This is a genomic window from Allofournierella sp. CML151 (assembly GCF_027853465.1).
Taxonomy (GTDB): Bacteria; Bacillota; Clostridia; order Oscillospirales; family Ruminococcaceae; genus Allofournierella.
In genome coordinates this window covers 1-57,042 of the sequence record NZ_JAPNNW010000019.1, presented here as the reverse complement: position 1 = coordinate 57,042, position 57,042 = coordinate 1, and the positions used below count along the sequence as shown (strand labels likewise).

Genomic DNA, 57,042 nt, shown 5'->3' with positions numbered 1-57,042 from the left:
CTGACCGGCAAATTCGCCAGTCAGATTACCACCTCCAAGCATTTTTACGACGTGACCGCCCACCGCTATGTGGAGGAAAACTGCTGTGATCTGGGCATGAAGGTGATTCGCGGAATTTCTGCCGATATGGAGGATTTGCTCACCGAACAGGGCCAGAAGGATGCCCGGAACTTCTTTGACCAGCTGATGTTTTCCTGTGAGCATGGGCCCTTTGTAGTGCCGCCGGTGAAGGCCCCGGCCCGGCAGAAATCGGTTTACCAGCCGGTGCTGCCCCAGGTGGACAAGGACTGCAGCGGGGATGTGGTCATCGTGACCAACTGTGCTGAAAATGACGAAAATCTGGCTAATATGATCGCGGATTTTCGCGCTGCGCTGCCCTGTGAAAGCCGGGTGGTGAATCTGCGTCAGTTCCCCTTCGACGGCGGCTGCCTGGGCTGCTTCGGCTGCGCGGTTACCGGAAAATGTGTGTATAAGGACGGTTTTGACGACTTTCTGCGGAACACCATCCAGACCGCGGACGGCTTTGTGTATGCCTTTACCATCGCGGACCATTACACCCAGTCCAGATTCAAGTGCTTTGATGACCGGCAGTTCTGCAACGGGCACCGCACCGTGACCCACGGTACGCCCATTGCCTATCTGGTCAGTGGCGACTACCAATATGAACCCAACCTGCGCATGATCCTGGAGGGCCGGGCCGAGGTGGGCGGCAACTATCTGTGCGGCGTGGCCACCGACGAGGGAGACACCGCCCGAGAGATCCGGCAGCTGGCAGAAAATCTGATTTTTGCCATGGACAAAAAGCTCACCCGTCCAGCCAATTTCTACAGTGTGGGTGGTATGAAGATTTTCCGGGATCTGATCTATGTGATGCAGGGCCTGATGAAGGCGGACCACAAGTTCTATAAACAGCAGGGCATCTACGACTTCCCCCAGAAGCAGAAAAAGCGAATTCTGCAGATGAAGTTGGTGGGCGCGCTGCTGGCGGTGCCCTCCATCCAGAAACAGGCCAAGGGCAAGATGACCGAGGCCATCGTGGGCCCCTATCGAAAGGTGATTGAGCAGGTACAGGGAGGAAAGAAATAATGAACTTTACAAAAATCGAACGTTCCGCCTGGCCACGGGAGGAATATTTTAACCACTATTTCAGTCAGGTGCCCTGCACCTACAGCGGGACCTTCAAGCTGGACATCACCCGTCTGAGGCAGAGCGGGCAGAAGCTTTACCCGGCCATGCTGTATGATCTGTCCACAGTGGTGAACCGGCACCAGGAGTTCCGCATGGCGTTGAACGAGGCGGGGGAGCCGGGCTATTACGATGTGGTTCACCCCTGCTACACCATCTTCCACAAGGAGACTGAGACCTTATCCAACCTGTGGACGGCCTATACACCGGATTATGCGGCTTTTTGTGAAGCCTATGAGCAGGACATGGCGAACTACGGGAACAATCCGGGCATGATGGCCCGGCCGGACACCCCGGCAAACACCTTCCCGGTATCCATGATTCCCTGGGCCAGCTTCGAGGGCTTCAATCTGAACCTGCAAAACGGCTACGATTATCTGCCGCCTATCTTCACCATGGGCCGATTTTATGAGGAGAATGGCCGGGTATTGCTGCCGCTGGCGGTGCAGGTACACCACGCGGTGTGCGACGGCTTCCATCTGTGCCGCCTGGTGAACGAGCTGCAGGAGCTCTTGAACGGGTGAGAAAATGGAACGCGTAATCGTGATCGGCTGCCCCGGTGCGGGAAAGAGTACCTTTGCCCGGGCGCTGCACCAGGTGACCGGGCTGCCGCTTTGTTATCTGGACCGAATCTGGCACAAGCCCGACCGGACCGAGATTTCCCCGGAGGAATTCGACGCGGCGCTGGCGAATATCTTAAAGCAGCCCCGCTGGATCATCGACGGCAATTACCTGCGCACCATGGAGATGCGCCTGGAACGGTGTGATACCGTGTTTTTGTTGGACTATCCGCTGGAGCTGTGCCTGGAGAGCGCGGCCGCCCGCATCGGGACTGCCCGGGAGGATATGCCCTGGGTGGAGACCGAGTTTGACCCGGAATTCCGCAGCTGGATCGAGGATTTCCCCAAGACCCAACTGCCCCGGATGAACGAGCTGCTCGCCGCTTTTCGGGAGAAAACAACCATCATCCGTTTTCATTCCCGTCAGGAGGCAGCCGCCTGGCTGGCGGAATGGGAGAAGGCAAGAAAAGGAGAACATGAATGAGCAAACACAAGATGCCCCTGCGCAAAAAGCTGCTGATGGCCGGGGCTGTGGTCCTGGTGGTACTGATTCTGCTGATGGGGGCCTTTTTCTGGTATGTATCCGACTATTACCGGGCCGAGGATGTGGCTCTGGCGGTGCTTTCCGGGGAGAATGGCATCACCTTGCAGGATGATTTGACCATTCTGTCGCCCTCTGCGCCCACCGATACCGCCATCATCTTTTATCCCGGGGCGAAGGTGTAGGCGCAGGCCTATCTGCCGCTGCTGGACCAGATCCGCCGGACCGGTATCACCTGCATTCTGGTGGAAATGCCCTTCAACATGGCAATTTTTGACTCCAACGCCGCCGAAGGAGTAATGGAGCAGTTCCCGGAGGTGGAGCACTGGTACATCGCCGGGCATTCCATGGGCGGGGCCATGGCCTCCCAGTTTGCCTCGAACCACCCGGATGAGGTGGATGGCCTGATTCTGTTGGGGGCTTATATCTATGGGGACTACTCCCCGGCAGATACCCTCACCGTATACGGTTCTTTGAACCAGAGTGTGGAGGATAAGCTGGACTATACCGAGAACGTGGTGGAGATTGCGGGCGGCAACCATGCCCAGTTCGGCAACTACGGCCCCCAGAAGGGGGATGCCCCGGCGACCATCTCTGCGGAGGAGCAGCAGAAGCAGACCGTGGAGGTCATCGAGGAATTTCTCAGCAGCCGAAACGCCGCCTGATTGATGAAAAAAGAAGAACGCATCAAACGCAAAGGACCGGCCGCCCAGTGGGCGAGCCGGTCCTTTGCCGCAAAATGCAGATTGGAGGATGTTATGAAAAGAGGGGGAAATCAGAGAAAAAGCAGTCCTTACTCCTCGTCGTGGCCGTGACCATGGTCATGGCTGTGACAGCCGCCGCAGCAGCCGTTGCAGGAGGGGATATCGTCGGTGGGCAGGCCGTTGCGGGTGCGATAGTCGGCAATGGCCGCCTGCACCGCCTCCTCGGCCAGTACCGAGCAGTGGATCTTGTGGGGCGGCAGACCGTCCAGCGCTTCGGTGACCGCCTTGTTGGTCAGCTTTAGCGCTTCGTCCACCGGCTTGCCCTTGATCATCTCAGTGGCCATGCTGCTGGAAGCGATGGCGCTGCCGCAGCCGAAGGTGTTGAACTTTACGTCGGTAATGATATCGTTGTCGATCTTCAGATAGATCTTCATGATATCGCCGCACTTGGCGTTGCCCACCTCGCCCACGCCGTCGGCGTCGTCGATAGTGCCCAGGTTGCGGGGGTTGAGAAAATGGTCCATGACCTTATCACTGTATAACATAGTTCTTGATTCCTTTCTGAAGATCGTTCCAAACGGGGGAGATCGAGCGCAGGTAGGCCACCACATCGGTCACGGCCTGGATGATGTGCTCCATCTCCTCGGGGGTGTTTTCCGGGCTCAGGGTCAGGCGCAGCGAGCCGTGGGCCACCTCATGGGGCAGGCCGATGGCCAGCAGCACGTGACTGGGGTCCAGCGAACCGGAGGTGCAGGCCGAGCCGGAAGAAGCGCCGATGCCCTTCTGGTCCAGCAGCAACAGCAGCGACTCGCCCTCAATGCCCTCAAAGCAGAAGCTGGCACAGCCGGGCAGCCGGTGCTCCCGGTCGCCGGTGAGGGTGGAATGGGGAATTGCGGAAAGGCCCTCGATCAGCCGGTCCCGCAGCGCGGAAACCTTGGCGGTGTTGGCGTCCATCTCCCGCACGGCGTCCTGCAGAGCAGCCGCCATGCCGGCGATGGCAGGCAGGTCCTCGGTGCCGGCCCGCTTGCCCCGCTCCTGTGCGCCGCCCTCAATCAGGCTGGTGAGCGCCACACCCTTGCGGGCATACAGCGCGCCCACGCCCTTGGGTCCGTGGAACTTGTGGGCGGAAAGGCTGAGCATGTCGATGTTGTCTGCTTGTACGTCGATGGGCAGATGGCCCACCGCCTGCACCGCGTCGGTGTGGAACAGCACACCCTGCTCGCGGCAGATGGCGCCGATGGCCCGAATGGGCTGGATGGTGCCGATCTCATTGTTGGCGTACATCACACTCACCAGTACCGTATCCGGCCGGATGGCGGCCTTCACGTCCTCGGGGCGGACGATGCCGTTTTCGTGAACGTCCAGATAGGTTACCTCAAAGCCCTGCTTTTCCAGCTTCTGCAGGGTGTGCAGCACCGCATGGTGCTCAAATTTGGTGGAGATGATATGCTTTTTGCCCTTGCGCTGGCCAATGGCCGCGGCGGAGAGCAGAGCCTGGTTGTCGGCCTCGCTGCCGCCGCCGGTGAAGATGATCTCCCGGGGCTCGCAGTTCAGAATCTCCGCGATGGTCTGACGGCTCTCGGCCAGCTGCACGGCGGCCAGCTGGCCGGGGGTGTGCAGGCTGGAGGGGTTTGCATAGTTGTTTTCAATCACGCCAAGCATGACCTCGGCGGCGTGGCGGCTCATCTTTGTGGTGGCCGCATTATCGGCGTAGATATAGCCCATTTGTATTCCTCCTGAATCAAACTGCCGGATATCCGGCAGGAAACGCTGTAGCAGGGTGAGAAGTTAATTCCCATCGTTGCAATAGGATAATAACACACAAAACCAAGGAAGTCAATAGGAAAAAGAAAAATAAAAAATTCTGCACAGCCTTTTGCAGCTGTGCAGATGTTCTCCGAAAGCTCAAACGGGAGGGAGCGTGCCGTCCAGCATATCCTGCAGGGTCACGCTCTGCAAAAAGTTTTCCACCAGCTGGTCCAGCCGCTGCCACAGGGGCAGGGTGGCACACTGGTCGGCACGAGGGCAGTCGCCGTCAGAGCATTCCCGGCAGTTCACCGGTGCAAGCCCGCCCTCGGCAGCCTTCAGAATTTCGCCCACGGTGTACTCCGCGGGGGAAAGGACCAGGCGGTAGCCGCCGGCCTTGCCGCGCCGGCTCTCCAGAAAACCGGCCTTGTTCAACAGCGCTACAATGGCTTCCAGGTACTTCATCGAGATGCCCTGCCGTTCGGCCACGCCGCCCAGAGCGACATATTCTTCCGGCGGGTTTTGCGCCAGATCCATCATAACGCGCAGAGCATAGCGCCCCTTGGTGGAGATCATCATAAACACAACACCTCATCACAGATCGGTACGGCCCGTCCGCAGGCCGCGCACACACTTCAACATGGATATTGTCTGATATTTTCCCACAAAAATCAAGGGGTTACAAACAAAACGGTGAATCGTATGAATTGCGCGCCCGCTTCGGATAAAATTTGTGCAAATATCTCAGGAAAGACCGACTTTTTCTGCATGCAAAAGCAAGTTTATGCAGCGGGCTGGGCGCCAGACGGCCGAAAAATAAATTTTGGTTCCGGTCTTGTTTGGTATGAACCGTGGGTGTATACTGGTTTGGTGGACCGACCGACCGGTCGGTCGGTTTTGCGCTGCTGTGTATTTTTGCATGGCGGCTTCATTTTGCAAGATTCATTAAGGAGTAAGCAGCTATGTCCAAATATTGTGTGAAAAAGCCGTTTACTGTGGTGGTGGCGGTGATCATGGTGATCGTGCTGGGCGTGATCAGTTTTACCAGCATGACCACGGATCTTCTTCCCGCCATGGAACTGCCCTATGTGATGGTGGTCACCAGCTACCCCGGTGCCAGTCCGGAACGGGTGGAGGCGGCAGTGACTGCGCCGCTGGAGGCGGGCCTGGGCACCGTGAGCGGCGTGAAAAACGTGACCAGTACCTCCAGCGAGAACGTGAGCATGGTGGCCCTGGAGTTCGAGCAGGACACCAATATGGACAGCGCCATGGTGGCTCTGTCCACCGCGCTGGACCAGATCAAGGGCGCACTGCCGGACACCGCCCAGAACCCCATGCTCATGCAGCTTTCGCCGGATATGCTCCCGGTGATGATCGCCAGCGTGGACATGGAGGATATGGGTATCTACGAACTCACCGATTTTGTGGATTCCGACGTGATCCCCGGCTTTGAGCGGCTGGACGGTGTGGCCAGTGTGAGCGGTACCGGCATGGTGGAAAAGACCCTGCAGGTGACCCTGAATCAGGACAAGATCGATGAGGTGAACACCCAGGTTCTGGCCAGCGTGGACGACAAGCTGGCGGATGCAAAGCAGGAGCTGGACGATGCCCGTCAGAAGGTGGAAGACGGCCGCGCCGAGCTGGAAAACGGCAAGACTGCCCTGGAGGATAAGCAGGGCGAGATCGCCAGCCAGCTGGCGGAGGGCAGTGCCCAGCTGGATTCCGCCATTGCACAGGCCCAGGCTCTGGCCAGTCAGGAGGCTGCGCTCACCGCCAGCAAAACTGCGCTGGAAACGGAGAAGAAGGGCTATGAGGACGGCGCAAAGCAGATTGCCGACGGCCTGGCCCAGATGGATGCAGGTCTGGCCCAGATGGATGACGGCATTGCAAAGATTGATGTTGCGGCGGCGGGGATTGACCAGCTGCTGGCCATGGGTCTGCCGGAGGATACCGCACTGAGTGATCTTGCAGCCATGCTGCCCACCCAGGAGTTGAAGGATGCGGTGCAGGCGCTGATTGACCAGGGCATGACCACGCTGGCGGATCTGACGGCGGGCAAGGAGCAGCTGCTGGCGCAGAAGGATCAATTAACGGCTCAGCAGGATGAGCTGGCCGCCCAGCGGGAAGCGCTGGCAGCGCAGCAGACCCAGCTGCAGCAGAAGATGGACGAGCGGCTGCCCCAGATTGAGACTGAGCTGGCCAACCTGGAAACCGAACTGATGGCGGCAAAAATGATGAAGGAGGCCGCCCAGGAGGGCCTGGAAAAGGCCCAGGAGGCCTACAAGCAGCTGGAGAGCGGCAAGATCAGCGCTGCGGCAGGCTTCGGCAGCGGTCAGGCCCAGCTGGCGGCGGCAGAACAGTCGCTGGCCCAGGCTGAGGAGCAGATGGAGCAGGCACAGGAGCAGTTTGAGGACGCCCGCCAGCAGGCGCTGGAGCAGGCAGACCTCTCCACCCTGCTTACCAAGGATATGGTGAGTGGTCTGGTGATGGCCCAGAACTTCTCCATGCCCGCGGGTTATATCAAGGAGGGAGACGACTCCTACATTCTGCGCGTGGGCGATGCCTTCTCGGACCAGGAGAGCGTGGAGAACGCTCTGCTGATGCACATCGACGGCGTGGGCGACATCCGTCTGAAGGATGTGGCGGACATCGCCATGACCGACAACAGCGCTGAGAGCTACGCCCGGGTGAACGGCAACAGCGCAGTGGTGCTGACCATTCAGAAGGGCTCCACCGCCTCCACCAGCGAGGTGTCCAAGGAGGCCAACCGGGCCATTGAGCAGCTGCAGGAAAAATATCCCGGTCTGCGCATCACTCCGCTGATGGACCAGGGCGATTATATTCAGATGACGGTGAGCAGCGTGCTGTCCAACCTGGCGTGGGGCGGTGTGCTGGCGGTCATCGTGCTGGCCATCTTCCTGAAGGACTTCAAACCCACCCTGGTGGTGGCGCTGAGCATTCCCATCAGCCTGATGTTCGCGGTGGTGCTCATGTATTTCTCCGGCGTTACCCTGAACATGATCTCCCTGAGCGGTCTGGCTCTGGGCGTGGGCATGCTGGTGGATAACTCCATCGTTGTGATCGAAAATATCTACCGGATGCGCAGCGAGGGAGTCCCGGCAGCCAAAGCGGCGGTGCGGGGCGCCAAGGAGGTGGCGGGCGCCATTGCAGCCTCCACCCTCACCACCATTTGTGTGTTCCTGCCCATCGTGTTTACCGAGGGCATCACCCGCCAGCTGTTCACCGATATGGGCCTGACCATTGCCTATTCTCTGGTGGCCAGCCTGCTGGTGGCCCTTACCCTGGTGCCTGCCCTCAGCAGCACCCTGCTGAAAACCGCCAGCGAGAAGCGTCATCCCTGGTTCGAGAGCATGGTGAACGGCTATGCCCGGGCGCTGCGGTTCTGCTTGCGGCACAAGGCGCTGCCGCTGGGCCTGGCAGCGGTGCTGCTGGGTGTAGCTGTGTGGCAGACTGCCCGCATGGGCATGGAGTTTATGCCCTCCATGGGCGGCAACCAGGTAAGCGCCACGCTCACCCTGCCCCAGGATACCAAGCGCCAGGATGCCTACGAAATGGCCGATCAGGCTATGGAGACCATGCTGCAGGTTCCCGGTGTGGAAACCGTGGGCGCCATGGACGGCGGCAGCACCGCCAGTCTGCTGGGTATGGGCGGCACCAGTTCCAGCACAGTGGACAGCATGAGCTTCTATCTGCTGCTCAGCGAGGAAGGCGCGAAAAACAGCCAGGCGCTGGCGGACCAGATGACACAGAACGTACAGGAGCAGCTGCCCGGCTGTGAGCTGTCGGTGTCCACCTCCAATATGGACATGTCGGTTCTGGGCGGCAGCGGCATGGAGATCGTCATTCAGGGCCGTGATCTGGATACTCTGCAGTCCATCAGTCAGGATATGATGGACCTGCTGGGCCAGGTGGAGGGCTTCACTGAGATCAGCAACGGCCAGGAGGACGGCGCACCGCAGATCCGGGTGACCGTGGACAAGGACAAGGCCATGCAGTACGGTCTGACCGTAGCTCAGATTTACAGCGAGCTTTCCGCTGCACTCACCACCGAGACCACCTCCACCACCCTCACCGTGGGGCAGGATGACTACGACGTGGTGATCGTGGACGAGCGGGACGCGTTGACCCGGGAGAATCTGCTGGATTATCCCTTCACCGTGCAGGTGCAGGGTGAAAACGGCGAGACCGAGGAGGAAACCCATACCCTGGGTGAGTTTGCCACAGTGCAGACCGATGCCAGCCTGGCCTCCATCAGCCGTGACAATCAGCAGCGCTATATGACCGTAACCGCTGTTACCGAAGAGGGCTATAACACCACCCTGCTCAGCCGCCAGGTGGAGCAGCTGCTGGCGGACTACCAGGCCCCGGAGGGCTATACCATTCAGATCAGCGGTGAGGTGGAAACCATCCAGAACGCCATGGTGGACCTGGTGAAGATGATCGCCCTGGCGCTGGTGTTCATTTATCTGATCATGGTGGCTCAGTTCCAGAGCCTGCTCAGTCCCTTTATTGTTATGTTTACCATCCCGCTGGCCTTTACCGGCGGCCTGCTGGCACTGTGGATCAGCGGCCAGCAGCTCTCGGTGATTGCAATGCTGGGCTTTTTGATCCTGGCGGGCGTTGTGGTGAACAACGGCATCGTGTTCGTGGACTATGCCAACCAGCTGCGTCTGGCCGGTATGGAAAAGCGGGACGCGCTGGTGCTCACCGGCCGCCGCCGTATCCGTCCCATCCTGATGACCGCCCTGACCACCATCCTGGCCATGAGCACCATGGTGTTCTCCCAGGACATGGGCGCAGAAATGAGCCGTGCTATGGCCATCGTGACCATCGGCGGTCTGGCCTATGCCACCCTGCTTACGCTGTTTGTGGTGCCGGTGCTGTATGACCTGCTGTTCCGCAAGGAGCTGAAAAAGGTGGACCTGGGAGAGGAGGATGAGGAATGAGCGAGCAAACGAGGGAAAAAATCTTCCAGGGTGTGCTGAGCCTTGCTCAGCAGGGCGTGCCCATGTATGAGGTAAAGGTGCAGGCCATTGCCACCGCGGCAGGCCTGGGCAAGGGAACGCTGTATGAATACTTCTCCTCCAAGGAAGAGATCCTGGCGGCGACCATGCTCTGGTGTATGGAGCGGGAGCTGAATGCTCTGGAGGAGCAGCTGGCCGCCAGCGCTTCCTTTGAGGAACAGCTGGAAAGCGCCCAGCGTTTTGTGGTGAAGATGCTGCTGGAGCGGGGCAGCAGCTACCGGGTGATTGCAGCCGCGCTCACCGCGCCTCAGGCTGAGCAGGAACTGCCCGTTCAGGCACGCCAGCCCATGGAGCAATGCAAGGAACGGCTGACTGCGCTGATTCAGCAGGCAATCGACACCGGCCGCCGGGAAGGCCGGATCTCGCCCTCCAGCAGCGATGAATACTGCCGCTATGTACTCAAGGCGGCACTGCTCAGTGTCTGTGCGGCTCAGAGCTGCGAGGGAGAGGCGGGCCTGAACCGGAGCGGAGCACATGTGCGCGCCATGATCTGCAAGGCGCTCGCGTGAAGAAAAAGCCGCCGGGTTGAAACGACCTGGCGGCTTTTTGCAGCAATTTGAAACAGAGAACGGGGATGTCCTTGACACAGCAGGGAGGAACTCGTATCATGAGAATCGGTTCGTGTCGTTCTGGCACAATTCATTTCGGCTTTGTGGAGAATACAAAGAGAAAGAGGAAACAAGATGTTAGTGAATATTGTGATCCTGCTGGTGGGCTTTGCCCTGCTGGTCAAAGGCGCAGATGCGTTTGTGGATGGCTCCTCCGGCATTGCCCGCCTGCTGCGGGTTCCGTCGGTGGTGATCGGCCTGACCATCGTGGCCATGGGTACCAGTCTGCCGGAGGCTTCGGTGAGCATTACCGCCGGCCTGGCGGGCAGCAACGGCCTGAGCCTGGGCAACGTAATCGGTTCCAATCTGTTCAATCTGCTGGTGGTAGCTGGTGGCTGCGCTCTGATTTTGGCCTTCGGCATCGAGCGGCAGCTCATCGTGCGGGACTTCCCGGTCTGCGTGGGTGCGTCCGCTTTGCTGGTGCTCTTCCTGCTGGACGGTGTGCTTCAGCGCTGGGAGGGCCTGATTCTGCTGGCCTGCATGGTGCTGTATATGGTCTGGACCGTGCGTGCAGCCATGAACGACCGCACCGAGGAGGACGCAGGGGAGAAGCCCTCTGTGGTCAAATGCCTCCTGTTTGTGGTGGTTGGCATCGTGGCCATCATCTGGGGCGGTGATCTGGTGGTGGACAGCGCCAGCGCCATCGCTGCAGCCCTGGGCCTGAGCGAGACTCTGATCGGCCTGACCATTGTGGCGGTGGGCACCAGCCTGCCGGAGCTGGCCACCAGCATCGTGGCTGCCCGCAAGGGTGAAAGCGGCCTGGCACTGGGCAACGCCATCGGGTCCAGCACCTTCAATATCCTGTTTATCCTGGGCGCTTCCAGTGCGCTGACCGCCATCGAAAGCTCCGCCGAGGTGTTCACCGATGCGGTGGTGCTGCTGGTGGTTACGGCAGTCATGTGCCTGTGGTGCTGGCTGCAGGGCCGGATGAGCCGGCTGATGGGCGGCATCGGCATTCTGGTTTATGTGGGCTACATCGTGTATGTGGTTCTGCGCTGAACAGCCGGGAACAAAGCAAACGGTCAAGGTGCGGCGGGCAAAGCAGGCCTGCCGCACCTTTTTTGCGCAAAAACAGACGATATCCCGGTGGATTTGGGCATACTTGCCAAACTCCGGGGGCTTCCTTATAATAAGTAATGAAAAGCAATCGGTAAAGCTTGCGGAATCTGAAAACGGAAAGGACGGCACAATGAATGATGATCAGCGTTGCGATCGTGGAGGATGAGGCGGCCTATGCGGCACAGCTGCGGGAGTTCCTGGTGCGCTATTCTCAGGAGAGCGGGCAGGAGTTCGAGATCAGCATCTTTTCCGACGGAGACGAGATTGTGGAGGGCTACAAGGCCCAGTATGATCTGATCCTGCTGGATGTGGAAATGAAATTCATGGACGGCATGACCGCTGCCGAGGAAATCCGCCGGGTGGACCCGGAGGTGGTGATCATCTTCATCACCAACATGGCCCAGTATGCCATTCGGGGGTATGCGGTGGACGCCATGGACTATGTGCTCAAGCCGGTGAGTTATTTTGCCTTCTCCCAGCGGCTGAGCCGGGCCATTCAGCGGATGAAAAAACGCGCCCGCCGTTACATGACCATCAGCATCAAGGGCGGGGCACAGAAGCTGGACATCGACAAGATCTATTATGTGGAGAGCCAGGGTCATAACCTGATCTTCCACACCGAGCAGGGTGACCATGTGACCAGCGGAACCATGAAGGACGTGGAAGGCAAGCTGGAGCCGTTGAACTTCTTCCGCTGCAACAAGGGCTATCTGGTGAATCTGGAGCATGTGGATGGCGTGCAGGGTGGCTGTGCTCTGGTGGGCGGCAAGGAGCTGCTGATCAGCCGGGGCCGCAAGAATGATTTCATGGAAGCGCTGGCCAATTACGTGGGTGAGGTGATTAAGTGAACACCATGCCCTTTCCTGATATTCCGCGGCTTTACACCGCCATCGCGGAGTGGCTGGCCTGTATGGTCTATATTACCCAACTGCCGCTGCGCGTCCGGGGCTGGCGGCTGGCGGGAATCAGCGGCGGTATGCTGGTGGCGCAATGCCTGTTTCTGGAGCTCACCGGCAATGCGCCGCTGTTTTTGTGGATTCCCTGCATGATCGTGGCCGTTGGCCTGATGCTGGCCCTGTTTTGTGCCTGCTGTAATCTTCCGGTGCTGGATGCCTGTTACCATTGCATGCGGGCCTTCCTGCTGGCGGAGTTTGCAGCGGCGCTGGAATGGCAGCTGTATTTTTACACCCTGTTCCGGCTGGGCTGGCGCAGCAAGCTCTGGGAGCTGCTTTGCCTGGCGGTGATCTATGCGGCGGTGTTCGGCTTCATCTGGCTTTTGGAGCGGCGCCGGATGGAAGCGACCCGGCATTTCAAGGTTACCCCGCGTGAGACCATCAGCGCCGTGGCTATCGGTCTGGCCGCGTTCCTGATGAGCAATCTCAGCTATGCCTACAGCAACACCCCCTTCAGCAGCGGTTTTGTGACCGATATTTTCAATACCCGCACCCTGGTGGACCTGGGCGGTCTGGCAATTTTGTATGCTTATCATGTGCAGCGGGGTGAGCTTCACATGCGCTATGAGCTGGAGTCCATCCAGAATGTGCTGCAGAATCAGTATGCGCAGTACCGTCAGTCCCGCGAGAGCATTGATGTGATCAACCGCAAGTACCACGACCTGAAGCACCAGATCGCGGCCCTGCGGGCAGAGAGTGACCCGGAACGCCGCGCCGCCTGGCTGGACGAGATGGAAGAGGACATCAAAACCTACGAGGCCCAGAACAAGACCGGAAACGCGGTGCTGGATACCGTGCTCACCAGCAAAAGCCTTTACTGCCAGAAGCATGGCATCACCCTCACCTGTGTGGCGGACGGTACCCGTCTGGGCTTTATGAGCGTGATGGACATTTGTACCATCTTCGGCAACGCGCTGGACAACGCCATTGAGTGTGAACTGCGCATCCCGGACAAATCCAAACGGTTGATCCATGTGACCGTTGCGGTGCAGAAAAGCTTTTTGCTGCTGCGCTTTGAAAACTATTGTGAAGGCACGCTGGAGTTTGAAGGTGGTCTGCCGGTGACCACCAAGAAGGAGAAGGCCTACCACGGCTTTGGCATCAAGAGCATCCGCTACACTGCGGAAAAATACGGCGGCAGTGTGACCGTGGCTGCCAAGGACAACTGGTTTGAAATGAAGGTTCTGCTTCCGTTGCCCAAAGAGGGGCAGCCCAAAGCGAAACCGGAATAAACAGAACATGGCCCACGCAGTTTTCACAGTTCAGTGAAGCTGCGCGGGCTGTTTTTGTGTGATCTAACAAAATTGAAATGTTTTTGTAACTTGTCAAAGGTTATTGGTGAATGTGACGAAAACAGGCGGCGGACATTTGTGCGGAATCAATAAAGCCAAAATCCGTTTGTGCGCAAAAGCTGCGATTTGTGAAGAAGCCATGAAACTTGTAAAAAGAATGTGTTAAAATGCATCCAGAAAAACGGGCAGGCCCAAGAGATGGGGGCAGGCTTGTGAAATAACATCGGCGTGATGAGCCCATGTGGTGCAAACAGGGAATGTACCGCGGCCGGCGCGCCGGAAAGGAAGGTGGCTGCGCGCACAGGGAACAGCCTCTTGCGGAGGCGAGTACGCAAGCATTTACATTTTAAGGAGGAAACGAAATGCTGTCTATCAATATCGATGACGTCTTCAAAGTTCTGGATTCGATGAAATATCATCTGATCGGATTTGGCGTCGTTCTGGTGCTGGCGATCCTGATGATGATCGCCTGCATGAAACTGCCCAAGGCCAAAAAGGCCATGATCCGTTGCCAGGCCGGCCTGGCTATCCTGCTGGCCCTGGTAATTACCGTTAACCTGATCTGCTTTGGCCCCATGTTCACCGTGATCAACCTGGCCATGGGCGGCGGTTCCATCACCGAAGAAAGCATGGCGGAGGCCTATGAGGTCAACACCGAGCTGGTCGGCGAGGGTGTTACCCTGCTGGAGAACAACGGCACTCTGCCCCTGGCCAGCGGTTCCAACCTGAACGTATTCGGCTGGGCTTCCACTGCTCCCGTTTACGGCGGCGTTGGTTCCGGCGCTCTGAACGATCAGTACGAGGTGACCGATCTGATCACCGGTCTGAAGAATGCCGGCCTGAATGTGAACGAGGATCTGGTGAACTTCTACGAGACCTACCAGGCCGAGCGTCCCAGCGTGAGCATGTGGGCACAGGATTGGACTCTGCCCGAGCCCAACGTGAATGCCTACACCGATGAGCTGATGAGCAGCGCCAAGGAGTTCTCTGACACCGCTCTGGTCGTGATCTCCCGTCCCGGCGGCGAGAACGCCGATATGCCCACCGACATGATGTCTGTGGTGGACGGCAGCTGGCTGGAGCGGGATGCCACCACCGGCAACTCCTACTTCAACGGCGTCTACGACGACAGCCTGAACGAGGGCAACGACTGGGATGAAGGCGACCACTACCTGCAGCTGAGCAACCGTGAGGAAGAGATGCTGCAGATGGTCTGCGACAACTTTGATAAGGTGATCGTGCTGATCAACACCAACAACGCCATGGAGCTGGGCTTCCTGAAGGAGTACGGTGTTGATGCTGCAGTGTACGCTCCCTGTCCCGGCCAGAACGGCTTCAATGCAGTGGGTCAGGTATTCACCGGTGAGGTGAACCCCTCCGGTAAGACCGTGGACACCTTCGTTTACGATCTGTTCAACACTCCCACCTTCAACAACTTCGGCCAGTTTACTTATGATAACATGGACGAGCATGCGGTGGTGACCACCAACTTCTCCACCGGCGAGCAGAGCACCGCTCTGCCCAGCTTCGTGAACTATGTGGAAGGCATCTATGTGGGCTACAAGTTCTACGAGACCGCTGCGGTGGAAGGTCTGATCGACTACGACTCCACCGTTGTATATCCCTTCGGCTACGGCTTGTCCTACACCACCTTCTCTCAGGAGATGGGCCCCATCACTGAGAGCGACGGTACCCTGAGCTTCGACGTGACCGTGACCAACACCGGCAGCGTGGCCGGCAAGACCGTTGTGGAGGTTTACTACAATCCTCCCTACACCAACGGCGGCATCGAGAAAGCCTCCGCCAACCTGGTTGCCTTCGATAAGACCGATATCCTGGAGCCCGGCGCTTCCGAGACCGTGACCATCAGCTTTAAGGCTGAGGATATGGCTTCCTACGACACCTACGGCGCTGCTGCCTACGTGCTGGAGGCCGGTGATTACATCATCAGCATCAACAGCGATTCCCACACTGTTCTGGACAGCGAAGTTTACAACGTGCCCAGCACCATCGTGTACAGCGACGGCCGCAGCACCGATAAGACTGCTCCCACCAATCAGTTTGAGAACGTGGAAGGCGACGTGACCTATCTGTCCCGCGCTGACGGCTTTGCCAACTACGCCGAAGCCACTGCTGCTCCGGCCAGCATGTCCATGTCCGACGAGGCCAAGGCTACCTTCCTGAACAACGCGAATTACGATCCCAATAACTACAACAATCCCGACGATCAGATGCCCACCACCGGCGCCAAGAACGGCCTGCAGCTGGTTGATATGCGCGGCGTGGCTTACGACGACGCCCAGTGGGATACCTTCCTGGATCAGCTGACCGTATCGGATATGAGCGAACTGATCGCCATGGGCGGCTTCCAGACCGCTCCGCTGACCAGCATTGGCAAGGTTCAGACCTACGACTGTGACGGCCCTGCCTCCATCAACAACAACTTCACCGGCCAGGGCTCCATCGGCTTTGCTGGCACCGTTCTGATGGCTTCCACCTGGAACACCGACACCGTTTACAAGTTCGGTTCCTCCATCGGCCGTATGGCGGATGATCTGGATGTTTCCGGCTGGTACGCTCCTGCCATGAACATTCACCGTTCCGCCTTCAGCGGCCGTAACTTCGAGTACTACTCTGAGGACGGTGTGCTGAGCGGCAAGCTGGCCTCCTACGCCATCCAGGGCGCCGAGGAGCACGGCGTATACGCCTACATCAAGCACTACGCTCTGAACGACCAGGAGACCAGCCGTAACAGCATGCTGTGCACCTGGGCCAACGAGCAGTCCATCCGTGAGATCTATCTGAAGCCCTTCGAGATTTCCGTGAAGGAAGGCGGCGCGGATGCCGTGATGTCCTCCTTCAACTATGTGGGCACCGAATGGGCCGGCGCTTCCAACGCTCTGTGCAACATCGTTCTGCGTGACGAGTGGGGCTTTGTGGGCATGGTTCTGACCGACTACTTCGGCGTGTATGGCTACATGAACGCCGACCAGGCCATCCGCAACGGCACCGACTTCTGCCTGGTGAACTACCCCACCGCGACCAACTACCTGAGCGATACCACCAGCGCCACCGGCGTTCTGGCGGCCCGTCAGGCGTGCAAGAACATCCTGTACACCGTGGTGAACAGCCGCGCTTACATGGAGGAGAACCTGAATCCCGGTATGCCCGGCTGGCAGATCGCTGCCATCGCCATCGACGTTGTCCTGGCTGCGGTGCTGATCGTGCTGGAAGTGCGCACCATCAAGGGCTACAATCGCCGCAAGGCGCTGGAAGTCCAGGCTCAGGCCAACACCGAAGCGTAATGCTTCCATTGCTTGTGCTGAAGCACAATAACCGGTAACTGTCCGGCCGAAATGCCGGGGCCCCGTGTGAACCATGCGGGGCCCCGGCCATGGCCGGCTCCCAGAGAGCGGTTTTTGCCTGAAACCGTTTTGTGGGAACCAGCCAATGGATCAACCGCGCCCGAGGCGGGCGCTAGAGAGAGCAAAGGAGTTAAGCCCATGAAGTACAAAGATTTGATCAATCAGATGACTCTGGAGGAAAAGTGCAGCCTGCTGTCCGGCCGGGATGTGTGGACCACCCGTCCCATCGAGCGGCTGGGCATCCCCAGCATCTTTCTGTCCGACGGCCCCACCGGCGTTCGCAAGCAGATGGGGGCAGGCGATCACCTGGGCCTGAATGCCAGCGTGCCCGCCACCTGCCTGCCCACCGCCGCCACCATGGCCAACAGCTGGAACCCGGAGCTGAGCCAGGAAGTGGGCCGTCTGGTGGGCGAAGAGGCCGCCAGCCTGGACGTGAACGTGCTGCTGGGCCCCGGCCTGAACATCAAGCGCAGCCCGCTGTGCGGCCGTAACTTCGAGTATTTCTCCGAAGATCCCTACCTGAGCGGCAAGATGGCTGCGGCCTTCGTGCGCGGCGTACAGGAGAACGGCATCTCCGCCTGCCCCAAGCACTTTGCCGCCAACAGCCAGGAGCTGCGCCGTATGGCCAACGACAGCGTGATGGACGAGCGTACCTTCCGTGAGATCTACCTCACCGGCTTTGAGATTGCCGTAAAGGAAGGCCAGCCCAAGACCATCATGAGCGCCTACAACAAGATCAACGGCGTTTATGCCAACGAAAGCAAGCACCTCTTGCAGGACGTTCTGGTCAACGACTGGGGCTACCAGGGTGCCGTTGTCACCGACTGGGGCGGCTCCAACGATCACGTGGAGGGCGTCCGCGTGGGCAGCCATCTGGAAATGCCCGGCACCGGCGGCGACAGCGACCGCGAGCTGCTGGCCGCGGTCAAGGAAGGCCGCCTGAGCATGGAAATTCTGGACCAGCGCGTGGACGAGTTCCTGCGCCTGGTGTTCTCCACCATCAACGCACCTGCTGCCGGCAAAGAGTTTGACAAGGAAGGCCATCATCAGCTGGCTGCCCATGCCGCCGAGGAGACTGTGGTGCTGCTGAAGAATGAGGACGATATTCTGCCTCTGGCCGAGGGCACCAAGGTGGCCGTGATCGGCGAATTTGCCCAGAAGCCCCGTTACCAGGGCGCAGGCTCCAGCCTGGTGAACCCCACCAAGCTGGACACCGCCAATGAGCTGCTGGCGGGCATGCCGCTGCAGTCTGTGGGCTATGCCCAGGGCTACCAGCGCAACAACAAGCACGACGATGCCCTCAAGATGGAGGCCGTGGAGCTGGCCAAGAAGGCAGACGTGGTTCTGCTGTATGTGGGCCTGCCTGAGATCAGCGAGACCGAGGGTCTGGACCGGGATCACATGCGGATGCCGGAAAACCAGGTGGAGCTGCTGGAGGCCGTGGCCGAGGTGAACCCCAATCTGGTTGTGGTTATGGCTGCGGGCAGCCCGGTGGAGATGCCCTGGCTGGATCGCTGCAAGGCTCTGGTCCATGGTTACCTGGGCGGCCAGGCGGGCGCGGGCGCTGTGCTGCGTGTGATCACCGGCCAGGTGAACCCCAGCGCCAAGCTGGCCGAGAGCTACCCCATGACCTGTGAGGAAAACCCCTCCAGCCCCTACTACCCGGGCCTGGAGCGCACCAGTGAATACCGCGAGGGCCTGTATGTGGGCTATCGCTACTACGAGACCGCCGGTGTGCCGGTGCGGTTCCCCTTCGGCTTCGGCCTGTCCTACACCACCTTCGAATACAGTGATCTGAAGGTGAGTGAGAAGGAGGTAACCTTCACCCTGACCAATACCGGCAAGCGGGATGGCGCCGAGGTGGCCCAGCTGTATGTGGGCTGCAAGGATGGCAAGGTGTTCCGCCCCGCCAAGGAGCTGAAGGGCTTCGCCAAGGTCTTCCTGAAGGCAGGCGAGAGCAAAACCGTTACCATCCAGCTGGACGACAAGGCCTTCCGCTACTTTGATGTGAAGACCGACTCCTGGCAGGTGGAGGGCGGCGTATACCAGCTGATGGTGGGCGCCAGCGTGGCCGACATCCGCCTGGAGGGTGAGGTCACCGTACAGGGCACCGGCGCTGCCTGCCCCTACGATCCCGCTCAGCTGGAGTGCTACTACACCGGCAAGATCAACCAGGTGTCCGACGCACAGTTCGAGGCTCTGCTGGGTCATCCCATTCCGGAATCCGGCTGGGACGCCAGCGGCCTGCTGGGCATGAACGATGCCATCTGCCAGATGTACTACGCCAAGAGCCCGCTGGCCCGTCTGGTCTACAAGATCCTGACCCATCTGAAGGACAAGAGCATTGCCAAGGGTGAGCCGGATCTGAACATCCTGTTCATCTACAACATGCCTTTCCGCGGCATTGCCAAGATGACCGGCGGCGCGGTGACCATGGATATGGCCCGCTGCATGGTGACCATGGTGAACGGCCACTTCTTCAAGGGCCTGGGCGGTTTGATCAAGGCTTTCTTTGCCGGCCGCAAGGCACAGAAGTAAAACGGAGCAGACCAGTGACGTCTGATAAAATTGAGGGGGATATAGATAAATGAATTTCTGGAACAACTTTGCCGCCAAGCATCCGGCGGCAGCCAAGTGGGTCCGCGAGGGCGGTCTGTTCGTGATCGTCAGCAACCTGATCACCGTGTTCAAGTACCTGATGCTGCAGTTCCTGCCTGCCGCGTTCGCAGGTCTGGGCGATGCAAGCTTCGGCTGGCCCGGCATTCCGCTGACTTTGTTCGGCGAGACCTTCGAGTGGAACATTCTGGGCTATGACCAGGCGCACGGCGGCCTTGCCTACTTCTGCGCTTACATGGTTGCCATGGTGATCGGCGAGTGCATCAACTTCCCTATCCAGCGCAACGTTGTGTTCCGTTCTCACGGCAAGCTGGGCCCGCAGATTGCCTGGTATCTGGTGGCGTTCTGCATCATCACCTGCATCGTGAACTCCATCAACTGCATCTGGGTGGCTGTGGCCGGTCTGCTGGTGCCGGACTTCATCTACAACATCGGCACCACCGTGCTGAACGGCGGCATCTCCATGGTTGTCTTCTTCTTCGTCAACAAGATTATCTTCCCCTCTGCGGAAACCGAGGCCAAGAAGGCTGCCTGATCGGTTGTTGACGGGGATCATCCCGAAACAGCAAAACGGCCTGCTCTGTGTACAAAGCGCGGAGCAGGCCGTTTTTTCGTTTGAAATACTGAGTTCGGCCGCGGCAGGGAAGGGCAGCCGAAAAAAATAAGCGGCGCATTTCTGGCAAATTATTGACATGGACCCGCCGGGATGGTAAAATTTTAAAGTGAATAAAGACGTTCACAAAGCGCTGCAAAGGCAGATTGTGGGCGTCTTTGTTTGTGTGAAAGGCTCGTCTGACCGCGCAGCTGCAAAGCGGTCAGGCTTTGAGGCAATCAGCCAAGGAACAAAGGAGCAAGGGATTTATGTTAACTGCAATCACCGGAATCAACTGGGGCGACGAAGGCAAGGGCCGTATGGTGGACCTGCTCAGCCAGGAATACAACATCGTGGTGCGCTATCAGGGCGGCAACAACGCCGGCCACACCGTGGTGACCCCTGAAGGCAAGTTCGTGCTGAATCTGCTGCCCAGCGGCATTTTGCGGCCGGATGTGGTGTGCGTTATGGGCAACGGCATGGTCATTGACCCCGCCCATCTGGAGAAGGAGATCGCCGCGCTGCGGGCACAGGGCATCCAGATCGATCCCAGCCATCTGAAGATCAGCGACCGGGCCACCATCTGCATGCCTTACCATGTGGCGGAGGACGGCCTGGAGGAGGACCGCCTGTCCAAGAGCGGCAACCAGTTCGGCTCCACCCGCCGGGGCATCGCCTACTCCTACGGCGACAAATATATGAAGAAGACTCTGCGCATGGGCGACCTGCTCAACCTGGACCAGTCCGTGAAGGACCGTCTGGCCACCATCGTGGAGTGGAAGAACCTGACCATGGAAAAGGTCTACGGTCAGAAGCCCATTGATCTGGAAGAGATGTGGGCCTGGTGCCAGAAATACGCCGAGCTGTTCAAGGATTACATCTGCGACGCGGGCGCTTTCCTGGACAAGGCTGACCGTGAGGGCCAGAAGATCCTGTTCGAGGCTCAGCTGGGCGCGCTGCGTGACATCGACTTCGGTATCTATCCCTTCACCAGCTCCTCCAATGTGATCGGCAGCTACGCGCCCATCGGCGCGGGCATCCCCGGCCACAAGCTGCACAAGAGCATCGGCATCATGAAGGCCTACTCCAGCTGCGTGGGTGAGGGTCCCTTCACCGCCGAGCTGGCCATGACTGAGGAAGAGAAGAACGCTCTGCGTGAGGCGGGCCATGAGTTCGGTGCGGCCACCGGCCGTCCCCGCCGTGTGGGTCCCTTTGACGTGGTGGCAAGCCGCTACGGCGTATTCTGCCAGGGCGCGGACGAGCTGGCTCTGACCCTGCTGGATGTGCTGGACTACATGGAAGAGATTCCTGTGGTGGAGAAGTATCTGGTAAACGGGGAAGAGGTTGACCGCTTCCCCATGGGCGAGGCGCTGGACAACGCCAAGCCGGTGGTGAAATTCCTGCCCGGCTGGCACTGCGACATCACCGCCTGCCGTACCTGGGAGAGTCTGCCCCAGGCTGCCAAGGACTATGTGGAGTATCTGGAAAAGGCCGTTGGCTGCAAGATCAAGTATGTTTCCGTGGGCGCTGCCCGCGACGCATACCTGGTGCGTGAGTAACTGTTTATAAATGCGCCGGCCCGGTAATCATTACCGGGCCGGTTTATCTGTTTCAAGGGGGTAAAAGTAACACTATGGGAGAGTATTTGGATAAGGGTCTGCACGAGGAATGCGGTGTGTTCGGCGTATACCGCCAGAGCGACGCGGCACATCTGACCTATTTCGGCCTGCATGCATTGCAGCACCGGGGCCAGGAGGGCGCGGGTATCGCCGTGGCAGACGGCAAGACCGTCCGCTGCCGGAAGGGCAAGGGCCTGCTGAGTGATGTGTTCGGCCGCAACGATCTGGACGGCATGACAGGCAAGAATGCCATCGGCCATGTGCGTTACGGCACCGCAGGCGGCGGTGAGGTGGAAAACGTGCAGCCCATCGTATCCCGCCTGGCCAACGGCGGCGCGCTGGCGGTGGCCCACAACGGCCAGATCGCCAATGCTGCCGAGCTGCGCAAGGAGCTGGAGGATAAGGGCAGCATCTTCTGGGGCTCGTCGGACAGCGAGATCATCCTGCATCTGCTGCAGGGCACCAAGGGCCCGCTCATCGAGAAGATCAAGCAGGCCTGCAACCGTCTGGATGGCGCCTTCGCCTTCCTGATTCTCACCGAAAAGAATCTCTACGCCGTGCGGGACAAGAACGGCCTGCGGCCCCTGTCGCTGGCCAAGCAGGGCGACGGCTGGTGTGTTTCCAGCGAGAGCTGCGCCTTCGATATCGTGGGCGCGCACCTGGTGCGGGACGTGCGCCCCGGCGAGATTGTAAAAATCTCCGCCGCCGGTCTGGAAAGCTGCTTCTATACCGAGGAGACCAGCTGCAACCTGTGCGCCATGGAATACATCTACTTCTCCCGCCCGGATTCGGTGCTGGAGAGGCAGAACGTGCACGGCGTGCGCCGTGAGTGCGGCCGCCTGCTGGCCCAGGAAGACCTGGACAACTTCTTCAAGGCCGACATCGTGGTGGGTGTGCCGGATTCCTCTCTGTCCGCTGCCGCAGGCTACAGTGAAGCCATCGGTCTGCCCAACGAGATGGGCCTGATCAAGAACCGTTATGTGGGCCGTACCTTCATCCAGCCCACCCAGGCCCAGCGCGATCTGGGCGTGCGGCTCAAGCTGTCTGCCAACGTGCCGGTGGTGCGGGGCAAGCGGGTGGTTCTGGTGGACGACTCCATCGTGCGCGGCACCACCTCCAAGCGGATCGTGGCTCTGCTGCGTCAGGCGGGCGCCACCGAGGTGCATCTGCGTATCGCCGCTCCGGCCATCAAGTACCCCTGCTTCTATGGCGTGGATATGTCCACCCGGGCCGAGCTGGCCAGCGCCAGCCTGGAGCCGGATGTGCTGGCCAAGGTGCTGGGTGCGGATTCGCTGCGCTTTTTGAGCGTGGATGATCTGAAGCAGGCCTGCGGCTGCCAGGGTCTGTGCACTGCCTGCTTCGATGGCAGCTATGTGACCCCGCTCTACAGCAACAAAATCTGAGAAAATTTTCACAAACACATGGCGTAAACCATTGCAAAACAGGGCTTTTTCCTCTTCATTTTAGAGGAAAAAGCCCTGCTTTTTTATAAAAATGCAGAAAAGACCTAAAAAATTGCACAGAAAACCAAAACGTTGATTGTTCGCTTTGCACGAAAAGTTTTCAAAAACTTGTTTTAAAATTATCATTTATTGCCCGGTGTACTTTGCTGTGGTAAAATCAAACCAGAAAATAAAAGTATTACTTTTGCGGAGGATGGTATGAGCAGATTGGAAATGCCGACCCCTAGCAGGTCGCAATTGGTGATCGAACAGTTGTACAAGGAATTGGAACGCCGCATTGAGGCCAGCCCCCCGGGCCTTTGCCCGGTGGACCTCACCCGCGCGTTCCTGGAGCTGTGCCACGCGCAAACCTGCGGTAAGTGTGCACCCTGCCGCATCGGCCTTTTGCAGCTCAAGCACCTGATTACAGATGTGCTGAACGGCAAGGCCACCATGGAGACCCTGACCCTGATGGAGAACACGGCCCTTTCCATTATGGAATCCGCCGACTGTGCCATCGGCCACGAGGCAGCCCGCATGGTTTACCAGAGCCTGATCGGCTGCCGCGATGACTACGAGCAGCACATTCGGGTGGGCCGTTGTACCTGTACTTACAGCCAGCCGGTGCCCTGTGTCACCCTGTGCCCGGCCCATGTGGACATCCCCGGCTACATTGCCCTGGTCCGCGAGGGCCGTCATGCGGATGCAATCCGCCTGATCCGTAAGGATAACCCGTTCCCCACTACCTGCGGCTTCATCTGCGAGCACCCCTGCGAAGCCCGATGTCGCCGCAACATGGTGGACGACGCCATTAACATCCGCGGCCTGAAGAGAGTCGCGGCTGACCGGGCGGGCCATGTGCCTCCGCCGAAGAATGCACCCTCCACCGGCAAGACCGTCGCCGTGGTGGGCGGCGGCCCCGGCGGTCTGTCCGCTGCCTACTACCTGCAGCTGATGGGCCATCAGGTGACCGTGTTTGAGATGCTGCCCCAGCTGGGCGGCATGCTGCGCTACGGTATTCCCAACTACCGCCTGCCCAAGGACCGTCTGGACGACGACATCCAGGCCATTCTGGAAACCGGCGTAAAGGTGGAGATGGGCAAGCGTATCGGCCGGGACATCACCATTGAGGAGCTGCGCAAAACCTACGACGCCGTGCTGGTGAGCATCGGCGCCAGCACCGATAAGAAGCTGGGCATGGAGCATGAGGACGCCCCCGGCGTGGTCTCTGCTGTGGAGTTCCTGCGCACTGTGGGCCAGGGCGAGCCCATGGATCTGAACGGCCAGGAAGTGGCTGTAGTGGGCGGCGGCAACGTGTCCATGGACGCGGTTCGCACTGCCGTGCGTCTGGGCTCAAAGAAGGTGAGCATTGTCTACCGCCGCCGTGTGGCGGATATGACCGCCCTGCCTGCCGAGATCGAGGGCGCCATGGCGGAAGGTGTGGAAATCCGCACTCTGCAGGCTCCCTCCCGCATCGAAACCGATGAAAATGGCCATGTGAAGGGCCTGTGGACCACCCCCCAGATGATCAGTGCCATCCGCGACGGCCGCGCCAGCGTGAAGGCCAGCGGGGAAGAGGAGCAGTTCATTCCCTGTACCACCCTCATTGTGGCGGTAGGTCAGAGCATCGAAACCAAGCACTTCCAGGAAGCCGGTCTGCCGGTGGAGCGAGGCAAGATCCTCACCGAGACCTCCGGCGGCTTCTCCGATATTCCCGGCGTGTTCGCCGGCGGCGACTGCGCCACCGGTCCCGCCACCGTAATCAAGGCCATTGCGGCGGCCAAGGTTGTGGCAGCCAACATCGACGAATACCTGGGTTATAACCACAAGATCACCTGTGACGTGGAGATTCCCGAGCCCGATCTGGCCGACAAGAGCCCCTGCGGCCGTGTGGAACTCACCGAGCGCCAGGCCTGCGAGCGTGTTCATGACTTCGAGGGCGTGGAAAATTGCATGACCGATAAGGAAGCCTGCCAGGAGGCCGGGCGTTGCCTGCGGTGCGATCACTTCGGCTTCGGCCTGTTCAAAGGAGGAAGAGAAAAGGTATGGTAAACCTGACAATTGACGGGCTGGCCATCCGCGCGCCCAAGGGCACGACCATCATGGAGGCGGCCGCGCAGAATAATATTGCAATCCCCAAGCTGTGCTTTTTGAAAGAAATCAACGAGATCGCTGCCTGCCGCGTGTGTGTGGTGGAGCTGGAAGGCAAGGAGCGGCTGATCACCGCCTGCAATAACGTGGTGGAAGAGGGCATGGTCATCTACACCAATAGCCCCAAGGTTCGCCGCGACCGGCGTAACACCGTGCAGCTGATCCTTTCCCAGCACGACTGCAAGTGCGCCACCTGTTTCCGCAACGGCAACTGCGCGCTGCAGAACATTGCCAGCGATCTGAACATCCACGAGCTGCCCTTTGAGGAGCGGCTGGAGCGTCAGCCCTGGGACCAGAATTTCCCCCTGATCCGGGATTCCGCCAAGTGCATCAAGTGCATGCGCTGCGTGCAGATCTGCGATAAGGTCCAGAGCCTGAACATCTGGGATCTGGAAGGCACCGGCTCCCGTTCCACCATCAACGTCACCGGTCACCGCACCATCGGCGAGGCGGATTGCTCGCTGTGCGGCCAGTGCATCACCCACTGCCCGGTGGGCGCGCTGCATGAGCGCGACGACACGGAGCAGGTCTGGCAGGCCATTGCCGACCCGAAGAAGGTCGTGGTGGCCCAGGTTGCTCCCGCCGTTCGCGCGGCCTGGGGCGAGCAGCTGGGCCTTTCCCGGGACGAGGCCACCGTGGGCAAGATCATGGACAGCCTCAAGCGGATGGGTGTGGACTATGTGTTCGACACCACCTTCTCCGCCGACCTGACCATCATGGAAGAGGGCACCGAGTTCCTGGGCCGCTTCACCCGCGGCGAAACCAAGGAAAAGCCCATGTTCACCTCCTGCTGCCCGGGCTGGATTCGGTTCATCAAGTCCCAGTATCCCCACCTGGTACCGCAGCTGTCCACCGCGAAGAGCCCTCAGCAGATGTTCGGTGCGGTGATGAAATCCTACTTTGCACAGGCCATCGGCCGCTCCCCCGAGGACATCTACACCCTGTCCATCATGCCCTGTGTGGCCAAGAAGGGTGAACGGAACATGGAACTGTTCGATGGCGAGTACGCGGGCCACGATGTGGACGCAGTGCTTACCACCCGTGAGCTGGTGCGCATGATGCGCTCGGCCCACATCCGGCCGGACACCCTGGTGGACCGCCCCTGCGATGCTCTGATGCAGGCGGGCAGCGGTGCGGGCGTGATCTTCGGCGCCACCGGCGGCGTAATGGAAGCCGCCCTGCGTACCGCCTACTATGTGGTGATGGGCGAGAACCCGCCTGCGGATGCCTTCAAGCAGGTGCGCAGCCAGGGCCAGGGCACCGGCGTGACCACTGCCGAGTTCCATCTGGGCGACGCCGTGGTGCGCACCGCTGTGGTAAGTGGCCTGGGCAATACCCGCAAACTGCTGGAGCAGATCGAAAAGGGCGAAGTGTCCTACGACTTTGTGGAGGTCATGGCCTGCCCCGGCGGCTGTGTGGGCGGCGGCGGTCAGCCCATCCACGACGGCGAGGAGCTTGCCTTTGAACGCGGCAAGAACCTCTATGCACTGGACAGCAGCGCCGCGCTGCGCTTCTCTCACGAGAATCCGGACGTGCAGCGGTTGTATGCCGAGTATCTGGGCGAGCCCATGAGCCATCGCGCTCATCAGCTGCTCCATACCGACCACAATGCCTGGACTATGCCTCGCAGACAACGTTAACAGCCATTCCAACCTCCAATAAAAGCAGCACCCGCCCCCGGAAGATCCGGAGGCGGGTGCTGCTTTTTCTGCGTTTTATAGAATGAGAAAGGGAAGGGAACCTGGCTTACAGGCCCCGTTCCTTCTTCCAGGCCAGGAATTCCTCAAAGCTGCCGGTGCGGTCCAGGCAGCCCTCCTGCCCCAGAGGAATCTCGATGATCCGGTTGGCGATCTCGTCGATAAACTGATGGTCATGAGAGGAGAAGAGCAGGTTGCCCTTGAAGGAGGCCAGACCGTTGGACAGCGCCTGGATGCTTTCCAGATCCAGGTGGTTGGTGGGCTGGTCCAGAACCAGAACGTTGGAGTGGGACATCATCATGCGGGAGAGCATGCAGCGCACCTTCTCACCGCCGCTCAGCACCGACGCGGGCTTGTAGACCTCGTCGCCGGAGAAGAGCATTCGGCCCAGGAAGCCGCGAAGGAAGGTCTCGGTGGGGTCCGGGCTGTACTGGCGCAGCCACTCGATCAGGTTGCCCTCGAAGCCGTCGAAGAAGGCGGAGTTATCCTGGGGGAAGTAGCTCTGGCTGGTGGAAACGCCCCACTTGAAGCTGCCGGAATCCGGCTCCATCTCGCCCATCAGGATCTTGAACAGGGTGGTCATGCCCACCTCGTTGTCACCCACCAGGGCGATCTTGTCGTTCTTGTTCATGGTGAAGGTCACGTTGTCCAGCACCTTCACGCCGTCCACGGTCTTGGTCAGACCCTGCACGAACAGAATATCCTTGCCGGCCTCACGCTCCGGGTCAAAGCCCACGAAGGGATAACGGCGGGAGGAAGCGGGCATCTCCTCCAGCTGGATGGAGTCCAGAATCTTTTTGCGGCTGGTGGCCTGCTTGGACTTGGACTTGTTGGCGGAGAAGCGCTGAATGAAGGACTGCAGCTCCTTGATCTTCTCTTCCTTCTTCTTGTTCTGGTTGCGGATCAGCTGCTGCATCAGCTGGCTGGACTCGTACCAGAAGTCGTAGTTGCCCGCGTACATCTGCACCTTATTGTAGTCGATGTCCACGGTGTGGGTGCACACGGCGTTCAGGAAGTGGCGGTCGTGGCTGACCACGATGATGGTGCCGTAGTAATCCATCAGAAACTCTTCCAGCCAGTCGATGGACTCAATGTCCAGGCCGTTGGTGGGCTCGTCCAGCAGGATGATAGAGGGCTGGCCGAACAGGGCCTGTGCCAGCAACACCTTCACCTTCTGGCGGCCGTCCAGCGCGTCCATCTGGGCGTAGTGCAGGTCGGTGGGCAGGCCCAGACCACTCAGCAGCTGGTTGACCTCGGTCTCGGCATCCCAGCCGCCCATCTCGGCGAATTCCGCCTCCAGCTCACCGGCGCGCTCGCCGTCCGCCTCGGAGAAATCCTCCTTGGCATACAGCTCGTCCTTTTCCTTCATGATGTCGTACAGGCGGCGGTTGCCCATGATGACGGTCTCCATCACCGAGAACTCGTCGTACTTGTAGTGGTCCTGCTCCAGCACGCTCATCCGGTCATCCGGTCCGATGGACACGCTGCCGCTGGTGGGCTCGATCACGCCGGAGATGATCTTCAGCAGGGTGGACTTGCCGGCACCGTTGGCACCAATGATGCCGTAGCAGTTGCCCGGCACAAAATTCAGGTTCACATTCTTGTACAGATAGTTGCCCTGGAACTGCAGGCTTACGTCATTTACAGAAAGCATAATAACCTCGCTTATCCTTCGTTGTTTTTATAATAGAACAGTATGCTCGAAACAAATTTTGAAAAGTCGACATAGACCAATTTATTATACATGAAAACAAGCAAAAAAAGAAGCCCTAATTCCGAAAGAGTTGCACAGAGGGATAAAAAAACGCAGTGCCGTTGCATGAGCGCTGCGTGTGAATATGCAATGTTGAATCGTTAGATGACCAGCTCATACAGGCTGGCCCCTGCAATGCCCTCCCGGGCCAGCAGGGCACTTGCGGCGTCTCGGCTGGCGGGGTCATCCCGCCAGGCAAGGCCGCAGCCCGCCGTGATGGCAGTGGGCACCGGAATCAATCGTCCGGCCAGCCCCGCCGCAGGGGCGGCCGCCTCAAAGGCGAGGGCCGCTGCGGTGGTATCAAAGGCAATCACAAGCTGTAAGCTTCTGGGTCTCATGCTTCCTCCCTGCACAGGGTGTCCACAGCGCGGATGGCCGCGTCCACCTCTTCTTTCGTGTTGAAATAGCCGAAGCTGAACCGCACCGCGCCTTGGGCCACCGTGCCCAGGGCTTCATGGATCAGCGGTGCACAGTGGGCACCCGGGCGGGTCAGGATGCCGAACCGCTGGGCCAGCTCGTCGCTCACCAGCGAGGAATCCCAGTCGCCCAGGTTCAGTGCCACGATGGGGGAGCGCTCAGCAGTGGAAAAGTCGCCATAGCATTTCACCCCGGGCAGATCCTTTACGCCCTGATAAAACCGGCCTGCCAGCGCCTGCTCCCGGCGGCGAATGGTATCAAGGCCGGTCTCCTCCAGCCATTCCAGCGCTGCCGCCAGCCCGGCGATGCCGTGACCGTTCAGGGTGCCTGCCTCCAGTGCGGTGGGCATCTGGGCGGGATGCTGACGGTCAAAGCTGTGCACGCCGCTGCCGCCCACGCAAAGAGGGGAGAGCCGCAACCGGGGCGAAACGCACAGCCCGCCGGTGCCCTGGGGGCCCAGCAGGCCTTTGTGGCCGGTGAAGCAGAGCACATCAATGCCCATGGCCTGCATGTCGATGGCAAAGCAGCCAGCGGTCTGGGATGCGTCCAGAACGAAGGGCACTCCATGGGCAGCACAGGCCGCACCGATGCGGCCAATATCCACCAGATCGCCGGTCACGTTGGAGGCGTGGGTGCAGACCACCAGTTTGGTGTCCGGCCGGAAGGCGGTCTCCAACCCATCCAGCGAGAGACGGCCCTTTTCATCCGCAGGCAGAATGGTCAGGTCCGCACCGCTGCGGTAGAGCGGGCGCAACACGCTGTTGTGGTCCAGTGCGGTGGCAATGGCGTGCCCGCCCTCTGCCAGCAGGCTGGAAATAGTAATGTTCAGTGCCGCGGTGGAATTGGCAGTGAAGGCCACCTGCTGGGCACCGTAGCCGTGGAACAGCCGGTCGGTGCGGCTGCGGGCCTCGTGAATGGTGCGTCCGGCAGCCAGGCTGGCCGCATGCGCGCCTCGGCCACAGTTGCCCATTCCGTTCATGGCTTCGGCCACCGCCTGCACCACGCAGTCGGGCCGGTGCAGACTGGTGGCGGCGTTGTCCAGATAGATCACGGCCGGACCACCCGGGCCGCGCCCATCAGCTTCTCCGCAATGGCGTACATGTTGGTCACGCTGCCCACCGCCAGCTGCTCGGTAAGGCCGTAGTGGTTCAGGCAGGTGCCGCAGGTCATGATCTCCACGCCCTGGCTTTCCAGCAGCTTCAGATCCGCCAGCGTAGGCGCACCCTCAACAGAAAGCTTTGCCCCGCCGTTGTACAGCAGAATGGTGTCCGGCAGAACGTCCTGCTCGGTGAGGGCGTAGACGAAGGCCTTCATCAGAGCCTTGCCCAGAACCGGGTCACCGCTGCCCATTTCATCGCTGGACAGTACCACCACGGTGCCCTTGGCACGGGCGTCCGGGATGCAGGCGGGGGCCTCTTCTTCTGCGGGAGTCTGCACGGCGGACAGGCTCTCTTCGGTGAGGGCCAGCACCACCTCATAATGATCGGATGCCAGAGTGTGGCTTTCGGCCGCCAGCTTTTTCTGACCGGCCATCTTCAGAAGATTCTGCACCGCGATGGCGTTATCCACCGACACGGTCACGGTGTCGCCCGCGGTCATCTGGGCCAGGACCTTTTTGGTTTCCACAACGGGGATGGGGCAAGGCTTGCCCATGGCGTTTACCTGATATTGCATGTTTAAAACCTCGATTTCTGTGAAGAGTGAAAAGGAAAGAGGGGGTCATTCCGTGACGCGAATCACGCCGGGATGTTCATCGGTCACATGGCCGATGATGCCACAGCCAAGGCCCAGCGCCAGCACAGCGGCCAGGGCTTCCTCGGCCTGCTCTGCGGGAACGCTGACCAGCAGTCCGCCGGAGGTCTGGGGATCAAAGAGCAGTTCCTCCAATGCGAAGGGAGTGGCTTCAAACGCCACCTTGCCTTCCAGATGGTTCCGGTTGCGCTGGGCGGCTGCGGTGAGCAGGAACTCATCCGCGTATTCCAAAGCCTGAGGAATGTGGGGCAGCGCCTTCCAGTGCAGCTGTGCGCCGCAGCGCCCGGCCAGCATCTCGTTCAGATGGCCCAGCAGGCCGAAGCCGGTCACGTCGGTGCAGGCGTGAGGCTCGAAGGGCGCCAGTGCCTCAGAGGCGTATTTGTTCAGGGTGGTCATGCTGGCGATGGCTGCCGCCATGGCCTCCTCGCTGGCCTGCCCCACCCGGCTGGCAGTGCACACAATGCCCACGCCCAGAGGTTTGGTGAGAATCAGCGCGTCGCCGGGCTGGCAGGCGTTGTTTTCCAGCACCTTGTCCGGGTGGATGATGCCGGTGACAGACAGACCGTATTTCACATCACTGTCCGCGATGGAATGGCCGCCCGCCAGGATACCGCCGGCCTCCCGCACCTTCTCTGCGCCGCCCTGTAAAATACGGCCCAGAATGTTCAGATCCATCTTTTCGGGAAAGCATACGATGTTCAGCGCGGTTTTTACCGTGCCGCCCATGGCATAGATGTCGCTGAGGGCATTGGCTGCGGCAATCTGGCCGAAGATGTAGGGGTCCTCCACCATGGGCGGGAAGAAGTCCAGCGTCTGCACCATGGCGATGTCGTCGGTGAGCTTGTAAACAGCGGCATCGTCCGAGTGGTCGAAGCCCACCAGCAGGTTGGGGTCGGTGAAAGGGGGCAGCTTTTCCAGCACATGGGCCAGCGCACCGGGGCCCAGCTTGGCGGTACAGCCGCCGCCTTTACAGAATACGATCGGTTGTTCATTCATAACAATAACGCTCCCTGAAAAATCGGCCCCGCCGCGGCAGGGCCGTTTCTTGCTTTGTTATTATAAGAATAAAGCGAAACCGACCAAAAGTAAAGCCCCGACCAGGGGCAAATTCCCGCAGAAGAAACAAAAAATGCCCCGGTTTTGGAAAATTCCAAAATCGGGGCTGATATGTCAGTTCTTGGAGGCGTTCTGTTCCGCCTGAGCCCGCAGCAGGTCGCGGATCTCGGTCAGCAGCTGTTCACTGGTGGGAGCGGGAGGTGCGGCAGGAGTCTTGGCATCCTCCTTCTTTTTCTCGATCCGCAGCTTAGTCATCAGCTTCACCGCGCAGAACACGCAGAAGGCCAGAATGATGAACTCCACCACCGTCTGGATGAAGTTGCCGTAGGCCAGCACCACCTCGTTACCGCCTGCACGGAACACGTAGGAAAGAACGGTGAAGTTCACCTGCCCGGTGGCCAGGCTGATCAGGGGCATTACCACATCGTTCACCAGGCTGGTCACGATCTTGCTGAATGCGCCGCCAACCACAACGCCGACGGCCATGTCGATCACATTGCCACGCATGGCGAATTCCTTGAATTCTTTCAAAAACTGTTTCATAAGGATTCTCCTTTGAGGATTGATTCTGTAACTGCCCGGCGGCTGGGCCGGGCAGACTTATCATATCATATTTGTAAAGGAGGGAAAAGGGGATGAACAGGCAGAATATGTGTTCATTTGCGTTGGTTTGCACCATCCGTCTGGTGGCTGCATAGGCTGGAGCATCCAGATCAGAGCAATGGGGGAATAATGTAATGCGATGCAATCAACCACAGCGCAGCAGCCGGGAAAGGGAACAGCGGTGTCCGCGCCCCCATCCGGGCTGCTGCTGCCGGGGGCCGCAGGGGGAACCCGGCCCGAAAGGGGAAAACAGCGTGCTTGCCGCCGCCTCCTTCTTTGCCTTTGAGCGGCGGTTTGAAAACGGGAAGCCGGTTCCGTTGGTTACGGGTACGGAAGACGAGACCGGCCAGATCCGGCTGGCGGATGAAACCGCAATCCGGCTGGAGCCGGGGCGGTATGCGGTGTGGTATCATCTGTCCGCCGTGCTGGAAAAGGCAGGCTATCTGCAGGTGACCCCGTCGCAGAATGGCAGCCCGCAGCTTGCCTACGGGCTGTATGCCAGAACTGCCAGTCCGATGGTCACCGCGGGCGGTACCGATTTTCTGCTGGTGCAGGCGGGGGAGGCGACTGTCTTTCAGCTGAACTACAACAGCGACGTGGCCAACCGGTCCGGTGCGGCATCGGTGATGGTGTGGAAGCTGGCGGAGTTCGGTTGAATCTTATATAAGAACAGGGGAAAACATGAAAAAGCCCAGCTCATTGAGCCGGGCTTTTGTGTTATTGAGTTGAAAGGGGAGTTCGATTCACTTTCCAAAATCCCGAGCGGGCGGCAAAAGTTTGTGAATAGTGAAAAAAGAAAAATCCCGAACGCTTTCGCATTCGGGATTTTTGGTGCCGGTGAGCATTCCAAATCCGAACCAGAAGCATCCCTTTTAGAGGCTTCCTGTATCTCGCTGAAAGTGATTTTCTTCGTTCCATCCTTGTAGTTAAAGGTGATCAGCATTTTATCATCGTAAAGATAAATCGCATTGATAAAGGTGTCTATCAGCATTTTCCGGTGGCTCTGCTTGGTGACATCCAACTTGCGGAAACGGTGGAGCCAGAAGGTTATAAATTCGGCGCTGATCTTGGGAGGTTTGGACAACTGCTCATTGGCAAGACGGGTTTCCAATTCTTCTTTTGCCGCCTCCAATTCTTCAAGGCTCTCTTTCGTGGATTTGGTCAAAACACCCTGTTGGATCGCATTTATCAAGTTGCGAATCTTGGTATTCGTTTCCTGTAACTGTCGTTCGTACAGGGGAATATTGGTGTTGTCCTGTTCCTGCAGCTCCATGAGCATCGAAACGATAGCTTCGATTGCATCGTCATCCATGATCATCTTCATGGTCTCGGAGACAACCAAATCCTCAATCCAACCCTTCTTAACCGGCTTTTTGTGGCATTCCTTGCGCTTCTTTTTTACCGAAACGCACTTGTAATAGTGGTGGACAACTCCGGTGCGGCTGGTGCCGCTTTCGCCACAGAGATAGGCTCCACAGTACCCGCAGAACAATTTGGTTGTCAGCAGATAATCGTCCTCAGCCTTGTGACGAGCCGGGGCTTTCTTGTTTTTCTCCATTTTGGCCTGTACCTGGTCAAAAAGGTCTTTCGGTACGATAGCAGGTATGCCATCAGGAATGAGAATATCCCTGTACTGATATTCGCCAATGTAGCGGCGGTTTTTCAATAGGTGCTGTACGCTGTTGTAGGTCAGGGGATTTCCACGGGTATTTTTCATGCCCTGCTCGTTGAGCCAGTCCCGAATCTGCGTCATAGTCGCGCCTTCGTCATACTGTTTGAAAGCGTCCAGAATATACGGTGCCGTGACCGGGTCGATCTGGAAATGCTGTTCCGCGTCAATCACATACCCCATCGGCAGCGTCCCGCCGTTAAACATACATTTCAGAGCATTGTCGGTCATGCCGCGCACGACTTTTTCGGAGAGGTCAACCGAATAGTACTCGGCAAAACCTTCCAGCATGGATTCCAGAATGATCCCCTCCGCGCCGTCTGAAATGACCTCCGTAGCGGAAACCACTTTCACACCATTTTTCTTGAGCTGCGCTTTATACCGGGTGCTGTCGTAGCGGTTCCGGGCAAACCGGTCAAGTTTCCAGACAATGATCATATCAAACAGCTTTTTATTGCTGTCTTTAATCATATTCTGAAATTCAGACCGGTTATCCGTCTTAGCGGAAATAGCTCGGTCGATATAGTGCCGCAGGACTGTGATCCCGTTCTTTTCGGCAAAGGCGGTACACTCCCGGATTTGTCCTTCAATACTTGCTTCTCTCTGATTATCGGAAGAATATCGGGCGTAAATCACAGCTTTCATTGTTTACCCTCCATCATGCGGAACAGGGCCTCTTTCAACCGCCCGTTCATCGGAGAATGTGGGTCAAAGCACATCTCGATAAACTTCCCCAATTCCGGATTGTCGGAGATCGGCGGTCGTGCCTGATACAGCTTGCCCTGTGGCTCATCACAGCGGCAGGTGATATAGTCCATCGAGACATCAAAATAGTCCGCATACCCGATTAGGACCTCAATAGGAACCGCTTTCCCGTGTTCATACCGGTTGATGCTCGGCTGGGTCACATCCAGCAGCTCAGCCATCTTCTTTTGCGAAAGTCCCATCCCTTCGCGCAGGGTTTTCAAACGCTCACCAACTGTATTCACCAAAGCACCTCCAATTCATCTTGAATATAGTATAATACAAATCAGAGATAATTGCAATACCTATTACGAATCTTTAAGAGAAATCGAGAATTGCTCTCTGCCAAAGGGGGTGTGGCATATATCAGCGCTTTTGTGTGTGATTTCGGGTCAATTTTGAGGCATTTCTGCCGCTGTATCTGGCGTTTTTCATTCTGTTAGGAAAAGATGCTTCTCAGCCTTGTTGTTTGCGATATCGTCTATTTTTTGCGGTGTCGTCAAGTTCAGCATCTTTGTTTTATTCTATGCCCTCCATCCACATACTGCTCCAAATATACATATCTTTTACCTTGCTGAGGTAGCAGATTTTACACGACGCATTGTAAAATATAATGGGTTGTTGTAATTGTAAAAAATATTTACTTTGCAATATACGAATGTTGGCAAAGGAAGGGGTCTCACTATGAAAATGAAAAGGAGCTTTATTGGTTGTCTGCTGTCTATTTTCGTGATACTGACAATGTTCAGCGGCTGCAATGTAGGAAGCACGGACGGAGGTGAAGCCGACACGGTTTTGGGTGGTGGTAGCTCGGTGCTGCGTATTGTTTCCGGATCGGAAAATTCCGAACTGGAACCGATCTTGGAGGAGTTTTCCGACAGGGAGCATGTGCGCATTGAGATGACCTATATGGGCTCGCTGGATATCATGCGTCTACTGGGAGAGGAAGACATCCCCTATGACGCCGTGTGGCCGGCCAGCAGCCTGTGGCTGACGGTGGGGGATACGGAACACCGGATCAAGCACGCGGAATCTATCTCCATTTCGCCGGTGGTGTTCGGTATCCGCAAAAGCCTGGCGGAGGAGCTGGGATTTGTGGGGCGGGAGGTGTCGGTAAACGACCTTCTTGAGGCGATCAGGAACGGAAAACTCCGCTTCTGCATGACCAGCGCCACTCAGTCCAATTCCGGCGCCAGCGCGTATATCGGATTTTTGTACGCGCTCCTGGGCAACCCGGAAGTCATCACATCGGAGGATCTGCAGAGTGACGAACTGAGGGCGCAAATGCAGGAGCTTCTCTCCGGCGTGGACCGCTCCTCCGGCAGCTCGGACTGGCTGAAGGACATGTTCTTGCAGGGCGATTATGACGCTATGGTGAACTACGAGTGCCTGGTCATCCAGGCCAACCGGGAACTGGAAGAGCGTGGCGAGGAGCCGCTGTATGTAGTGTACCCCTATGACGGTCTTTCGCTGGCGGATTCGCCCCTGGGCTATGTGGACAAAGGGGACGATGGCCAGGAGGAACTGTTTTTAAAATTGCAGGAATACCTGCTGTCGGAGGATGTGCAGGACGAGATCCAGCGCACCGGCCGCCGTTCTGGCTACACCGGGGTTTCGGAGAAAAACAAGGATGTATTCCGGGCCGACTGGGGCCTGCAGCCCGACCGGGTGCTCTCCCCCATCAAAATGCCAGCTGCCGATGTTCTGTTTGAATGCCTAAATCTATACCAAACCGATTTCCGCAAGCCTTCCCTTACCGTGTACTGCCTGGACTACTCCGGCAGCATGAGCGGCGAGGGAAATGAACAGCTGGTTCAGGCCATGGAGCAGCTGCTCATCCAGGAGAACGCCCGGAAAAACTTCTTGCAGGCATCAGAAAACGAGGTGAATATCCTTATTCCCTTTAACGGGGGCGTGATCGACACTTATACGGCCACAGGCAACGGCAGCGAGCTGGAAGCGCTTTATGACAAAGTGGAAAACCAGGAAGTAGGCGGCGGTACCGATATGTACGCGGCCGCCGTGCGGGGGATTGAGCTGCTGGGAGAATATGATCTGTCGCAGTATACGCCGGCGATCATCCTGCTCACCGACGGGCAGTCCAGCGGGTCCCTGTCCGATTTTGAGGCGGCTTACGCCGGGCTTGGAACTGAGGTCCCGGTCTTCTCCATCATGTTTGGAGACGCTGACGAAACCCAACTGGAGGAGCTGGCGCGGTATACCAATGCCCGGGTGTTCGACGGCCGGGAGAATCTGACGGAGGCGTTCCGCAGCGTAAAGGGGTATAACTGATGAAAGAGACTTCGCGAATGCTCGTTTCCTCCTTTGCTGCTGCAATCGTCTTCCTGCTACTGTTCCTATTTTTCCATTGGAATCTGATTGTCTGCATCCTGCTGTGTGTCGGCATCTATTTCGGACTGTTTTTCCTGCTCAAGCCCAGCCGGAAAATCGCGGGAATTGATGTGGAATCTATGCCTGGCGGTGAAGAGATCCGGCAACTTTTGGACGATGCCCAGGCGGACCTGGCAGACATTGATAAAGCAGTAAAAGAGATCAAAACTTCCTCTGTGCGGCAGGATGCGCAGGCTCTATATGCTACCGGGGCCCGGATCCTAACCTATCTGGAGGAAAATCCAGACAAAATTAAGCTGGCGCGCCGCTTCTTTACCTATTATCTGGATACGGCCGCCAAATTGCTGACAAGATATGTGGATTTCCAGGAGACGGAGCTTCATTCGGGGGAGGTCGCCGATATTCTGCAAAAGACGGCGGAGGCCCTGCCGGTGCTGAACTCCGCCTTTGAAAAGCAGTTTGCCCATCTGATGCAGGGCGAGCTGCTGGATATCGAGGCAGATATCGAACTCCTGAAAAGCACCTTGAAAATGGAGGGCGGAAAATGAAAACCAAGCTCATTGGGCTGGGCATCCTGGCAGCTGTCATCATAGCCGCCGCTGCCTATGTATTCATCAGTAATAGCCAAACCGTTACTGAAATCAACGGTTATGTGGGCGGCGAAAAAATCGGCCTGCTGGAAGACGAGGAGGTACAGGATATCCTGCGGGACAGGTATCGGCTGGTCATCGACTACGCCAAGGCAGGTTCCATCGATATGGTCACCGACGACGCCAAGGGGCGGGATTTCCTATTCCCCTCCAATCAGACGGCTCTGGAACTGTATAAGCAGGTTCATGGAGACCCGGTGAAAAGCGAGATCATCCTCAATACACCCATCGTCCTGTATACCCGCAGCGCCGTGGCGCAGGCCTTGGTCGACAGCGGGCTTGCTGTCGTTACAAACGGCGTATACACGGTGGACATGGAAAAATTGACCGAGACCATAGAAGCCGGCACAACCTGGGAGGAAATCGGCCTTCCCCAGCTTTACGGCAGTGTTTCCGTGGGCACCACCGACCCGACCAAATCCAATTCCGGCAATATGTTCGCCGGGCTTTTGGCCAATACCCTCTGCGGCGGCGTGGCGGACGAAAGCAATCTGGCGGAGATCCTGCCCCGGCTGCAAAACATTTTTCAGAAGCTGGGGTATATGGAAAGCTCCTCCTCGGATTTGTTCGATCAGTTTCTGAAGACCGGTATGGGCGCCAAGCCTCTGATCGCCGGCTATGAAAACCAGTTGCTGGAATTCGCCGCGGAAAACCCGGATACTTGGGAGCAGATCAAGGGGGACATTGTGATGATGTACCCGACGCCCACCGTCTGGTCCTCCCATGTGTATATCGCCCTGAATGAGGCCGGTACGACGGGGATCGATGCCCTGCTGGATGAGGACATCCAGCGGCTGGCCTGGGAAAAGCACGGGTTCCGTACCGGCGTATACGATACCCCCACGGATGCAGCCCATTTCGGGGTGTCCGGTATTGCCGAGGAATTGACGCAGGTAGCGCCCATGCCGGATGCCAATACCATGGACAGGATCATTAAAGCGCTTTCATAGTGGGAAGGAGCAGATAAAAGATGGCAGATTCTATCACACTGGATGCTTTGATGCAGAGTAAAGGACATACCGCCTTGCAAGTGCAGAAGCCTGCAAGCGTGGAAGCGGTGCGCGCTCAGGTGGAAGAATTGAGTCCGGAGCAGAAAGCACGGGTGGAGGAGGTCAAAAACAGCATCGACCTGATGGATTCTCAGGCTGCGCTTCAGTACGGCGTCGGGGCGCAGCAGAACATTTCCAGCTTTTCTGACAATATCCTCACACAGGTGCGCAGTAAGGACAGCGGCTATGTGGGGGAGCTGATGTCGGATCTGGTGCTGAAGGTCAAAGAGGTGGATGTGGACGGGCTGGACGAGGGCTTTTGGGATAAGATCCCATTCCTGAAAAACGCCTCCCGGGCCGTTAAAAAGTTTATGCAGCGGTATGAAAAGCTGGAGGTGCAGATCGACCGCATCGAACAGCAGCTGGACCAGGCCCGGATGCAGATGCTCAAGGACATCACCATGTTCGACGGGCTGTATGAAAAAAACCTGGAATACTTCCGGGAGCTGCAAATTTACATCGCCGCAGGCGAAGAAAAGCTACAGGAATTGCAGGAAACCACCCTGCCGCAGCTGCGCGCCGAAGCGGCGGCTAAGGGCGACGCCATGAGCGCCCAGGTGGTGCGGGATTTCGAGGACACGGTAAATCGCTTTGAAAAAAAGATCCACGACCTAAAGCTGAGCAAGACCGTCGCTATCCAGACAGCGCCGCAGATCCGCCTCATCCAGAACAACGACAAAATGCTGGTGGATAAAATCCAGACGGCGATCCTCAGCACCATTCCGCTGTGGAAGAGCCAGATTGTCATTGCCCTGGGGCTTCACCGGCAGGAGAGCGTGCTGAAAATGCAGAGAAGCGTCTCCGACGCCACCAATACCCTGCTCACCAAAAACGCAGAACTGCTCAGGCAGAACAGCACGGAAGTGGCAAGAGAATCTGAGCGCGGCATTGTGGATCTGCAAACGCTGAAAAAGGTCAACGCGGATCTGATTTCCACCATTGAGGAAACCATCAAGATCCAGCAGGAGGGCCGCGCCGCCCGCCAGAATGCCGAAACAGAACTCCTCAGTATCGAACAGAAGCTGAAAGAAGCCCTATTGACCGCGATACAGTGAAGAAAAAATGAGGGGTCCTAGACTTCCCAAAAAACTGTATTTAATCCTGGTCGGCATCTATGCTCTTCCTGGCAAATATTGGCGTTTTCGTCAGGCTCCGCTTTTAAGACTGAATGTAAAAGCAGAGGTATGATAGCTCTTATCCGTATGCACAGCAAAAGAGGCCTGGAGTACAACTCCAGGCCTCTTTTGCTGTCAATCCGGTTGCGTATGGTTTATTTTTAGAACTTGTGAACGAGCACTTCTTGAGCGCTTTTCTAAAAACGACTTATCCTTTCATCCTACGAGCACGATTTCTTGTTAAATTATGACATCCGATCTTTTCCACCAAAGTCACCATTTTCTCATCGGAAAAGCGGATTTCTTCAAACTTGAAGCGGTAATACTTTTCAGTTCCTTTCTACAACAACAAAGTGGCGTTTTTATAGGGGTTTGGGTGCTCCCAACAAGAACAAATGAGCAGACTGGCCGACAGGCCGGAACGCTCATTTCGCCGCTGTGTACGGACAGCGGCTGTGCTTGCTGTTCTCTGAAATCTCATATCCGCAGAACATGATGCTTCCGCTTTTTCCAAAGCCGGGAGCATTTTTATTTTCACTTTTTCAGGCAGACCCCTGTTTTTCTCGGAGAAAATGTCCGTTGTAAAGTAGAAGGGGAATTCGGTTCAAAAATATTTTGCTGCCATACCTGCGTTTAGCCTAAAAAGTGTCCGTTGTAAATTGGGAGGCACTTTCCGGCTTGGAAATTTTATTCCCGCCTTACCCGCTAATCTGCGAAAAGAATGTCCGTTGTAAAGTGAAAGGAAATTTTTCTGAGCAGGTACCAAGTTTTTGCTCGAAACTGTCCGTTGAAATATGAGAGGGAATATTTTTTCGGGTGTCCCCCCCCAATCCGCAAAAAATTGTCCGTTGTAGTTTGAGGAGGCGAATATCCAATGGCTGAACGCACAAGACCGATCCGCATCGAGTTCTGCGTTACTGAACAGGAGCGGAGTCTCATCCAAAGCAAGATGGCGCAGCTCGGTACCAAGAACATGGGTGCGTATCTCAGAAAAATGGCAATCGACGGCTACATCATCAAAGTGGACTACACCCAGCAGAAAAAGCTTGCAGCCGCAGTCAGCCGTGCCGCGTCAAATATCAATCAGATTTGCCGCCGCATCAACAGCACCGGGCATTTCTATGCTGAGGATGTTGCGGAACTGAAAGAACGACAAGCCGAGATTTGGTCGCTGCTCAAAGAGACCCAGCGAAAGGAATTATAACCACAGGAGGCCGCTATGCCGCGTATGAGTAAAAAACGAAAAGAAGAATGGGCGTTCTTCCTGAATGACCGTGGACGCATCGCCTATAACGCCTTGTGCCGCAGGTGCGTTCACGACTGCAAACAGAGCTTCCGAGCCATGGTGATCGTCTGTCCGCATTACCACTCCAAACGCTCCAACCGCCCGCCCTAATTGTCCTGCGCCGGAGAAAGGAAGTGATGCACCATCTACTACAAAACCGATACCCCGCTGCCGCCTTTCGTGCCGTTACCCCGGTTTATCCTTCGGGGAGAATACTCGATCAATGCCAAACTGCTCTATGCCCTGCTGCTGGGGCGCACACAGCTCTCCCAGAAATCCGGCTGGGTGTCGGAGGATGGGGATGTCTATGTGATCTATACAATCCGGCAGATGGCGAATGACCTGAACCGGAGCGAGCGGACGGTCAAGGCCGCGTTGGCCGAGCTGGAAAACGCGGGCCTCATCACCCGCATCCGACAGGGGTGGAACAGGGCAAACCGTATTTTCCTGCTACTACCCGATGAGGTGCAGCGTTCTTCCTGTCTAGAGGGCAATATCTGCCCAATGGATGGGCTGGAATCTTCCCCTTGTATGGGGCAAAATTTGCCCATAAGTAAGAAAGAGAAGAAAAAAACAGATTCCAGTCAGAATAACAGGAGGGAGAACGCCCGCCGCTTTTTTGGGCAGTATCAAAATATTTTTCTTTTGGACAGGGAATTGGCTGAACTGCAATCGACATATCCCGACCAGTATGAGGACTACATCAACCGACTGTCGGCCTATATGGCATCCAGCGGAAAGCACTATACCAACCATTACGCTACAATCCGCAAGTGGCTGGACGAGGACAGCAAACCGAAGCCCGGTAAAAATTACGACTATACAGAGACCTATGAGGAAGGAGAATATCTGTGAATGTGAACCCGATTATGGCTGCAATCGTTGAGGCAGCAGAGACCCTAAACACCGCCCCGGATGATTACATCAACCCGGATGACGGGCTGAAATACTGCGGCAAGTGCCACACGCCCAAAGAAGCCTATTTCCCCGAACAGTACCGCAAAAACGGGCTGAACAAGCATCCGATTGCCTGTAAATGCGCGGCTGAGGAACGGGCACGGCGTGAAGCAGAGCAGCGGGAGCTGGAACGGCTAAATCGGATTGCCGTGCTCCGCTCCGAGGCGTTCCGGGACATTCCCGCCGCCGGATGGCGGTTTGAAAACGCCAAAGTGATGACTCCACAGCTCGTGAAAGCGAGAAGATATTCCGAAAACTGGGATGCTTTCCGCCAAGATGGAACCGGGCTGCTTCTGTTCGGCAATGTGGGCACCGGAAAATCCTATGCAGCAGGCTGCATCGCCAACGCCCTGATAGAGAAAATGGTTTCCGTCCTGTTTGTCGGGCTGTCCGATGTGGTGAACCGGATGCAGGGCAACTTCGGCGCGGATCGGGATGCCTACCTGAAAACGCTGATGCGCCCGGAGCTGCTGATTTTGGATGACCTGGGCGCGGAGCGTAACACCAGCTTCGGCAAGGAGCGCGTGCTTGATGTGGTCAATAAGCGTTTGTTGACTGGCAAACCGATGATCGTCACCACCAACATCCCACTCTCTGTGATGCAGAAAGCTGCCGATCTGGATGAGCGCCGCATCTATGACAGGGTTTTGGAGGCCTGCGTTCCCATCCAGTTTAACGGTGAGAATTTCCGAAAGGGCAATGCCGCGGAAAATGTGAAGCGGGCGGCGAAAATACTGAATCAGGGCACCTGAACATATGAGAGAGGAGTCGTTTGTTGGCCAGAAAGAAGAAATTGATAAACAACACCTCAATTCCACAACGGGAAATTGAGATCATAGCGCGGTGCATTTTCCCCGATATTCTTGCCTTCTATGAGAGTGAGGAAGGGCAGCGGGAATTTGCAGAATGGAAAGCGCAACAGGCAGAAAAGCCAGATAAAGAAATTGCAGCACAAGCCGCTGACTAAATATAGAAACAGGCAAGTCAATCCGCCGATTTGGGGATTGCCTTGCCTGTTTTTTACTTGTCTGCCTTTTTCTTTCGCGATCCTCGCGGTTTGGATTCAGGGCGCTTTATAACGCCGTTTGGGAAATATGTATTTTCATATCTCTCGAAATAAACAAATAATCCGAACCCGTCCCCCACAGGGAAGAACTGGTTCGGATTATATTGGTTTGGTGCGGATGAAGGGACTTGAACCCCCACGATATCGCTACCACTAGAACCTGAATCTAGCGCGTCTGCCAATTCCGCCACATCCGCATATTCTCTTTCGCCTCAGTGCTGTACCTCAGCGACGTGTTTTATTATATCACGCATTCTACAAAATGCAACCCCTTTTTTCAAATTTTTGAAAAAATATTTTTTTGCCCCTCCGTTCCGGGTCAAAACGGAGGGGTGAGCCGGGTTAATCTGCGGGATGAACGGGCAGTTCCAGCCGAAAGGTGCTGCCCTTGCCCAGGGTGCTTTCGGCGGTAATGGAACCACCGCTCAGCTCCACAATGCGGTGCACCAGCGCCAGCCCCAAGCCGTTGCCCACCGCCATCCGGGAGGAGTCGCCCTGGTAGAACTTATCAAAGATATGCCCCAGATCCTGGGGGCGGATTCCCACACCCTCATCCCGAATGGTCACGAAAATACGGCCATTCTCCTGGGTGCCGGAAATGAAGATCGCGCCGCCGTCTCGGCTGAACTTGACGGCGTTGCTGATCAGATTCGTCCAGACATGCTCCATCATCTCGCTGTTGTTGCGGTAGGGCAGACGGGGCAGGTCCAGCTCGAAAATCAGCCCGCGGGGTGCCCACTGGCTTTCCAGCCGCAGTACCGAGGTGCGGATCTGTTCATCCAGATCATAGTCAGTCTGCTCGGCCACCAATTTTTGGTTTTCGTAGCGGGAGATCAGCAGCACATTGCTGGCCAGCTTGGACAGCCGCTCGGACTCCTCCACGATAAAATCCAGATACTCGGCCTGCTGCTCTCTGGTCAGTCCGCCCCGGCGCAGGCGACGGGCAAATCCCCGAATGGAAACGATGGGCGTTTTGAATTCGTGGGAAAAGATGTTGATGAAATCGTTGCGCATCATCTCGGTACTGCCCAACTCAGCAGTCATCCGGTTGAAGCTGCGCAGCAGCTCGGCAATGTCGCCGCTGCCGGTTTCCTCCACCCGCACGGAATAATCCCCCCGGGAGATGGATTTGGTGGCCTCCACCATGTTCTGGATGGGCTTGGCGGAGACCCGGCTGATAAAGGAGGAAATGGGAATGGCAAGCAGGATGGAAAGCAGCATGGGAATCCAGGGTCCCAGCGTTTTGTCCGATTCCAGAAACCGGCTGGCCAGCGGAAGCCACACAAAGGCGGATACCAGACCGGACAACAGATTGCTGACCACCACGCAGGCGATGAAGCGCCAGCGGGTGGAGTCCACCAGCCGCCGGATCACAGCCGCACCGCCTTGTAGCCCAGCCCACGCACCGTGACGATGGAAAAGTCGGGGTTTTCCTTGAAACGGTCCCGCAGGCGGTTGATGTGTACGTTTACGGTGTGCTCGTCGCTGTCCGTGGCCAGATCCCAGATCTCGTCCATCAGCTGGCGGCGGGTGAAGGTCTTGTCCGGGCAGGAGAGCAGCTTATACAAAAGCTGAAATTCCTTGCGGGGCAGGTCGGTCACGGTACCGCTCCATTCCACCGCCAGATCGTCATAAACCAGTGTGGTACCGCCCACCGTCAGGCGGCGGCTGCTGATGGCCTGGGCCCGGCGCAGCAAGGCCTGGATGCGCAGCAGCATCTCCTCCTCGTCCGCCGGCTCGGTCATATAGTCGTCGGCTCCCAGCCGCAGCCCCTGCTTTTTGTCTGCCAGGGCTTCCTTGGCGGTGAGCATCAGCACCGGCAGCTGGCTGCCGGAACGGCGCAGCGCAGCCAGCAGGGCAAAGCCGTCCAGCCGGGGCATCATCACGTCCAATATGAGCAGGTCTACATGCTTTCTGGTCAGCAGCTCCAGCGCCTCCTGGCCGTCCGCTGCCGAAATCGGTTCATAGCCTGCGTCGGACAGGGTATCCTCCATCAGCCGCCGTGTTCCTTTGTCGTCCTCTGCGATCAGGATGCGAAACATCCTTTCTCCGCTCCTTCCTTTTTGTACTGGGGATATGATACCCTGCGTCTGCGAAGAACCGGTATGGAAATGGTGAGAATTTTTAGAAACCTGCGCCGCACCCCCGAAAACTTGACCGGAAGTTTATTTTTGCCTCCTATACTTTGGGAGAACCCGATCCCCGGTGTGCAGCCGGGACGGGACAGATCAAATCCACAGGAAAGGATGAAATCACATGAAGAAAACAGACAAGGAGGCGCGCGATGATCTCCGTTGAGCATCTGACCAAATATTACGGCAATTTCCTCGCGGTGGACGACATCTCCTTCCACATCAAGGAAGGGCATGTATACGGCTTCCTGGGCCCCAACGGCGCGGGCAAATCCACCACCATGAACATCATGACCGGGTGCCTTTCGGCCACCTCCGGCCATGTGCGCATCGACGGGCACGACATCTTTGAAGAGCCGGACGAGGCCAAGCGTCAGATCGGCTATCTGCCCGAGCATCCGCCGCTGTATCTGAACGATACCCCCATGGAATATCTTCGCTTCGTGGGTGAAGCGAAAGGTCTGCGTGGGGAAGAGCTGGACCGGCAGGTGGGCGAGGTCATCCGCAAAACTGGCATCGCCGGGGTACGAAACCGCCGCATCTCCAACCTGTCCAAGGGCTACCGGCAGCGTGTGGGCATTGCGCAGGCCTTGCTGGGCAACCCCAAGGTCATTATTCTGGACGAGCCCACCGTGGGCCTCGACCCGCTGCAGATCATCGAGATTCGCGACCTGATCAAGGAGCTGGGCCGCAGCCATACCGTTATTTTCAGCTCCCACATTCTGTCGGAGGTGCAGGCCATCTGTGACCAGATTCTGATCATCTCCAAGGGCAAGCTGGTGGCCTATGACACGGCCGCCAACCTGGAGAAGCAGCTGCTGGCTCCCAGCGAGATCCGCCTGACCACCGACGCTTCGGCGGACGAGCTGCGCCATATTCTGACAAAATTGCCCGCCATCTCCCGCCTGCGGATGGAAAAGGGAAACAGCAAATGGACTGTGGCCCGCATCAGCACCGACCGCAGCGACATCTATGAGCTTTCCGGAGCCATTTACAAGGCGTTCACCACCAGTGACAAGATGATTCTGGAGATGGCGCTGAAGAAGGGCACGCTGGAGGATGTGTTCATCGAGCTGACCGAATCCAGCACCGGCGAAAAAACCAACGCGCGGAAGGAGGCGTAACCATGACTGCTGTATTCAAACATGAATTGCGGACCTATTTCCAGTCCCTCACCGCCTATGTGTTCGGCGCGTTTTTGCTGGTGGTCGTGGGCATCGGCGCCATGCTGTATAACCTGCAGGCGGCCGTGAGCAACTTTGAGTATGTGCTCAGCTTCAGCAGCATCGTCTATGCGGCGATTGTTCCCATTCTGACCATGCGTGTCATCTCCGAGGAACGCCGCCAGAAGACCGACCAGTTGCTGTATTCGCTGCCGGTTTCCACTGTCCAGGTGATTCTGGGCAAATATCTGGCTCTGCTGGTGGTGTTTGTGATCCCCCTGGCGATCATCAGCATCTATCCGCTCATCTTCGCCCAGTTCGGCGAGGTATACCTGGCCACCTCCTACGGCTCTCTGTTCGCCTTCTTCCTGATGGGTGCGGCCCTCATTGCGCTGGGTGTGTTTATCTCCTCGCTGAGCGAGAACCAGGGCTTCGCGGCGGGCATCGGCGTGGCGGCCATCGTGCTGAACTACTTCAGCGTGACCCTGTCCGAGTATGTGTCCGCCACGGCGGCAGGCTCCGCCATGGCGCTGTTCCTGCTGGCGGCGGCTGTCGGTGTGCTCATCCACTACCTGACCCGCAACGACAACCTGGCCTATGGGGTGGCCCTGGGCCTGATGGCAGTGATCGTTATCGCCTTCTTCATCGACAGCAGTCTGTTCGAGGGTCTGCTGCCCAAAATCATGACCACCCTCTCGCTGTTCGAGCGGCTGGACGTGTTCGTGAACGGTGTATTCGATCTCACTGCGGTTGTGTATTATCTCTCGGTGGCTGTGTTCTTTTTGTTCCTGTCGGTGCAGTCGCTGGAAAAGCGGAGGTATAACTGATGAACTTTATCAAAAAGCCAAAGAAGCCGAAAACTTCCGCACCGGCGCGCAGCCAGATGGCCCTGCTGGGCGGTTCCTATTCGCTGGTAATCTCGGCGGTGGTGCTGGCGCTGCTGATCGTGGTCAACCTGTTCGTCAGCGCGCTGCCCACCACCCTGACCAAATACGACATCAGCTCCACCAAGCTGTACTCCATCACCAGCAACACCAAGGTGGTGGTGAACGCCATGGAGGAGGACGTGACCATCTACTGGATTGTGCAGGCCGGCCAGGAGGACGACGTGATCGAAAACCTGCTGGGCAAGTACGAAAGTCTGTCTGACCACATCACGGTGGTCAAGCGCAACCCGGACGTTTACCCTACCTTCGCCGAGCAATACACCGACGAAGAGGTGCCCAACAACAGCCTGGTGGTGGAATCCGGCGACCGGTACCGCTACATCTGATAAACCGAAATCCAACACCAAACAGCAAAAAGCCAAGCTCCAAGGCCGGTGTGACATAAGAAAACGACGGTTCTACCTTAGGATTTTGGCGCACAAAATGTTCAAAGGGGCGGGCAAGCCACCAAGGCTTGCTCCGCCCCTTTTCGCACTTTCTGCATCCAAAATCCTGGGGCAGAACTACTTTGCACCGGAAAAGGCCCGATTTTGATGGGAGTGCAAGGAAAAGCCCCGCAGTGGGCTGCGGGCGCGTCAATGGTGCGCCCGCTCTGCTTCGTAGATCGCCCTGGCCGGTCGAAGAACCCACTGGGTTCTTCGCGGCTTTCGCCGCCCCGGCACCCTTGGTGATTGTCAAGGGGCTTTGACGCTGCAATCCCGCAAAAGCGGCCCTTTTCCGGCGTTGTTTTCTTATGTCACACCGGCTAACCGGGGCTTGGCTTTTTTGGCGGAAGAGTGCGGTTATTCCGTTGTAACGATGGGCAGTCGGGCGCCCAGCCGGGAAAGAATCTCGTTGGTGATCGTGCCGCACTGCCGGGCTATGTCCTCCGCATGGATCTGCTGTTGTCCGTCTGTGCCAATCAGCGTTGCGGCATCGCCGGGCATTACACCGGGCAGGCCAGTCACATCCACCAGCAGCTGGTCCATGCACATACGCCCCACCATGGGACAGCGCATTCCATGCAGCAATACCTCTCCGCCCTGCTGTGGCAGGCTGCGGGGCAGGCCATCTGCGTAGCCGATTGCCACCACCGCAAGCTGGCGGGGTTGGTCTGCCCGGAATGCCAGTCCATATCCGGCGCCCTCGCCGGAAGCCAGAGTGCGCACACAGGTGACCCGGGCGCGCAAAGAAAGCACCGGCGTTAGGTCCAGCGTTCGCACTATGGGGGAATCGTCGCTGCAAACGCCGTAGAGGGCAATTCCAGCCCGGGCCAGGGAACAGGGCTGAGGCGGCAGGTTCCAGATGCCATAGCTGGCCTGGATGTGGGTTTCACCGGGTGCAAGATGGTGCTCCTTGAGCCATCGAAGTGCTTCGTAGAATCGTTCCAGTTGAAGGCGGGTAAAGGCGGTATTCTCCGGGGAAAGACTGTCCGACACACACAGGTGGGAAAACACGCCCTCCACGTGCAGGCCGGGCAGCTCGTAAAGGCGGCGCAGCGCCTTATGGTCCTCCGAGGAGATGCCCAGACGGTGCATACCGGTGTCCAGTGCCAGGTGAACGGAGAGCGGCAGCCGGCAGGCGGCCAGGGCCTGTCCGTGGGCTGCATCGGCCACCGTTTGGGTGAGCTTCCACCGGTGCAGCTGAGAGGCCAGCTCCGGCGGGGTGTAACCCAAAATCAGAATCGTTCCCCGAATGCCGGAGCGCCGCAGAGTGATTCCTTCCTCCAGACAGGCCACTGCAAAGTCCTTTATGCTCATCGCCTCCAGCCGCCGGGCCACCGGAAGCGCGCCGTGCCCGTAGGCATCGGCTTTTAGCACTGCCATCAGGCGGCAGCCAGGTGCCAGAGCGGATTGAATTGTGCGGGCATTATGGGCCAGGGCACTCAGATTTGTTTCCCGCCAGGCCCGACTTGTCTTTCTCGTCATCTGCAGTTCCTCGTTCCAGAATGCGGGGCGGCTGCGCCACTGCGGTACAGCCATCGGGAAGATCCTGCCGGATCACCGCTCCCGCTCCGATTTTCACATGATTTCCAATACGAATGTTCCCGACCAGCACAGCCCCTGCGCCGATCAGGCAGTCATCTCCGATGACAGGGGCACGGCCGTTTACCTCCCCGATGGTCACGTTCTGGTAGATGCGGCACCCCGTACCGATCACGGCAAAACGGGAGATGTAAACGCCATGCAGGCCGTGGGGCAGTACCGGCTCGCCTGCAATTGCTGCGCCGGGGCCCACATAGCCGCCATGGCGGAGGGCGGAGCGGTTGAGCAAAAAGGTCCAGAAATCCCGGGTCAGCTTGTGCTCGGAACGGTTTTGCAGGCGGTACAGCAGCCAGAAACCGGCCATCTGGTCCCCTTTGGAGCAGGCGGTGAAAAATTCCCGAAACCGCATGCGGCCTTACCTCCAGTCTGTAACGATATACCCGCCGCAGTTGTCCGGCGAGATCTGGCAGCGGCCCGCCAATGCAGCATCCAAATCCTCCCGGAAAAGCTCGCTGCAGGAGCGGATGCGATAGATGCGAGAACCTGCCGGAACCAAAAGCGGCTGTTTGGAATGCTTCTGCCGCAGCAGCTCCACATATTCCTCCAAAACCAGACACTGATCCGTCATAAATCGGGCATGAGGAGTGCCCACATACCGAAAATGCCAGGGCTCGTGAGCGATGCCGGTGATGGATTCCTTCCCGACCGGATATCGCAGAACAAAGCCATAGCAGGCGGCCAGTTTTCGGAATGCGCCGCACACGCCGGAATGGGGAAAGTTTGGCCGGATGAAATCGATTGTTTCCGCAGCAAGCCCCAGATCAATGGCCAGGCCGGTCTGGTGCTCGCTGCATCCGGGAAGGGCCACGTACTGGCGGGTGAAGGCCTCGCCCTCCTGGTGCATGGTGTCGTCCCAAATGCCCTGCTGCTGGTCCAGACTGCGCCAGCCGGAGACGGGAACAATGGCGTTTTCGCCCTTTACCGCCCGGATACAGGCACGAAGCTGCCCGGCGGCCTGCCGCTCCAGCTGTACCTCCGGCCAGCGGGGGTCCACACAAACCAGGTTCGGCGTTTCGGAAAGAGGAAGGGGGTGACCGGCGTTCACCAGCAGCAGCGGGCCGGTTCGGGGATGGCGGCTCATGCGGTCACCTCGGTTTCAATAATGCAGCTAATCAGGGCGGTGAAATCCAGCCCGGCGGCACGCATCATGTTGGGGTAGCGGCTGTGGGCGGTAAAGCCGGGGATGGTGTTCACCTCATTGAAGATGATTGTTCCCTCCGGTGTGAGGAACAGATCCACCCGGGCAAAGCCCTTACAGTCCAAAGCCCGGTAGATGGTTTGGGCCGCCTGCTGAATTTCCGCGGCTTTTTCGGCGGGAATCCGGGCAGGGCAGTGAATGGCAGAGGTTTTCAGGGTGTACTTCTCTTCAAAATCAAAAAAGCCCTGTGAAAGCTCAATCTCGTCCACCGCGCCAACGGTGAGCGATTCGGTGCCCAGTACGGCGCAGCCCACCTCAAAGCCGGGAATGGCCTCCTCCAGCAGAAGCTCCCGGTCATTGGCAAACGCGGACCTTGCCGCTTCGGCCAGCTCTTCCGGTGCACGAACCATGCTGACGCCGAAGGATGACCCGGCACGCACCGGCTTCACAAAAAGGGGGTAGCCCAGCGATTGCGCGGTCCGCTGCAGTTCGTCCGCATTTGTGCCGCGGGGGAATTTTGCACTGCGGGGGACTTTTACCCCTGCCAACGCCGCAAGCTTGTGGGAACGGTCCTTGTCCATGCAAAGAGCGGAGGAAAGCACACCGCAGCCAATCACAGGCACTCCGGCCAGCTCCAGCAGTCCCTGAAGGGTGCCGTCCTCGCCGTTTTTGCCATGAAGCACCGGGAAGGCAGCGTCAAAACAAAGCGTATCCCCGCTGCCGTCCAGCAGAAGAAGGGTTCTGCTTTCCCGGTCCAGGCACAACGTGCAGGGGATACAAGGACCATCCTGCCAACGACCGTCGGGAATGGCGTCCAGATCGCCGGTATAATACAGCCACCGCCCCTCCCGGGTGATGCCCACCGGAACAGGAGAATAACGGGACCGGTCCATATGGGTCAGCACGGCATGGGCGGACTGAAGGGATACACTGTGTTCGCTGGAACAGCCGCCAAAGAAAACTAAAATTCGTTTCATTCCAAAACCTCCCGAAAGAAAGACTTGTTCGGATGAAAAAAGCATAGCAGAATCAGGCACGCCGGTTGTTTGCTTTCCCTTTCGGAAATCCTGCGATTTTCTGCAAAATTTCTTGCAATTTTCTTATGGGGGCCGGTGCAGCAGCTCCGGGAGCTTTCTTGACAGCAGGGCAGGATAGGAATAAGATGTTGGCATACCGAACGATAAAGGATACAATGGTTTTCGCGTGGCTTTGAGCGGACAGGAAGGGGATTTGGCATGAAGCAGAGAGAGGCAGACACGCCAGTGAAGAAGGAGCGGGATAAGCAGATCGATATCCGCTCCAGAAGTGCGGCATTGAATTTTGTGATCGCGGCCACTCAGGTGCTTACCGTGCTGTGCCTTGTGAAGGGGAATCCGGCATGGAAGGGAAGCTTGTCGCTGCTGTTTTTTGGCGCGGCAGTCCAGCTGCTTTATAAGTACGATCAGTACGGCGAAAAGCCCTATGCCTGGGTTGGCACCGGCACAGGACTCGTCGGGGCCGCATTGCTGGTCTGGTTTGCGGTGACCGGGTGAGAAAATTTCAAATGTTCTGAAAGCAGAAAAAAGGCAGGGAAGCAATTTGTTTCCCTGCCTTTTTTATAAATCAAAATAGAGATTTGCTATTGACTTTAATTTTATTTATAATATATTGAATATAGTTAAAGACGAAGCGAAAGGAGAACTGAAATGAAGATCGACGAGATTCCGCAGTGGATTCTTGCGCTGGAGCCGGAAGATGCCGCTTTCATGAAAAACTTTGTTTTAAAATCCGGGTCGCTGAAGGAGATTGCCCGGCTGTATGAGGTGTCCTATCCCACAGTCCGGCTGCGCCTGGATAAATTGATCCAGAAGATCGAACTGGGGGACAAAAAAGAGGAAGAGCCATTTGCCACATTCATCAAGGGCCTGGCGGTGGATTCCCGGATCGATCTGGAAACGGCAAAGCTTATCATCGATAAGTATAAGCAGGAAAAGGGAGAATGATGCGCACCGCATTGAAATTTTGGAGTTCGTGCAACCAGCTTCTTTGCGTTTTTTGAAAGGCGAAGTGCAAACCTGCCGAAGAGAAACGCAATCGGGCAAAAGATATGCGAGGAAAGGAAGAGGTTCAAATGATGGATGTGTCGGTTTTGGAGCTTGCTGCCGGTTTTGCCATTGCTCTGGTGTTGATGGCGGCCGAGTATCTTTTGTGTACAAAGATGAAAAATCCCCTGTGGGGTGGCATGATTCCGTGTCTGATTCTTGCGGGGACCATCTGGGTTTTTGCCAGTGGCGCGGTTCCGCTGGAAATGCGGTATCTGTTTCCGTTCATTGTTCTGAACACCTTGCTTTTTGGCGACTGGGGAACCGGACGGGACAAATACCAAAAGCTGCAGCAGAAAGAAATGGAACAAATGCGAGTGAAGGATCTGTAAAGGAAGGAGAAGAACAGCTATGAGACTTGCGATAACGCTTGTGATCGCTCTTGCGGTGCTTGTGTTCCACTATTGGGCCAGCCGTCGCCCGCCAAGGTATTGGTATGTGGGCGGCATCATCCCGCTGGCGTGGCTCGTCCTTTTGGCAGTTGCGTTCTTCCATGGTGTGGTCAATTGGGCACAGGACTGGAAAATCATTGTGTTTCCCACGCTGATTTTCTTCTTTATGTGGGCGGAAGGCCATGAAGCCGCAAGGAAAAAGGAACTTGCAAAGATGAAGGCTCAGGATATGGAATAACGAACACGGAAGAACAACAGCTCAAAAAACACCGCGAAGAATTTCTGCTCTTCGCGGCGTTTTTTCTATAGCAAGTGCGGCCCGGTCAGAAAACAAACGGCAGTTCATTTTCTGCTGCGGGTACAGCTTCATAATCGCAGTTGCTCCAGCTGGCTTCGATGTCTGCGGAGGTAAAAAAGTCCTGCCCGGAGCCGGTTGTGCTGATCCGGCCGGATTTGACGGCGATGGATGAGTACACGATTTCATAAATCGTTCCGTCAAAAAGCCGGAACCGAAAACTGGTGACCGAGCCGCCCGCCACCGGCTCGGTTTCTTTGTTTGTTACCGAAAGACCATCGAAGGTATCCACCAGACCGGCAATGTCCTCCGGCTGTGTGACGGTTTTCTTCTCTGCGTCGGCGGGTACAACGTAGTGAAACATTTCTACACGTTCCACGTCGGAAGCAGTGAAAGGAAGAGCGATGTGTTCGGTTCGGGCGCATCCGGTTAAAACGATACCCAACAGAACGGTCAGTATAAAAGCGATGGTTCTCTTCATGGCACTTCACCTCGTTTGAATGTGTGGAAGCTTGCTGTTTGCTTTCATTATATCATTTTGCGGGCAAAGCATCAAACGGACAGAAAAAAGCCCAGCCGGATGGCTGGGCTTTTTGGTGCGGATAACAGGACTTGAACCTGCACGTCGTGGACACTGGACCCTAAAACCAGCGCGTCTGCCAATTCCGCCATATCCGCACAAGAAAAAATCCTCTATTTTCACCCGGGGAGGACACCCGAGGCGGGGCAAAAACGCCTGATCCGCATGCATTCCGCGTATAAAATACGGGGAATGTGCTTTTACTATATCAGACCCGGCTGGTTTTGTCAATCAAAAGCCCGGAGTCTGCCCTGCGTTTCACCCGCTTACATGAAATGCCCCAAAACGGTGCATACTGAACCATAAGACCATTTCAAAGGAGCGTTTGGTATGATTCACTGGGTCCGGCGCAGCCTGGCGGCCCTTGCGGCGGCAGGTGCGCTGTTTGTGTGCGGCTGGGGATATCTGTATTGCCAGCTGCCAGATACCTTTCTGGTGGAGCAGGGGCAGACATTGCGGATTGCGCAGCTGCCCTGGCTGCAGCCCATGCAGCAAAACGGGGCCGCCCAGGCAGGCGCGGTACCCGCGGGCGGCAGCTATAATGTAACATTAAGTATACTGGGGCGAATTCCGGTGAAGACCGTGCGCGCGGTGGCAGTGGACCAGCGGGCTGTAACCGTGTGCGGAACTCCCTTCGGAATTAAAATGTTTGCGGAAGGGGCAATTATTGTTGGATTCACTGATATCCCGGCCCCGGGCGGGGGTGCGAATCCGGCAAAAAGCGCCGGACTGAAAATCGGTGACCGCATTCTGTCCATCGATGGGGTGGCGACCCATGATAATCAGGATGTGGCCGATGCTCTGCAGGAGGCCGCAGGCCGTCCGGTGGAGGTAATCTACCAGCGTGGGGGTGAGCAGTATACGGCTGCTCTGGAACCGGTGCGGGATGAGGAGAGTGGTTCCTGGCGGGCAGGCATGTGGGTGCGGGACTCCTCCGCGGGCATCGGAACCCTCACGTTTGTGGACAATTCCACCGGTATATACGGTGGGCTGGGGCATCCGATCAGCGATGCGGATACCGGCCAGAGCATTGCTCTGCGCAGCGGCGAGATTGCTCCGGTAACCATCACCGGCTATGAAAAAGGCGAGGCAGGGGTGCCCGGTGAGCTGAAGGGGCGTTTTACCAGTCAGATCGCCATGGGGGATATTCTGGTCAATGGGGCCACCGGGGTTTATGGGAACATTCGGGTGCTGTGCAGCGGGCAGGATATGATCGTGGCACAGGCACAGGAGGTTCGCTGCGGTCCGGCCCGTATCCTCACCACACTGGAGGGCACTACTCCGCAGTGGTATGATGTGGAGATCGAGCGGGTTTCTCTTGGGCAGGAGGACCCCAACCGGAATATGGTCATCCGAGTGACGGACCCGCAGCTGCTGAGTGCCACCGGAGGTATCGTGCAGGGGATGAGCGGCAGCCCCATCGAGCAGGACAGCAAACTGGTGGGTGCGGTGACTCATGTACTGGTGAACGATCCCACCCGCGGCTACGGCATCTTTGCGCAGACCATGTTGGAAACGGCAGACAGCTCGGCCGGAATGGCATCCGGCGAATAAAAGGCGGCCGGGCGGGCTGCCTTACATAAGCGGCAAAACAGGGCTGACAACGGCGGGCAAAGATAGTATTATAATAGTAGGAAAAGGCTACCGTCTGAACTTCAGAAGGAGTGAGCAGTATGAAGAAACGCACATTGGTTTTGCTGGCGCTTGTTCCTGTCGCAGTTGGGGTTGTTGTGAATTTTACCTTATTTGTGCCTGTGGTTGGTCCGCTTCTTTTTTCCTGCTGCCTTTGGCCACGACGGTGTTCTGGGGTTATCTTGGTGGACGGTATGCCTGTGCCGGATGGAATGCGCCTTGCGCGATTCTCATTGGAAACGCTATGGGACTTTTGTTGCTGGCGGTGTATGTGTGGCAGTATGTTCTTTTGCCGGATGAAAACGTCAATCTGTTTTTGGCAGCCGCGTCGCAGATGTTTTCCGCAGCTACGCCCACTTATCTTTTTGGAAGACTGGCGATGCTGTTTGAATCCCAGCCCAATTATATTGGCGAGGCGACCGCATTGGCGCTGCAGGTGATTGCAGTTCTTTACATGATCGCGGTTTTTGGGTTCGGCTATGCCTGGGAGAAGAGAAAAGCAGTCCATTCGCAGCTTGATTGAGAAAACAACAGCTGCAAACGGAGAAAGCGAGGCCACGGGATATAGATCAGCCGGAAAACAGAATACAAAAACACCGGCGTGCGATGTGTATATTTGTTTTCGTTTTTATGGTGTTTATCAACTGCTGCGGATTTCCACTGTATAACCTGAGCCGGAAGTGGCCGTTGACGATTATAGCGGTGAATCTCTATGCCGTGCTTGTTTCTGCGGTAATAACGGGGCAAATGCTGCGGCGGCTTTTTGGAAAAGCAGGCGTATGGTTTGTGGTGTTGGTAACGGTGGTGTGCTCTTGTATGGGATTGGCCTGCCGTTTCCTGCTGGAGTATGGGGAGGTATCCAATACTTACAATTTTACTGTGCCGAATGCAGTGTTGCATGTAGTAGTGTTTTCGGCGGCAGTTCTTTTCTCTTGGTTTGTCAGAAAGAAAAGAGAATGAGATAGAATGAAAAACGCAGCCCGGTGGCTTTGTACACAGGGCTGCGTTTTTTTAT

56 protein-coding genes and 2 tRNA genes (1 of these 58 only partly in view) are annotated in these 57,042 nt (G+C 57.5%); 37 read left to right on the top strand and 21 right to left on the bottom strand.

The features are described 5' to 3' along the window. The 5 genes in view from PH256_RS12445 to PH256_RS12425 are tightly spaced (at most 12 nt apart) and all read left to right on the top strand, a layout consistent with a single transcriptional unit that may run on beyond the window. On the top strand, positions 1–1,086 hold the 3' portion of the coding sequence (locus tag PH256_RS12445) for an NAD(P)H-dependent oxidoreductase (RefSeq protein WP_270914442.1). It extends 270 nt beyond the left edge of the window; the window shows 1,086 of its 1,356 coding nt (coding positions 271–1,356); the start codon falls outside the window, past its left edge; it ends in the stop codon at positions 1,084–1,086. Beyond that, the gene (gene catA, locus PH256_RS12440) at positions 1,086–1,709 is read left to right on the top strand and encodes a type A chloramphenicol O-acetyltransferase (protein WP_270914441.1); all 624 of its coding nucleotides are present in this window, start codon (positions 1,086–1,088) and stop codon (positions 1,707–1,709) included. Before PH256_RS12445 ends, catA begins: the two co-directional genes overlap by 1 nt. 4 nt (positions 1,710–1,713) lie before the next feature. Beyond that, on the top strand, positions 1,714–2,229 hold the full coding sequence (locus PH256_RS12435; protein ID WP_270914440.1) for an adenylate kinase: 516 nt from the start codon (positions 1,714–1,716) through the stop codon (positions 2,227–2,229). Continuing rightward, positions 2,226–2,471, top strand: coding sequence for a hypothetical protein (locus PH256_RS12430; protein ID WP_270914439.1), 246 nt, complete (start codon positions 2,226–2,228; stop codon positions 2,469–2,471). The genes PH256_RS12435 and PH256_RS12430 overlap by 4 nt, the downstream gene beginning before the upstream one ends. 12 nt (positions 2,472–2,483) lie before the next feature. Beyond that, the gene (locus tag PH256_RS12425) at positions 2,484–2,951 is read left to right on the top strand and encodes an alpha/beta fold hydrolase (RefSeq protein ID WP_333766422.1); all 468 of its coding nucleotides are present in this window, start codon (positions 2,484–2,486) and stop codon (positions 2,949–2,951) included. A gap of 128 nt (positions 2,952–3,079) precedes the next feature. Here PH256_RS12425 and nifU read toward each other — a convergent pair whose 3' ends face one another. From nifU to PH256_RS12410, 3 genes are all read right to left on the bottom strand, one after another. Then, positions 3,080–3,535, bottom strand: a complete 456-nt coding sequence (nifU, locus tag PH256_RS12420; protein WP_058965252.1) for a Fe-S cluster assembly scaffold protein NifU — start codon at positions 3,533–3,535, stop codon at positions 3,080–3,082. Continuing rightward, on the bottom strand, positions 3,522–4,715 hold the full coding sequence (locus tag PH256_RS12415; RefSeq protein ID WP_270914438.1) for a cysteine desulfurase family protein: 1,194 nt from the start codon (positions 4,713–4,715) through the stop codon (positions 3,522–3,524). The genes nifU and PH256_RS12415 overlap by 14 nt, the downstream gene beginning before the upstream one ends. A gap of 180 nt (positions 4,716–4,895) precedes the next feature. Continuing rightward, on the bottom strand, positions 4,896–5,315 hold the full coding sequence (locus tag PH256_RS12410; protein WP_087180663.1) for an RrF2 family transcriptional regulator: 420 nt from the start codon (positions 5,313–5,315) through the stop codon (positions 4,896–4,898). 383 nt (positions 5,316–5,698) lie between these two features. On the opposite strand from PH256_RS12410, the gene PH256_RS12405 reads away from it, so the two are divergent. From PH256_RS12405 to PH256_RS12350, 12 genes are all read left to right on the top strand, one after another. Further along, entirely contained in the window at positions 5,699–9,703 is a 4,005-nt protein-coding gene (locus PH256_RS12405; protein ID WP_270914437.1) for an efflux RND transporter permease subunit, read from the top strand. Continuing rightward, positions 9,700–10,290, top strand: a complete 591-nt coding sequence (locus PH256_RS12400) for a TetR/AcrR family transcriptional regulator (protein WP_270914436.1) — start codon at positions 9,700–9,702, stop codon at positions 10,288–10,290. The genes PH256_RS12405 and PH256_RS12400 overlap by 4 nt, the downstream gene beginning before the upstream one ends. 174 nt (positions 10,291–10,464) lie before the next feature. Continuing rightward, entirely contained in the window at positions 10,465–11,388 is a 924-nt protein-coding gene (locus PH256_RS12395; protein WP_242956160.1) for a calcium/sodium antiporter, read from the top strand. Positions 11,389–11,582: 194 nt separating this feature from the next. Further along, on the top strand, positions 11,583–12,296 hold the full coding sequence (locus PH256_RS12390; RefSeq protein ID WP_333766421.1) for a LytR/AlgR family response regulator transcription factor: 714 nt from the start codon (positions 11,583–11,585) through the stop codon (positions 12,294–12,296). Between the two features lie 5 nt (positions 12,297–12,301). Further along, positions 12,302–13,633, top strand: coding sequence for a sensor histidine kinase (locus tag PH256_RS12385; RefSeq protein ID WP_270914444.1), 1,332 nt, complete (start codon positions 12,302–12,304; stop codon positions 13,631–13,633). Positions 13,634–14,055: 422 nt separating this feature from the next. Next, on the top strand, positions 14,056–16,998 hold the full coding sequence (locus tag PH256_RS12380; RefSeq protein WP_270914434.1) for a beta-glucosidase: 2,943 nt from the start codon (positions 14,056–14,058) through the stop codon (positions 16,996–16,998). Between the two features lie 198 nt (positions 16,999–17,196). Continuing rightward, entirely contained in the window at positions 17,197–19,596 is a 2,400-nt protein-coding gene (locus PH256_RS12375) for a beta-glucosidase family protein (RefSeq protein ID WP_270914433.1), read from the top strand. A 49-nt stretch (positions 19,597–19,645) separates the two neighbouring features. Then, positions 19,646–20,209 (top strand): GtrA family protein, encoded by a 564-nt coding sequence (locus PH256_RS12370; RefSeq protein ID WP_270914432.1) that lies wholly within the window; start codon positions 19,646–19,648, stop codon positions 20,207–20,209. Positions 20,210–20,535: 326 nt separating this feature from the next. Continuing rightward, positions 20,536–21,825, top strand: coding sequence for an adenylosuccinate synthase (locus PH256_RS12365; RefSeq protein WP_087295886.1), 1,290 nt, complete (start codon positions 20,536–20,538; stop codon positions 21,823–21,825). Between the two features lie 74 nt (positions 21,826–21,899). Continuing rightward, a complete protein-coding gene (purF, locus tag PH256_RS12360) occupies positions 21,900–23,288 on the top strand; it encodes an amidophosphoribosyltransferase (RefSeq protein ID WP_087184579.1) in 1,389 nt (462 codons plus the stop codon). Positions 23,289–23,546: 258 nt separating this feature from the next. Beyond that, the gene (locus tag PH256_RS12355) at positions 23,547–25,379 is read left to right on the top strand and encodes an NAD(P)-binding protein (RefSeq protein ID WP_270914430.1); all 1,833 of its coding nucleotides are present in this window, start codon (positions 23,547–23,549) and stop codon (positions 25,377–25,379) included. Beyond that, complete coding sequence (locus PH256_RS12350) at positions 25,373–27,118, top strand: [FeFe] hydrogenase, group A (protein WP_270914429.1); 1,746 nt, start codon at positions 25,373–25,375, stop codon at positions 27,116–27,118. The genes PH256_RS12355 and PH256_RS12350 overlap by 7 nt, the downstream gene beginning before the upstream one ends. 106 nt (positions 27,119–27,224) lie before the next feature. Here PH256_RS12350 and PH256_RS12345 read toward each other — a convergent pair whose 3' ends face one another. The 7 genes from PH256_RS12345 to mscL all read right to left on the bottom strand — a co-directional run bounded on the left by PH256_RS12345 (position 27,225) and on the right by mscL (position 32,696). Further along, on the bottom strand, positions 27,225–28,829 hold the full coding sequence (locus PH256_RS12345; RefSeq protein WP_270914428.1) for an ABC-F family ATP-binding cassette domain-containing protein: 1,605 nt from the start codon (positions 28,827–28,829) through the stop codon (positions 27,225–27,227). Positions 28,830–29,029: 200 nt separating this feature from the next. Next, a complete protein-coding gene (locus tag PH256_RS12340; RefSeq protein WP_270914427.1) occupies positions 29,030–29,266 on the bottom strand; it encodes a DUF3343 domain-containing protein in 237 nt (78 codons plus the stop codon). Further along, positions 29,263–30,396, bottom strand: a complete 1,134-nt coding sequence (locus PH256_RS12335) for an aminotransferase class V-fold PLP-dependent enzyme (RefSeq protein ID WP_270914425.1) — start codon at positions 30,394–30,396, stop codon at positions 29,263–29,265. The genes PH256_RS12340 and PH256_RS12335 overlap by 4 nt, the downstream gene beginning before the upstream one ends. Next, positions 30,393–31,019, bottom strand: coding sequence for a sulfurtransferase-like selenium metabolism protein YedF (gene yedF, locus PH256_RS12330; RefSeq protein ID WP_270914424.1), 627 nt, complete (start codon positions 31,017–31,019; stop codon positions 30,393–30,395). The genes PH256_RS12335 and yedF overlap by 4 nt, the downstream gene beginning before the upstream one ends. 45 nt (positions 31,020–31,064) lie before the next feature. Further along, positions 31,065–32,093: a selenide, water dikinase SelD gene (gene selD, locus PH256_RS12325; protein ID WP_270914423.1), complete on the bottom strand. Its 1,029-nt coding sequence runs from the start codon at positions 32,091–32,093 to the stop codon at positions 31,065–31,067. Next, entirely contained in the window at positions 32,090–32,251 is a 162-nt protein-coding gene (locus PH256_RS12320) for a hypothetical protein (RefSeq protein ID WP_270914422.1), read from the bottom strand. Before PH256_RS12320 ends, selD begins: the two co-directional genes overlap by 4 nt. Positions 32,252–32,267: 16 nt before the next feature. Then, a complete protein-coding gene (gene mscL, locus PH256_RS12315) occupies positions 32,268–32,696 on the bottom strand; it encodes a large-conductance mechanosensitive channel protein MscL (RefSeq protein ID WP_087184587.1) in 429 nt (142 codons plus the stop codon). Between the two features lie 377 nt (positions 32,697–33,073). On the opposite strand from mscL, the gene PH256_RS12310 reads away from it, so the two are divergent. Next, positions 33,074–33,412 (top strand): hypothetical protein, encoded by a 339-nt coding sequence (locus tag PH256_RS12310; RefSeq protein WP_270914421.1) that lies wholly within the window; start codon positions 33,074–33,076, stop codon positions 33,410–33,412. Here PH256_RS12310 and PH256_RS12305 read toward each other — a convergent pair. Both PH256_RS12305 and PH256_RS12300 read right to left on the bottom strand, forming a co-directional pair. Further along, positions 33,340–35,070: a recombinase family protein gene (locus PH256_RS12305; RefSeq protein ID WP_270914420.1), complete on the bottom strand. Its 1,731-nt coding sequence runs from the start codon at positions 35,068–35,070 to the stop codon at positions 33,340–33,342. The two genes, PH256_RS12310 and PH256_RS12305, sit on opposite strands and share 73 nt — an antisense overlap. Then, on the bottom strand, positions 35,067–35,414 hold the full coding sequence (locus tag PH256_RS12300; RefSeq protein WP_177754555.1) for a helix-turn-helix domain-containing protein: 348 nt from the start codon (positions 35,412–35,414) through the stop codon (positions 35,067–35,069). The genes PH256_RS12305 and PH256_RS12300 overlap by 4 nt, the downstream gene beginning before the upstream one ends. A gap of 484 nt (positions 35,415–35,898) precedes the next feature. On the opposite strand from PH256_RS12300, the gene PH256_RS12295 reads away from it, so the two are divergent. From PH256_RS12295 to PH256_RS12255, 9 genes are all read left to right on the top strand, one after another. Further along, positions 35,899–37,461, top strand: coding sequence for a vWA domain-containing protein (locus PH256_RS12295; protein WP_270914419.1), 1,563 nt, complete (start codon positions 35,899–35,901; stop codon positions 37,459–37,461). After that, positions 37,461–38,069 carry a 5-bromo-4-chloroindolyl phosphate hydrolysis family protein gene (locus PH256_RS12290; RefSeq protein WP_177754553.1) on the top strand — a complete coding sequence of 203 codons (609 nt, stop codon included), beginning with the start codon at positions 37,461–37,463 and terminating at the stop codon, positions 38,067–38,069. Before PH256_RS12295 ends, PH256_RS12290 begins: the two co-directional genes overlap by 1 nt. Further along, positions 38,066–39,121, top strand: a complete 1,056-nt coding sequence (locus PH256_RS12285; protein WP_270914418.1) for a hypothetical protein — start codon at positions 38,066–38,068, stop codon at positions 39,119–39,121. Before PH256_RS12290 ends, PH256_RS12285 begins: the two co-directional genes overlap by 4 nt. A gap of 20 nt (positions 39,122–39,141) precedes the next feature. Next, entirely contained in the window at positions 39,142–40,275 is a 1,134-nt protein-coding gene (locus PH256_RS12280; protein ID WP_270914417.1) for a toxic anion resistance protein, read from the top strand. Positions 40,276–41,209: 934 nt separating this feature from the next. Further along, positions 41,210–41,539: a plasmid mobilization protein gene (locus PH256_RS12275; protein ID WP_270914416.1), complete on the top strand. Its 330-nt coding sequence runs from the start codon at positions 41,210–41,212 to the stop codon at positions 41,537–41,539. Between the two features lie 24 nt (positions 41,540–41,563). After that, entirely contained in the window at positions 41,564–41,731 is a 168-nt protein-coding gene (locus PH256_RS12270) for a hypothetical protein (RefSeq protein WP_270914446.1), read from the top strand. A 69-nt stretch (positions 41,732–41,800) separates the two neighbouring features. After that, positions 41,801–42,475, top strand: coding sequence for a replication initiator protein A (locus PH256_RS12265; protein ID WP_270914415.1), 675 nt, complete (start codon positions 41,801–41,803; stop codon positions 42,473–42,475). Beyond that, positions 42,472–43,329 (top strand): ATP-binding protein, encoded by an 858-nt coding sequence (locus tag PH256_RS12260; protein WP_270914414.1) that lies wholly within the window; start codon positions 42,472–42,474, stop codon positions 43,327–43,329. Before PH256_RS12265 ends, PH256_RS12260 begins: the two co-directional genes overlap by 4 nt. A gap of 23 nt (positions 43,330–43,352) precedes the next feature. Continuing rightward, entirely contained in the window at positions 43,353–43,544 is a 192-nt protein-coding gene (locus tag PH256_RS12255; RefSeq protein WP_177754547.1) for a hypothetical protein, read from the top strand. A gap of 209 nt (positions 43,545–43,753) precedes the next feature. Here PH256_RS12255 and PH256_RS12250 read toward each other — a convergent pair. From PH256_RS12250 to PH256_RS12240, 3 genes are all read right to left on the bottom strand, one after another. Continuing rightward, a tRNA-Leu gene (locus PH256_RS12250) sits at positions 43,754–43,840 on the bottom strand. A 145-nt stretch (positions 43,841–43,985) separates the two neighbouring features. Beyond that, positions 43,986–45,017: a HAMP domain-containing sensor histidine kinase gene (locus tag PH256_RS12245; RefSeq protein ID WP_270914411.1), complete on the bottom strand. Its 1,032-nt coding sequence runs from the start codon at positions 45,015–45,017 to the stop codon at positions 43,986–43,988. After that, positions 45,014–45,685: a response regulator transcription factor gene (locus tag PH256_RS12240; protein WP_270914410.1), complete on the bottom strand. Its 672-nt coding sequence runs from the start codon at positions 45,683–45,685 to the stop codon at positions 45,014–45,016. The genes PH256_RS12245 and PH256_RS12240 overlap by 4 nt, the downstream gene beginning before the upstream one ends. Positions 45,686–45,927: 242 nt before the next feature. On the opposite strand from PH256_RS12240, the gene PH256_RS12235 reads away from it, so the two are divergent. From PH256_RS12235 to PH256_RS12225, 3 genes are read left to right on the top strand one after another with little or no spacing between them, the layout of a single operon-like run. Next, complete coding sequence (locus PH256_RS12235) at positions 45,928–46,899, top strand: ABC transporter ATP-binding protein (protein WP_270914408.1); 972 nt, start codon at positions 45,928–45,930, stop codon at positions 46,897–46,899. 2 nt (positions 46,900–46,901) lie between these two features. Further along, positions 46,902–47,765, top strand: a complete 864-nt coding sequence (locus PH256_RS12230) for an ABC transporter permease (RefSeq protein ID WP_270914407.1) — start codon at positions 46,902–46,904, stop codon at positions 47,763–47,765. Beyond that, positions 47,765–48,211, top strand: a complete 447-nt coding sequence (locus PH256_RS12225) for a DUF7088 domain-containing protein (protein ID WP_270914406.1) — start codon at positions 47,765–47,767, stop codon at positions 48,209–48,211. Before PH256_RS12230 ends, PH256_RS12225 begins: the two co-directional genes overlap by 1 nt. 456 nt (positions 48,212–48,667) lie before the next feature. Here the strand turns inward: PH256_RS12225 and vanT are convergent, their stop codons facing one another. From vanT to vanG, 4 genes are read right to left on the bottom strand one after another with little or no spacing between them, the layout of a single operon-like run. Next, complete coding sequence (gene vanT, locus PH256_RS12220) at positions 48,668–49,792, bottom strand: serine racemase VanT catalytic subunit (RefSeq protein WP_270914405.1); 1,125 nt, start codon at positions 49,790–49,792, stop codon at positions 48,668–48,670. After that, positions 49,734–50,258, bottom strand: coding sequence for a serine O-acetyltransferase (locus PH256_RS12215; RefSeq protein WP_270914404.1), 525 nt, complete (start codon positions 50,256–50,258; stop codon positions 49,734–49,736). Before PH256_RS12215 ends, vanT begins: the two co-directional genes overlap by 59 nt. A gap of 6 nt (positions 50,259–50,264) precedes the next feature. Then, on the bottom strand, positions 50,265–50,990 hold the full coding sequence (locus PH256_RS12210; protein WP_270914403.1) for a M15 family metallopeptidase: 726 nt from the start codon (positions 50,988–50,990) through the stop codon (positions 50,265–50,267). Continuing rightward, positions 50,987–52,024, bottom strand: a complete 1,038-nt coding sequence (gene vanG / locus PH256_RS12205; RefSeq protein ID WP_270914402.1) for a D-alanine--D-serine ligase VanG — start codon at positions 52,022–52,024, stop codon at positions 50,987–50,989. The genes PH256_RS12210 and vanG overlap by 4 nt, the downstream gene beginning before the upstream one ends. 258 nt (positions 52,025–52,282) lie before the next feature. Here vanG and PH256_RS12200 point away from each other — a divergent pair, with 258 nt between their 5' ends. The 4 genes from PH256_RS12200 (at position 52,283) to PH256_RS12185 (ending at position 53,758) form a co-directional block, all read left to right on the top strand. Next, positions 52,283–52,579 carry a hypothetical protein gene (locus tag PH256_RS12200; RefSeq protein ID WP_270914401.1) on the top strand — a complete coding sequence of 99 codons (297 nt, stop codon included), beginning with the start codon at positions 52,283–52,285 and terminating at the stop codon, positions 52,577–52,579. A 153-nt stretch (positions 52,580–52,732) separates the two neighbouring features. Further along, entirely contained in the window at positions 52,733–53,029 is a 297-nt protein-coding gene (locus PH256_RS12195) for a DUF2089 family protein (protein WP_270914399.1), read from the top strand. Between the two features lie 128 nt (positions 53,030–53,157). Beyond that, positions 53,158–53,460, top strand: a complete 303-nt coding sequence (locus PH256_RS12190; protein ID WP_270914398.1) for a hypothetical protein — start codon at positions 53,158–53,160, stop codon at positions 53,458–53,460. Positions 53,461–53,479: 19 nt separating this feature from the next. Then, a complete protein-coding gene (locus PH256_RS12185; protein WP_270914397.1) occupies positions 53,480–53,758 on the top strand; it encodes a hypothetical protein in 279 nt (92 codons plus the stop codon). An 85-nt stretch (positions 53,759–53,843) separates the two neighbouring features. Here PH256_RS12185 and PH256_RS12180 read toward each other — a convergent pair whose 3' ends face one another. Continuing rightward, the gene (locus PH256_RS12180; RefSeq protein WP_270914396.1) at positions 53,844–54,296 is read right to left on the bottom strand and encodes a hypothetical protein; all 453 of its coding nucleotides are present in this window, start codon (positions 54,294–54,296) and stop codon (positions 53,844–53,846) included. Between the two features lie 113 nt (positions 54,297–54,409). Next, positions 54,410–54,493, bottom strand: a tRNA-Leu gene (locus PH256_RS12175). Between the two features lie 232 nt (positions 54,494–54,725). On the opposite strand from PH256_RS12175, the gene spoIVB reads away from it, so the two are divergent. From spoIVB to PH256_RS12160, 3 genes are all read left to right on the top strand, one after another. Then, entirely contained in the window at positions 54,726–55,949 is a 1,224-nt protein-coding gene (gene spoIVB, locus PH256_RS12170) for a SpoIVB peptidase (protein ID WP_270914395.1), read from the top strand. Positions 55,950–56,271: 322 nt separating this feature from the next. Continuing rightward, entirely contained in the window at positions 56,272–56,550 is a 279-nt protein-coding gene (locus PH256_RS12165) for a hypothetical protein (protein WP_270914394.1), read from the top strand. Positions 56,551–56,657: 107 nt separating this feature from the next. Then, positions 56,658–56,987, top strand: coding sequence for a hypothetical protein (locus PH256_RS12160; RefSeq protein ID WP_270914393.1), 330 nt, complete (start codon positions 56,658–56,660; stop codon positions 56,985–56,987). The last annotated feature ends 55 nt before the right edge of the window (positions 56,988–57,042 follow it).

Bases quoted from the DNA above. Each gene is read 5' to 3' on its own strand.
- catA (WP_270914441.1), top strand. From the start codon at position 1,086: ATGAACTTTACAAAAATCGAACGTTCCGCCTGGCCACGGGAGGAATAT.
- PH256_RS12225 (WP_270914406.1), top strand. From the start codon at position 47,765: ATGAACTTTATCAAAAAGCCAAAGAAGCCGAAAACTTCCGCACCGGCG.
- PH256_RS12180 (WP_270914396.1), bottom strand. From the start codon at position 54,296: ATGAAGAGAACCATCGCTTTTATACTGACCGTTCTGTTGGGTATCGTT.
- PH256_RS12395 (WP_242956160.1), top strand. From the start codon at position 10,465: ATGTTAGTGAATATTGTGATCCTGCTGGTGGGCTTTGCCCTGCTGGTC.
- PH256_RS12365 (WP_087295886.1), top strand. From the start codon at position 20,536: ATGTTAACTGCAATCACCGGAATCAACTGGGGCGACGAAGGCAAGGGC.
- yedF (WP_270914424.1), bottom strand. From the start codon at position 31,019: ATGCAATATCAGGTAAACGCCATGGGCAAGCCTTGCCCCATCCCCGTT.
- PH256_RS12290 (WP_177754553.1), top strand. From the start codon at position 37,461: ATGAAAGAGACTTCGCGAATGCTCGTTTCCTCCTTTGCTGCTGCAATC.
- PH256_RS12390 (WP_333766421.1), top strand. From the start codon at position 11,583: ATGATGATCAGCGTTGCGATCGTGGAGGATGAGGCGGCCTATGCGGCA.
- nifU (WP_058965252.1), bottom strand. From the start codon at position 3,535: ATGTTATACAGTGATAAGGTCATGGACCATTTTCTCAACCCCCGCAAC.
- PH256_RS12215 (WP_270914404.1), bottom strand. From the start codon at position 50,258: ATGCGGTTTCGGGAATTTTTCACCGCCTGCTCCAAAGGGGACCAGATG.
- PH256_RS12380 (WP_270914434.1), top strand. From the start codon at position 14,056: ATGCTGTCTATCAATATCGATGACGTCTTCAAAGTTCTGGATTCGATG.
- PH256_RS12385 (WP_270914444.1), top strand. From the start codon at position 12,302: ATGCCCTTTCCTGATATTCCGCGGCTTTACACCGCCATCGCGGAGTGG.
- PH256_RS12160 (WP_270914393.1), top strand. From the start codon at position 56,658: ATGGTGTTTATCAACTGCTGCGGATTTCCACTGTATAACCTGAGCCGG.
- PH256_RS12415 (WP_270914438.1), bottom strand. From the start codon at position 4,715: ATGGGCTATATCTACGCCGATAATGCGGCCACCACAAAGATGAGCCGC.
- selD (WP_270914423.1), bottom strand. From the start codon at position 32,093: ATGAATGAACAACCGATCGTATTCTGTAAAGGCGGCGGCTGTACCGCC.
- PH256_RS12230 (WP_270914407.1), top strand. From the start codon at position 46,902: ATGACTGCTGTATTCAAACATGAATTGCGGACCTATTTCCAGTCCCTC.
- PH256_RS12375 (WP_270914433.1), top strand. From the start codon at position 17,197: ATGAAGTACAAAGATTTGATCAATCAGATGACTCTGGAGGAAAAGTGC.
- vanT (WP_270914405.1), bottom strand. From the start codon at position 49,792: ATGACGAGAAAGACAAGTCGGGCCTGGCGGGAAACAAATCTGAGTGCC.
- PH256_RS12435 (WP_270914440.1), top strand. From the start codon at position 1,714: ATGGAACGCGTAATCGTGATCGGCTGCCCCGGTGCGGGAAAGAGTACC.
- spoIVB (WP_270914395.1), top strand. From the start codon at position 54,726: ATGATTCACTGGGTCCGGCGCAGCCTGGCGGCCCTTGCGGCGGCAGGT.
- PH256_RS12200 (WP_270914401.1), top strand. From the start codon at position 52,283: ATGAAGCAGAGAGAGGCAGACACGCCAGTGAAGAAGGAGCGGGATAAG.
- PH256_RS12235 (WP_270914408.1), top strand. From the start codon at position 45,928: ATGATCTCCGTTGAGCATCTGACCAAATATTACGGCAATTTCCTCGCG.
- PH256_RS12345 (WP_270914428.1), bottom strand. From the start codon at position 28,829: ATGCTTTCTGTAAATGACGTAAGCCTGCAGTTCCAGGGCAACTATCTG.
- PH256_RS12190 (WP_270914398.1), top strand. From the start codon at position 53,158: ATGATGGATGTGTCGGTTTTGGAGCTTGCTGCCGGTTTTGCCATTGCT.
- PH256_RS12305 (WP_270914420.1), bottom strand. From the start codon at position 35,070: ATGAAAGCTGTGATTTACGCCCGATATTCTTCCGATAATCAGAGAGAA.
- PH256_RS12405 (WP_270914437.1), top strand. From the start codon at position 5,699: ATGTCCAAATATTGTGTGAAAAAGCCGTTTACTGTGGTGGTGGCGGTG.
- mscL (WP_087184587.1), bottom strand. From the start codon at position 32,696: ATGAAACAGTTTTTGAAAGAATTCAAGGAATTCGCCATGCGTGGCAAT.
- PH256_RS12195 (WP_270914399.1), top strand. From the start codon at position 52,733: ATGAAGATCGACGAGATTCCGCAGTGGATTCTTGCGCTGGAGCCGGAA.
- PH256_RS12280 (WP_270914417.1), top strand. From the start codon at position 39,142: ATGGCAGATTCTATCACACTGGATGCTTTGATGCAGAGTAAAGGACAT.
- PH256_RS12240 (WP_270914410.1), bottom strand. From the start codon at position 45,685: ATGTTTCGCATCCTGATCGCAGAGGACGACAAAGGAACACGGCGGCTG.
- PH256_RS12350 (WP_270914429.1), top strand. From the start codon at position 25,373: ATGGTAAACCTGACAATTGACGGGCTGGCCATCCGCGCGCCCAAGGGC.
- PH256_RS12355 (WP_270914430.1), top strand. From the start codon at position 23,547: ATGAGCAGATTGGAAATGCCGACCCCTAGCAGGTCGCAATTGGTGATC.
- PH256_RS12275 (WP_270914416.1), top strand. From the start codon at position 41,210: ATGGCTGAACGCACAAGACCGATCCGCATCGAGTTCTGCGTTACTGAA.
- PH256_RS12270 (WP_270914446.1), top strand. From the start codon at position 41,564: ATGAGTAAAAAACGAAAAGAAGAATGGGCGTTCTTCCTGAATGACCGT.
- PH256_RS12340 (WP_270914427.1), bottom strand. From the start codon at position 29,266: ATGAGACCCAGAAGCTTACAGCTTGTGATTGCCTTTGATACCACCGCA.
- purF (WP_087184579.1), top strand. From the start codon at position 21,900: ATGGGAGAGTATTTGGATAAGGGTCTGCACGAGGAATGCGGTGTGTTC.
- PH256_RS12185 (WP_270914397.1), top strand. From the start codon at position 53,480: ATGAGACTTGCGATAACGCTTGTGATCGCTCTTGCGGTGCTTGTGTTC.
- PH256_RS12430 (WP_270914439.1), top strand. From the start codon at position 2,226: ATGAGCAAACACAAGATGCCCCTGCGCAAAAAGCTGCTGATGGCCGGG.
- PH256_RS12210 (WP_270914403.1), bottom strand. From the start codon at position 50,990: ATGAGCCGCCATCCCCGAACCGGCCCGCTGCTGCTGGTGAACGCCGGT.
- PH256_RS12400 (WP_270914436.1), top strand. From the start codon at position 9,700: ATGAGCGAGCAAACGAGGGAAAAAATCTTCCAGGGTGTGCTGAGCCTT.
- PH256_RS12165 (WP_270914394.1), top strand. From the start codon at position 56,272: ATGGGACTTTTGTTGCTGGCGGTGTATGTGTGGCAGTATGTTCTTTTG.
- PH256_RS12370 (WP_270914432.1), top strand. From the start codon at position 19,646: ATGAATTTCTGGAACAACTTTGCCGCCAAGCATCCGGCGGCAGCCAAG.
- vanG (WP_270914402.1), bottom strand. From the start codon at position 52,024: ATGAAACGAATTTTAGTTTTCTTTGGCGGCTGTTCCAGCGAACACAGT.
- PH256_RS12410 (WP_087180663.1), bottom strand. From the start codon at position 5,315: ATGATGATCTCCACCAAGGGGCGCTATGCTCTGCGCGTTATGATGGAT.
- PH256_RS12285 (WP_270914418.1), top strand. From the start codon at position 38,066: ATGAAAACCAAGCTCATTGGGCTGGGCATCCTGGCAGCTGTCATCATA.